The 54,079-nt window shown below is 67.3% G+C and carries 55 protein-coding genes (2 of these 55 running past the window's edge); 35 read left to right on the forward strand and 20 right to left on the reverse strand.

Features of this window, described 5'->3' with window-relative positions; all coding sequences use genetic code 11:
• Positions 1–71, reverse strand: the beginning of a protein-coding gene (locus ACN6PJ_RS01625; RefSeq protein ID WP_427994146.1) for a Bug family tripartite tricarboxylate transporter substrate binding protein. It extends 895 nt beyond the left edge of the window; the window shows 71 of its 966 coding nt (coding positions 1–71); the start codon lies at positions 69–71; its stop codon lies off the left edge, out of view.
• 54 nt (positions 72–125) lie between these two features.
• Positions 126–1,367 (reverse strand): CaiB/BaiF CoA transferase family protein, encoded by a 1,242-nt coding sequence (locus ACN6PJ_RS01630; protein ID WP_427994147.1) that lies wholly within the window; start codon positions 1,365–1,367, stop codon positions 126–128.
• 209 nt (positions 1,368–1,576) lie between these two features.
• On the opposite strand from ACN6PJ_RS01630, the gene ACN6PJ_RS01635 reads away from it, so the two are divergent.
• From ACN6PJ_RS01635 to ACN6PJ_RS01660, 6 genes are all read left to right on the forward strand, one after another.
• Positions 1,577–2,803, forward strand: coding sequence for an MFS transporter (locus ACN6PJ_RS01635; RefSeq protein WP_427994148.1), 1,227 nt, complete (start codon positions 1,577–1,579; stop codon positions 2,801–2,803).
• A gap of 105 nt (positions 2,804–2,908) precedes the next feature.
• Positions 2,909–3,679, forward strand: coding sequence for an ABC transporter ATP-binding protein (locus ACN6PJ_RS01640; protein ID WP_427994149.1), 771 nt, complete (start codon positions 2,909–2,911; stop codon positions 3,677–3,679).
• Positions 3,680–3,749: 70 nt separating this feature from the next.
• Positions 3,750–4,748 (forward strand): ABC transporter substrate-binding protein, encoded by a 999-nt coding sequence (locus ACN6PJ_RS01645; RefSeq protein WP_427994150.1) that lies wholly within the window; start codon positions 3,750–3,752, stop codon positions 4,746–4,748.
• The gene (locus ACN6PJ_RS01650; protein WP_427994151.1) at positions 4,745–5,518 is read left to right on the forward strand and encodes an ABC transporter permease; all 774 of its coding nucleotides are present in this window, start codon (positions 4,745–4,747) and stop codon (positions 5,516–5,518) included. Before ACN6PJ_RS01645 ends, ACN6PJ_RS01650 begins: the two co-directional genes overlap by 4 nt.
• A gap of 17 nt (positions 5,519–5,535) precedes the next feature.
• Positions 5,536–6,339, forward strand: a complete 804-nt coding sequence (locus ACN6PJ_RS01655) for a transporter substrate-binding domain-containing protein (protein ID WP_427994152.1) — start codon at positions 5,536–5,538, stop codon at positions 6,337–6,339.
• Positions 6,340–6,376: 37 nt separating this feature from the next.
• Positions 6,377–6,961 (forward strand): IMPACT family protein, encoded by a 585-nt coding sequence (locus ACN6PJ_RS01660; RefSeq protein ID WP_427994153.1) that lies wholly within the window; start codon positions 6,377–6,379, stop codon positions 6,959–6,961.
• A 178-nt stretch (positions 6,962–7,139) separates the two neighbouring features.
• Here the strand turns inward: ACN6PJ_RS01660 and ACN6PJ_RS01665 are convergent, their stop codons facing one another.
• The 3 genes from ACN6PJ_RS01665 to ACN6PJ_RS01675 form a co-directional block, all read right to left on the reverse strand.
• Positions 7,140–7,514, reverse strand: a complete 375-nt coding sequence (locus ACN6PJ_RS01665) for a thioredoxin family protein (protein WP_129240740.1) — start codon at positions 7,512–7,514, stop codon at positions 7,140–7,142.
• 155 nt (positions 7,515–7,669) lie between these two features.
• The gene (locus ACN6PJ_RS01670) at positions 7,670–8,686 is read right to left on the reverse strand and encodes an LLM class flavin-dependent oxidoreductase (RefSeq protein ID WP_427994154.1); all 1,017 of its coding nucleotides are present in this window, start codon (positions 8,684–8,686) and stop codon (positions 7,670–7,672) included.
• 233 nt (positions 8,687–8,919) lie between these two features.
• Positions 8,920–10,212 (reverse strand): NCS2 family permease, encoded by a 1,293-nt coding sequence (locus tag ACN6PJ_RS01675; RefSeq protein ID WP_427994155.1) that lies wholly within the window; start codon positions 10,210–10,212, stop codon positions 8,920–8,922.
• A 109-nt stretch (positions 10,213–10,321) separates the two neighbouring features.
• On the opposite strand from ACN6PJ_RS01675, the gene tsaD reads away from it, so the two are divergent.
• On the forward strand, positions 10,322–11,353 hold the full coding sequence (tsaD, locus tag ACN6PJ_RS01680; protein WP_427994156.1) for a tRNA (adenosine(37)-N6)-threonylcarbamoyltransferase complex transferase subunit TsaD: 1,032 nt from the start codon (positions 10,322–10,324) through the stop codon (positions 11,351–11,353).
• Between the two features lie 76 nt (positions 11,354–11,429).
• Here tsaD and plsY read toward each other — a convergent pair whose 3' ends face one another.
• A complete protein-coding gene (plsY, locus tag ACN6PJ_RS01685) occupies positions 11,430–12,071 on the reverse strand; it encodes a glycerol-3-phosphate 1-O-acyltransferase PlsY (protein WP_427994157.1) in 642 nt (213 codons plus the stop codon).
• A gap of 179 nt (positions 12,072–12,250) precedes the next feature.
• Between plsY and surE the strand changes: the two genes are divergently transcribed.
• The 7 genes from surE (at position 12,251) to rlmD (ending at position 18,886) form a co-directional block, all read left to right on the forward strand.
• The gene (gene surE, locus ACN6PJ_RS01690; RefSeq protein ID WP_427994158.1) at positions 12,251–13,009 is read left to right on the forward strand and encodes a 5'/3'-nucleotidase SurE; all 759 of its coding nucleotides are present in this window, start codon (positions 12,251–12,253) and stop codon (positions 13,007–13,009) included.
• Positions 12,994–13,818 carry a protein-L-isoaspartate(D-aspartate) O-methyltransferase gene (locus tag ACN6PJ_RS01695; RefSeq protein ID WP_427994159.1) on the forward strand — a complete coding sequence of 275 codons (825 nt, stop codon included), beginning with the start codon at positions 12,994–12,996 and terminating at the stop codon, positions 13,816–13,818. Before surE ends, ACN6PJ_RS01695 begins: the two co-directional genes overlap by 16 nt.
• Before the next feature lie 17 nt (positions 13,819–13,835).
• Positions 13,836–14,684: a peptidoglycan DD-metalloendopeptidase family protein gene (locus tag ACN6PJ_RS01700; RefSeq protein ID WP_427994160.1), complete on the forward strand. Its 849-nt coding sequence runs from the start codon at positions 13,836–13,838 to the stop codon at positions 14,682–14,684.
• The gene (locus tag ACN6PJ_RS01705; RefSeq protein ID WP_427994161.1) at positions 14,681–15,460 is read left to right on the forward strand and encodes a 3'-5' exonuclease; all 780 of its coding nucleotides are present in this window, start codon (positions 14,681–14,683) and stop codon (positions 15,458–15,460) included. The genes ACN6PJ_RS01700 and ACN6PJ_RS01705 overlap by 4 nt, the downstream gene beginning before the upstream one ends.
• Positions 15,461–15,631: 171 nt before the next feature.
• Complete coding sequence (locus tag ACN6PJ_RS01710) at positions 15,632–16,234, forward strand: hypothetical protein (RefSeq protein ID WP_427994162.1); 603 nt, start codon at positions 15,632–15,634, stop codon at positions 16,232–16,234.
• 336 nt (positions 16,235–16,570) lie between these two features.
• Entirely contained in the window at positions 16,571–17,323 is a 753-nt protein-coding gene (locus ACN6PJ_RS01715; protein ID WP_427994163.1) for a TorF family putative porin, read from the forward strand.
• A gap of 102 nt (positions 17,324–17,425) precedes the next feature.
• Positions 17,426–18,886, forward strand: a complete 1,461-nt coding sequence (gene rlmD / locus ACN6PJ_RS01720; protein ID WP_427994165.1) for a 23S rRNA (uracil(1939)-C(5))-methyltransferase RlmD — start codon at positions 17,426–17,428, stop codon at positions 18,884–18,886.
• Positions 18,887–18,908: 22 nt separating this feature from the next.
• Here rlmD and cueR read toward each other — a convergent pair whose 3' ends face one another.
• Positions 18,909–19,301 carry a Cu(I)-responsive transcriptional regulator gene (gene cueR, locus ACN6PJ_RS01725; RefSeq protein ID WP_427994166.1) on the reverse strand — a complete coding sequence of 131 codons (393 nt, stop codon included), beginning with the start codon at positions 19,299–19,301 and terminating at the stop codon, positions 18,909–18,911.
• Between the two features lie 123 nt (positions 19,302–19,424).
• Between cueR and ACN6PJ_RS01730 the strand changes: the two genes are divergently transcribed.
• The 3 genes from ACN6PJ_RS01730 to ACN6PJ_RS01740 all read left to right on the forward strand — a co-directional run bounded on the left by ACN6PJ_RS01730 (position 19,425) and on the right by ACN6PJ_RS01740 (position 22,167).
• The gene (locus tag ACN6PJ_RS01730; protein ID WP_427994167.1) at positions 19,425–19,625 is read left to right on the forward strand and encodes a heavy-metal-associated domain-containing protein; all 201 of its coding nucleotides are present in this window, start codon (positions 19,425–19,427) and stop codon (positions 19,623–19,625) included.
• A 171-nt stretch (positions 19,626–19,796) separates the two neighbouring features.
• On the forward strand, positions 19,797–20,525 hold the full coding sequence (locus ACN6PJ_RS01735; protein WP_427994168.1) for a glutathione peroxidase: 729 nt from the start codon (positions 19,797–19,799) through the stop codon (positions 20,523–20,525).
• A 205-nt stretch (positions 20,526–20,730) separates the two neighbouring features.
• Positions 20,731–22,167 (forward strand): dihydrolipoyl dehydrogenase, encoded by a 1,437-nt coding sequence (locus ACN6PJ_RS01740; protein WP_427994169.1) that lies wholly within the window; start codon positions 20,731–20,733, stop codon positions 22,165–22,167.
• Positions 22,168–22,240: 73 nt separating this feature from the next.
• Here the strand turns inward: ACN6PJ_RS01740 and ACN6PJ_RS01745 are convergent, their stop codons facing one another.
• The 3 genes from ACN6PJ_RS01745 to ACN6PJ_RS01755 are packed head-to-tail and all read right to left on the reverse strand — an operon-like array spanning position 22,241 to position 25,231.
• The gene (locus tag ACN6PJ_RS01745) at positions 22,241–23,131 is read right to left on the reverse strand and encodes a 23S rRNA (adenine(2030)-N(6))-methyltransferase RlmJ (protein ID WP_427994170.1); all 891 of its coding nucleotides are present in this window, start codon (positions 23,129–23,131) and stop codon (positions 22,241–22,243) included.
• 13 nt (positions 23,132–23,144) lie between these two features.
• On the reverse strand, positions 23,145–23,894 hold the full coding sequence (gene ugpQ / locus ACN6PJ_RS01750; protein ID WP_427994171.1) for a glycerophosphodiester phosphodiesterase: 750 nt from the start codon (positions 23,892–23,894) through the stop codon (positions 23,145–23,147).
• Positions 23,895–23,938: 44 nt separating this feature from the next.
• Positions 23,939–25,231: a M20/M25/M40 family metallo-hydrolase gene (locus ACN6PJ_RS01755; protein ID WP_427994172.1), complete on the reverse strand. Its 1,293-nt coding sequence runs from the start codon at positions 25,229–25,231 to the stop codon at positions 23,939–23,941.
• 315 nt (positions 25,232–25,546) lie between these two features.
• Between ACN6PJ_RS01755 and ACN6PJ_RS01760 the strand changes: the two genes are divergently transcribed.
• A complete protein-coding gene (locus ACN6PJ_RS01760) occupies positions 25,547–27,508 on the forward strand; it encodes a SurA N-terminal domain-containing protein (protein WP_427994173.1) in 1,962 nt (653 codons plus the stop codon).
• An 11-nt stretch (positions 27,509–27,519) separates the two neighbouring features.
• On the opposite strand, the gene ACN6PJ_RS01765 is transcribed toward ACN6PJ_RS01760, so the two are convergent.
• Entirely contained in the window at positions 27,520–28,167 is a 648-nt protein-coding gene (locus tag ACN6PJ_RS01765; RefSeq protein WP_427994174.1) for an arylesterase, read from the reverse strand.
• Between ACN6PJ_RS01765 and ACN6PJ_RS01770 the strand changes: the two genes are divergently transcribed.
• Positions 28,166–28,843 (forward strand): ABC transporter ATP-binding protein, encoded by a 678-nt coding sequence (locus tag ACN6PJ_RS01770; protein ID WP_427994175.1) that lies wholly within the window; start codon positions 28,166–28,168, stop codon positions 28,841–28,843. The genes ACN6PJ_RS01765 and ACN6PJ_RS01770 overlap by 2 nt on opposite strands.
• Before the next feature lie 72 nt (positions 28,844–28,915).
• On the opposite strand, the gene ACN6PJ_RS01775 is transcribed toward ACN6PJ_RS01770, so the two are convergent.
• The 3 genes from ACN6PJ_RS01775 to ACN6PJ_RS01785 are packed head-to-tail and all read right to left on the reverse strand — an operon-like array spanning position 28,916 to position 32,658.
• Complete coding sequence (locus tag ACN6PJ_RS01775) at positions 28,916–29,899, reverse strand: ABC transporter substrate-binding protein (protein ID WP_427994176.1); 984 nt, start codon at positions 29,897–29,899, stop codon at positions 28,916–28,918.
• Between the two features lie 22 nt (positions 29,900–29,921).
• On the reverse strand, positions 29,922–31,568 hold the full coding sequence (locus ACN6PJ_RS01780; protein WP_427994177.1) for an ABC transporter permease: 1,647 nt from the start codon (positions 31,566–31,568) through the stop codon (positions 29,922–29,924).
• Positions 31,569–31,581: 13 nt separating this feature from the next.
• Positions 31,582–32,658 carry an ABC transporter ATP-binding protein gene (locus ACN6PJ_RS01785; protein ID WP_427994178.1) on the reverse strand — a complete coding sequence of 359 codons (1,077 nt, stop codon included), beginning with the start codon at positions 32,656–32,658 and terminating at the stop codon, positions 31,582–31,584.
• A gap of 243 nt (positions 32,659–32,901) precedes the next feature.
• Between ACN6PJ_RS01785 and ACN6PJ_RS01790 the strand changes: the two genes are divergently transcribed.
• The 3 genes from ACN6PJ_RS01790 to ACN6PJ_RS01800 all read left to right on the forward strand — a co-directional run bounded on the left by ACN6PJ_RS01790 (position 32,902) and on the right by ACN6PJ_RS01800 (position 34,989).
• Positions 32,902–33,810, forward strand: coding sequence for a LysR substrate-binding domain-containing protein (locus ACN6PJ_RS01790; protein WP_427994179.1), 909 nt, complete (start codon positions 32,902–32,904; stop codon positions 33,808–33,810).
• A 15-nt stretch (positions 33,811–33,825) separates the two neighbouring features.
• Positions 33,826–34,533: a phosphoserine phosphatase SerB gene (gene serB, locus ACN6PJ_RS01795; protein WP_427994180.1), complete on the forward strand. Its 708-nt coding sequence runs from the start codon at positions 33,826–33,828 to the stop codon at positions 34,531–34,533.
• 150 nt (positions 34,534–34,683) lie between these two features.
• Positions 34,684–34,989: a hypothetical protein gene (locus tag ACN6PJ_RS01800; protein WP_427994181.1), complete on the forward strand. Its 306-nt coding sequence runs from the start codon at positions 34,684–34,686 to the stop codon at positions 34,987–34,989.
• Positions 34,990–35,004: 15 nt separating this feature from the next.
• Here ACN6PJ_RS01800 and fabV read toward each other — a convergent pair whose 3' ends face one another.
• Both fabV and ACN6PJ_RS01810 read right to left on the reverse strand, forming a co-directional pair.
• Positions 35,005–36,195, reverse strand: a complete 1,191-nt coding sequence (gene fabV / locus ACN6PJ_RS01805) for an enoyl-ACP reductase FabV (RefSeq protein ID WP_427994182.1) — start codon at positions 36,193–36,195, stop codon at positions 35,005–35,007.
• A gap of 104 nt (positions 36,196–36,299) precedes the next feature.
• Positions 36,300–37,259 carry a DMT family transporter gene (locus ACN6PJ_RS01810; protein ID WP_427994183.1) on the reverse strand — a complete coding sequence of 320 codons (960 nt, stop codon included), beginning with the start codon at positions 37,257–37,259 and terminating at the stop codon, positions 36,300–36,302.
• 86 nt (positions 37,260–37,345) lie between these two features.
• Here ACN6PJ_RS01810 and ACN6PJ_RS01815 point away from each other — a divergent pair, with 86 nt between their 5' ends.
• From ACN6PJ_RS01815 to ACN6PJ_RS01875, 13 genes are all read left to right on the forward strand, one after another.
• Entirely contained in the window at positions 37,346–38,251 is a 906-nt protein-coding gene (locus ACN6PJ_RS01815) for a LysR family transcriptional regulator (protein WP_427994184.1), read from the forward strand.
• 362 nt (positions 38,252–38,613) lie between these two features.
• Positions 38,614–39,660 (forward strand): TRAP transporter substrate-binding protein, encoded by a 1,047-nt coding sequence (locus ACN6PJ_RS01820; protein ID WP_427994185.1) that lies wholly within the window; start codon positions 38,614–38,616, stop codon positions 39,658–39,660.
• A gap of 140 nt (positions 39,661–39,800) precedes the next feature.
• The gene (locus ACN6PJ_RS01825; protein ID WP_427994186.1) at positions 39,801–40,421 is read left to right on the forward strand and encodes a TRAP transporter small permease subunit; all 621 of its coding nucleotides are present in this window, start codon (positions 39,801–39,803) and stop codon (positions 40,419–40,421) included.
• Positions 40,418–41,701, forward strand: a complete 1,284-nt coding sequence (locus tag ACN6PJ_RS01830) for a TRAP transporter large permease (protein ID WP_427994187.1) — start codon at positions 40,418–40,420, stop codon at positions 41,699–41,701. The genes ACN6PJ_RS01825 and ACN6PJ_RS01830 overlap by 4 nt, the downstream gene beginning before the upstream one ends.
• 75 nt (positions 41,702–41,776) lie before the next feature.
• A complete protein-coding gene (locus ACN6PJ_RS01835; protein WP_427994188.1) occupies positions 41,777–42,460 on the forward strand; it encodes a DUF2848 domain-containing protein in 684 nt (227 codons plus the stop codon).
• A gap of 84 nt (positions 42,461–42,544) precedes the next feature.
• On the forward strand, positions 42,545–43,894 hold the full coding sequence (locus ACN6PJ_RS01840; protein WP_427994189.1) for an amidase: 1,350 nt from the start codon (positions 42,545–42,547) through the stop codon (positions 43,892–43,894).
• A gap of 52 nt (positions 43,895–43,946) precedes the next feature.
• Positions 43,947–44,852, forward strand: a complete 906-nt coding sequence (locus ACN6PJ_RS01845; protein WP_427994190.1) for a LysR family transcriptional regulator — start codon at positions 43,947–43,949, stop codon at positions 44,850–44,852.
• A 107-nt stretch (positions 44,853–44,959) separates the two neighbouring features.
• Positions 44,960–45,766 (forward strand): putative hydro-lyase, encoded by an 807-nt coding sequence (locus ACN6PJ_RS01850; RefSeq protein ID WP_427994191.1) that lies wholly within the window; start codon positions 44,960–44,962, stop codon positions 45,764–45,766.
• 243 nt (positions 45,767–46,009) lie between these two features.
• Complete coding sequence (locus ACN6PJ_RS01855; RefSeq protein ID WP_427994192.1) at positions 46,010–47,260, forward strand: ABC transporter substrate-binding protein; 1,251 nt, start codon at positions 46,010–46,012, stop codon at positions 47,258–47,260.
• A gap of 73 nt (positions 47,261–47,333) precedes the next feature.
• Entirely contained in the window at positions 47,334–48,185 is an 852-nt protein-coding gene (locus tag ACN6PJ_RS01860; protein WP_427994193.1) for a branched-chain amino acid ABC transporter permease, read from the forward strand.
• Between the two features lie 3 nt (positions 48,186–48,188).
• Positions 48,189–49,178, forward strand: coding sequence for a branched-chain amino acid ABC transporter permease (locus tag ACN6PJ_RS01865; RefSeq protein ID WP_427994194.1), 990 nt, complete (start codon positions 48,189–48,191; stop codon positions 49,176–49,178).
• Positions 49,159–49,881, forward strand: coding sequence for an ABC transporter ATP-binding protein (locus tag ACN6PJ_RS01870; RefSeq protein ID WP_427994195.1), 723 nt, complete (start codon positions 49,159–49,161; stop codon positions 49,879–49,881). Before ACN6PJ_RS01865 ends, ACN6PJ_RS01870 begins: the two co-directional genes overlap by 20 nt.
• 4 nt (positions 49,882–49,885) lie before the next feature.
• Positions 49,886–50,593 (forward strand): ABC transporter ATP-binding protein, encoded by a 708-nt coding sequence (locus tag ACN6PJ_RS01875; RefSeq protein WP_427994457.1) that lies wholly within the window; start codon positions 49,886–49,888, stop codon positions 50,591–50,593.
• A gap of 57 nt (positions 50,594–50,650) precedes the next feature.
• Here the strand turns inward: ACN6PJ_RS01875 and ACN6PJ_RS01880 are convergent, their stop codons facing one another.
• From ACN6PJ_RS01880 to ACN6PJ_RS01895, 4 genes are all read right to left on the reverse strand, one after another.
• Entirely contained in the window at positions 50,651–51,721 is a 1,071-nt protein-coding gene (locus ACN6PJ_RS01880; RefSeq protein WP_427994196.1) for a porin, read from the reverse strand.
• A gap of 332 nt (positions 51,722–52,053) precedes the next feature.
• Complete coding sequence (locus ACN6PJ_RS01885; protein ID WP_427994197.1) at positions 52,054–53,355, reverse strand: TRAP transporter large permease; 1,302 nt, start codon at positions 53,353–53,355, stop codon at positions 52,054–52,056.
• On the reverse strand, positions 53,348–53,848 hold the full coding sequence (locus tag ACN6PJ_RS01890; RefSeq protein ID WP_427994198.1) for a TRAP transporter small permease: 501 nt from the start codon (positions 53,846–53,848) through the stop codon (positions 53,348–53,350). The genes ACN6PJ_RS01885 and ACN6PJ_RS01890 overlap by 8 nt, the downstream gene beginning before the upstream one ends.
• A 7-nt stretch (positions 53,849–53,855) precedes the next feature.
• A protein-coding gene (locus ACN6PJ_RS01895; protein ID WP_427994199.1) for a TRAP transporter substrate-binding protein crosses the window boundary here: on the reverse strand, positions 53,856–54,079 show its final stretch. Its footprint extends 751 nt past the window's final position; the window shows 224 of its 975 coding nt (coding positions 752–975); its start codon lies beyond the right edge, outside the window — the gene reads right to left on this strand; it ends in the stop codon at positions 53,856–53,858.

Below are 54,079 nucleotides of genomic sequence, written 5' to 3' on the forward strand. Positions count from 1 at the left end.
GCGCGGGCCGGAGCGGCCCCGATGGCCGCAAGGGCCAGCGCGGCGCAGGCCGCGGCGGTGAAAATGCGCATGATGTTGTCTCCTTGTGTGCTCTTGTGGCTGCTGCGATGTCGTTCGATGCCGGGCTAGACGATGCCCTTGGCCTTCAGCTCCGCGATACGGTCCTCGCTCAGGGCCAGCCGCTCGCGCAGCACCGCGTCGGTGTGCTGGCCCAGGGTGGGCGCGGCCCGCTCGTAGCGCAGCGGCGTGTCGCGCATGCGGATGGGGTTCGCCACGGAAGGGGTGTGCACGCCCGCCGCGTGCGGCAGCGACAGCTGCATGCCGCGATGGCGCACGTGCGGGTCCTGGAACACCTGTTCCATGTTGTAGATGGGGCCGCAGGGCACGTTCACGGCCTGCAGGGCCTGCACCCATTCGCCCATGGTGCGCGTCAGCATGGCTTCGGCGATCGGGGGGATCAGGGCCTCGCGGTTCCGGTTGCGCCGCCCCGCCGTGGCGTAGCGTTCGTCCGAGGCCAGGTCCGGGCGGCCGATGGCGCCGCAGAAGGCCCTGAACTGCGCGTCGTTGCCCACTGCGATGATGACCTCGCCTTCCTTGCAGCGGAACACCTGGTAGGGAACCATGTTGGAATGGGCATTGCCCATGCGCTGCGGCACGCGGCCGGACAGGAAATAGTTGATGGCCTGGTAGGAAGAGATGGTGACCACGCAGTCCAGCAGCGACATGTCGATGTATTGCCCCACGCCGCTGACATGCCGGTGCTCGACCGCGGCCAGTATGGCCGTGCTGGTATAGACGCCCGTCAGCAGGTCGGTGATCGCGATTCCCGATTTCATCGGCTCGCCGGCGGGGTCTCCGGTAATGCTCATCAGGCCGCCCATGCCCTGGAACACGAAGTCGTAGCCGGGCAGCGGCGCATACGGGCCGTCCTGTCCGAAGCCGGTGATCGAGCAGTAGATCAGGCGCGGATTGATCGCGCGCAGGCTTTCGTAATCCAGGCCGTAGCGCGCCAGGGTGCCGACCTTGTAGTTCTCGACCAGCACGTCGGAATCGCGGGCCAGTTCGACGATCAAGGCCTGGCCCTCGGGCGTGGCCAGATCGACGGTGATGGAGCGTTTGCCCCGGTTGGCGCTGAGAAAATATGACGAATCCCGGGTCTCGGCGCCCTGGGCGTCCACCAGGAAGGGCGGCCCCCAGCCCCGGGTATCGTCGCCTTCCTTCGGCCGCTCGACCTTGATGACGTCGGCCCCCATGTCGGCCAGGGTCTGCGTTGCCCAGGGACCGGCCAGCACGCGCGTCAGGTCCAGGATCTTCAGGTGGGATAGCGCGCCAGGCGGTTGGGCGGCGCTGGTGTTGTCTCGTTCCATACGGCTCCGATCGGGGTGGGCCCCGTTATGTCCTGAACCCACCTTAATGACCGGGGCATAGGGCGTCCAATATCGTTTTGCGTGATATCGATTCGATTCACGTATTGCCCGCCGGAAAGCGCGGCCATTCAGCCGTTTGCCAATTTGCTTGCGCTATCATCCGGGTAAACCCTGGCGCCGCTTCGGCCAGGCCTCTTTTCCGTCCCCTCATGTCCCCCACACCGCACACCGCGCCCGACGGCGCGCAGATCGGCGCATTCGCGCTGACGTTGCGCATCGTTTCGATCGCCTTTTTCACGTTCATCTGTTATCTGGCCATTGGCCTGCCCCTGGCCGTGCTGCCGGGCTATGTCCACGACCAACTGGGCTACGGCTCGGTGCTGGCCGGCCTGGCGATCAGCGTGCAGTACGCCGCCACCTTGCTCAGCCGCTCCCATGCCGGCCGCATGGCGGACACGGTCGGCCCGAAGCAGACCGTGGTGATCGGCATGGCCGCCTGCGCGGCCAGCGGGGTGTTCCTGTTGCTGGCCTACGCCTTCGAGCGCAGCGCCTGGCTCAGCCTGGCGACGATCATCGCCAGCCGGCTGGCGCTGGGCTTCGGGGAAAGCTGGGTGGGCACGGGCTCGGCGACCTGGGCCATCGCCCGGGTGGGCCCGCTGCACACCGCGCGCGTCATTTCCTGGAACGGGATCTGCACGTACGGCGGATTGGCGCTGGGCGCGCCGCTGGGCGTGTACCTGGAAAAGGAATGGAGCATGGGCGCGCTGGGCGGCGCGGTGCTGCTGCTGGGGCTGGCGGGGCTGGGGATGGCCGTGTCGCGCGCAGCGGTCGCCATCGTGGGCGGGCACCGGATGGCGTTCAAGAGCGTGGTGTTGCGCGTCTTCCCGCACGGCATGGCCCTCGGGCTGGGTTCCGTGGGCTTTGGCACGCTGGCCGCGTTCGTGGCCCTGTACTACGCCAGCGCGTCGTGGGAGGGGGCGGCGCACGCGCTGAGCGCCTTCGGCTGCGCGTTCATCGGCGTGCGGCTGCTGTTCGCCGGGACCATCACGCGCTTCGGCGGCTTCCGCGTGGCGCAGGTTTCCTTCCTGGCGGAGGCTGCCGGCCTGCTGTTGCTGTGGCTGGCGCCCAATCCGGGCGCGGCCCTGCTGGGCGCCGCGCTGACCGGCTGCGGCTTTGCGCTGGTGTTCCCCGCCATCGGCGTGGAGGCGGTGGCGCGCGTGCCGGCGGGCAGCCGGGGCGCGGCGCTGGGGGCGTATTCCGCCTTCCTGGACCTGGCGCTGGGCATCACCGGCCCCATCGCCGGCTACCTATCGACCGGTTTCGGCTACCCGGCCATCTTCCTGGCCGCCGCCATGTCGGTGCTGACCGGCTTTCTGATCGCTTTCGGCCTGCAGCGCCATGCCGTCCGCCAGGCCGCCGCGGCTCCCATGGCATGATCCTTATTACCAAAAGCACTTAAGACATTCGATATTGATCGTTTGGATTCATATAACGAATTGTTAGATTTGAGGCTCGTTTCCACGCGCGCCACGATTCGTCCCATGAACCTTACCTTCGACCACGTCCACAAACAATTCGGCGAACTGCCCGTGGTGGACGGCTTTGCCAGCGAAATCAAGACCGGTGAGCTGGTCGCCCTGGTCGGCCCGTCGGGCTGCGGCAAGTCCACCTTGCTGCATCTGGCCGCGGGCCTGGAGAAACCCACTCAGGGCAGCGTGCTGGCCGACGGCCAGGCGGTGGCCGGCCCGCATCCCAGCCGCACGCTGGTGTTCCAGGAACATGCGCTGTATCCCTGGCTGACCCTGCTGGATAACGTGGCGCTGGCGCTGGAATTCCAGAAAACACCCAAGAACCGCGCCCGCGACGCCGCCCGCCAATGGCTGGCGCGCGTGAGCCTGGCGGGCTTCGAGCACTATTACCCCCACCAGGTATCCGGGGGCATGCGGCAACGCGCCGCGCTGGCCCGGGCCTTCATCGCGCAACCGCAGACGCTGCTGATGGACGAGCCCTTCGGCGCGCTGGACGCGCTGACCCGGCTCAGCCTGCAGGACGTGCTGCGCCAGTTGATCGCCCAGGAAAAGCCCACCGTGCTGCTCGTGACGCACGACGTGGACGAGGCCCTGTTCCTGGCCGACCGCATCATCGTCTTCAGCCCGCGCCCGGCGCGGGTGCTGCGCGAGTTCAACCTGGCGCATCACGAAAAAACCCACGACCTGTCCGGCCTGGCCGACGAAAAGCGCGAGATCCTGCGCCTGCTCGGCATCGCCGTGGACGGGGCGGGCACTCACGCCGACCTGGCGCTGGCGGCCTGACGATACCGACCGGATCCTTCCAGGCGGCGCGTTCGCGCCGCCGATTCCCGATTCCCCTGGAGCTCCTCTCATGAAACTGAAGCAATGGCTGTCCCTGCCGCTGGCTGCGGCGCTGCTGGCAGCGGCCCCCGCGATGGCCGCCGAGAAATTCCGCGTGGGTTATCTGCGCGTGATGGACGATGCGCAGGCCATCGTCGCCCAGGAGGGCGGCTACTACAAAAAGGCCGGCCTGGATTCCGAACTGATCGAATTCAAGTCCGGCACCGACCTGATCAAGGCCATCGTCGGCGGCCAGCTGGACATCGGCGTGCTGGGCTTCACCAACGCCGTGGCCTGGGCCTCCAAGGGCGCGGACCTGAAGGTGGTGGGCGGCGCGCAGCAGGGCTACCACTCGCTGATCGTGCGCGACGACTCCGGCATCAAGGACATCGCCGGCCTGAAGGGCAAGACCCTGGCCTCGCAGGCGGAAGGCAGCACGGCCGACGTGGTGCTCAAGGGCGTGGTGCTCAAGCAGGGCAATCTCGGCGCCGACGACGTCAACGTCATGGGCGTGAGCCCGGCCGTGGCGGTGCAATCGCTGGTCGGCAAGCGCGTGGACGCGGCTTTCCTGTTCGAACCCTACGACCGCATCGCGCAGCTGGTCGCCCCGGTCAAGCAGATCTATGAAGTGGGCCAGGCCTGGCCGTTCCCATGCATGGTCGTGATCACGTCGGGCGAAACGCTGGCCAAGCGCAAGGACGATGTCTGGAAGGCGCTGGACGCGCAGAACCAGGCCATCGGGCTGCTGCAAAAGGAACCCGCGCAGGCCTCCAAGCTGATCGCCTCCTATTTCATCGCGGAGCCCACGCTCAAGACGCTGACCCGCGGCGAGCTCCCGCGTGAAACGGTCATCGCCGAAGCCATCGGCACGCAGGTGTTCACGCCCAAGCTGACCGACAAGGACACGCGCCGCATGCAGGAGATCGCTGACATCCTGCAGGCCCAGGGTTCGCTCAAGACGCGCGACGGCAAGCCGTACGACGTGTCCAGCATCATCGACCTGTCCTGGCAAGAGGCTCGCAAGCTTTGAGCGCATCCACTCGAGTCACCGGCGCCCGCAAGCATCTTGCGGGGGTCCTGGGCGTACTGTTCATCCTGGCGCTGTGGCAGCTGGCATCGCTCGCGCTGCCGGACTTCCTCATGCCGAGCGTGCCGACCGTGGTCGAGCGTCTCTTCGAGGACCTGGGCAAGCAGTCTTTCCATCAGAGCCTGCTGGGCACGCTGGGAAGGCTGGGCGCGGGTTATGGCCTGGCGCTGGCCGCGGGCATCGGCTTCGGGCTGGTGGCGGCGGTGCTGTTCTTCTTCCGCGAAGTCCTGCGCAGCGCCATCGTCATCCTGCAATCGATTCCGTCGATCGCCTGGGTGCCGCTGTTCCTGATCGTGATGGGCTTCGGCAATACGCCGATCATCGTGGTGGTGGCGCTGTCCGCTTTCTTCCCCGCCGCGCTCAGCGTGATGAACGCCACCGAATCCGTGCAGCGTGTGCACGTGTCGGCTGCGCGCGTCATGGGCGCCACGCCCTGGGGCCTGGTCAAGCGCGTCTACCTGCCGGCGGTCATGCCCGAACTGATCACGGGCGCCCAGCTGGCGTTCGGCAATGCCTGGCGCGCGCTGATCTCGGCCGAGATGCTGATCGGCTTCGGCAAGGGGCTGGGCCGCTCGCTGGCCTATTCGGGCGAGATCGCCGACATGACCGGCGTCATGACCAACATTCTCGTCATCGCGGTGCTGGCGGCCCTGATCGACCAGTTCGTGCTCGAGAACCTCAAGCACCGCCTGCTGCGCTACCAGTACGTCTGAGCGCGACGGAGTCCCGCATGATCCGCCATCTATGCTTGTTCGCCCTCGGCGCCTGCCTGGCGGCCGGCACCGCGCAGGCGCGGGCCGAGCCGTTCGCCGCGGCGCGCGCGCGGGGCGAGCTGGTGGTAGGCGTGCCTTACCTGGCGCCGCCGCCCGTGGCGGGGGCCAAGATACGCACGCCGGACGGCCTGGACGCCGCCATGGCCGACAAGCTCGGGCAGAGCCTGGGCCTGCCGGTCAGTCTCAGGCAGGTCGCGCCGGAACAGGTCGCGGCCGCGCTGGCGGCGGGAGACGTGGATCTGGCGCTGGCGGACGGCGCCTCGGGCCAGCCGGAATCGGTGGCGGTCCAGCCCACCGGTTACGCCGTCCGGCCCAAGGCCGTGATCCGCAGCGACACGCGCCTGCGCAAGCCGGCCGACGCGCGCGGCCGCAGCGTCTGCATGGCCGAGGCTGCAACCGCCTCCAAGGCCCTGGCCGAGAGCTGGGGCGCGGTCGTGCGCACTTACCGCGTGCCATCCGACGCGCTGGTCGCGGTGCGCGAAGGCAGCTGCGACATCGGGCTGGTCGACGACGCCGTCTGGGATCCGTTGATGCGCTTTCCGGAATGGAAGAAGTTTTCGTCCACGCTCGCCGCCGACGGCGCCAGGCACGAGCGGGTATGGCTGCTGCCGGCCGCCGATACCGGAAGCCGCGGCTGGCTCGGCCAGGAAATGCGCGCCTGGGACCGTGCCGGCGCCTGGAAGGCCATGACGGCCAAGTGGGCGCGCGACGTGGCCTTCGACGTCTACCTGGACCAGGAAGTCCCCGACTGCCACGGGTAGCGGGCCGCCGCCCGCGCCCGCACTTACAATGCCGGGCATGACGCACACGTTGACCGCTCCCTGTTCCTACCAGGAAGACATCAAGAAAAGCCGTTTTGCCGCGCACGCGACGCCGGTGTCCTCGGTGGAGGAAGCCATGCGCTTTTTCGCCGAGCGCGGCGACCCCGAGGCGACCCACAACTGCTGGGCCTACCGTATTGGGCAAGAGTACCGATTCAACGACGACGGCGAGCCCGGCGGCACGGCGGGACGTCCCATTCTGCAGGCCATAGAAGGGCAGGACATGGACCGGGTGGCCGTGCTGGTGGTGCGCTGGTTCGGAGGCGTGAAGCTCGGGGCGGGGGGATTGGTGCGCGCCTACGGCGGCTGCGCGGCGAATTGCCTGCGCCTGGGAGAGCGGACCGAGATCGTGGATCTTGCGACCGTTTCCTGCGCCTGCGGTTTCGCGGAATTGCCCTTGCTCAAGTCGCGCCTGGCGCAGGCGGGAGCCACGATCCAGCACGAAGACTTCAACGCGGAAGGGGCCGTGCTGCGCTTCACGGTGCCGCGCGCGGCGGTTGCCGAATTGGCCGTGACCGTGGCCAACATCACCCGCGGCCGAGCCGGATGGGAGCTGACGTAGGATGGGTAGAGCGCGAGAGTTCTTAACGAAGAACTCAAGTATCCCGCGCGCGAAACCCATGCGGCCGTGGGCAGACTATTTTTCGGCCTACACAGGGGCACTGTCCGCCCACGGCCGCATGGGTTTCGCGCGTTGAGCACCTGGGCTCTTGCCTAGGAACTGCCGCGCTCCACCCCTCCTACGCGTCCTGGCCGTTTTGGGCGGCGGCGATTTCCTTGTGGACCTGTTCCATGTCCACTTCCTTGATCTTGGTGAGCAGTTCATTCAGTTGGCCGGCAGACAGGGCGCCGGGCTGGGAGAACAGCAGGACCTTCTCGCGGAAGACCATCAGCGTCGGGATCGAGCGGATGCCCAGCGCGCCGGCGAGTTCCTGTTCCACGTCGGTATTCACCTTGGCGAACGTGACGTCCGGGTGCTCGGTGGCGGCCTGCTCGAAAACCGGAGCGAAGCCGCGGCAGGGGCCGCACCAGGGCGCCCAGAAATCGACGATCAGGGTGCCGTCGGGGGTGATGGCGTCTTGGAAGCTGTCTTTGGTGAGTTCAACGGTACTCATTTTGAATCCTTGCCGCGCAAGCGGCGAAATAGCGGTGTCTGATTAGCGGTGTCTGATCGGCGGCGCCACGGCGTTCTGTGCTCTTTGGGCCATAGTAGAGCGGGTGGCCGTTGCGTCGCAATGGTTGGCGCCGGGGCGGGCGCGGTTGCCGGCTTTCAAGCCGCGGTGGGTGCCGGCGCGCCGGCCTTCAGCGACGCGACGATCTCGAAGGACCGCAGGCGGTCGGCAATGTTGTAGAAATCCGAGACGATCATGACCTCGTCGGCCTCCGTTTCGGCAACCAGGGCCTCGAGTTCGCGGCGGACGGTCTCCGGCCCCCCCACGATCGCCGCTCCCAGTCTTTGATTGACCGCTTCGCGCTCCCATTCGTTCCACAGTCCGTCCATGCTGTCCACGGGCGGCTGCAATTGCAGGCGGTTGCCCCGGACCAGGGAGAGGAACTTCAACTGCTGGGTGGTGGCCTGGCGGCGGGCTTCTTCGTCGGACTCCGCGGCCACGACCGGCACGCCGATCATGGCGTAGGGGCGGGACAGCGTCGCGGATGGCTTGAACAGATGGCGGTAAAGGCGCATCGCCGCCATGCCCTCGGGCGAGAAATGCCCCGCGAACGAGAACGGCAGGCCCAGTTCGGCCGCCAGGCGGGCGCTGAAATCGCTGGACCCGAGCAGCCATATCGGGATGTCCAGGCCTTCCCCGGGGATGGCGCGCACCGGCTGGCCGGGACGGGAGGGCGCCAGGAAGCCGCGCAGTTCCTCGACCAGGGCCGGGAATTCCAGCCCGCTGCGCGGACCGCGGCGCAGGGCATGCTGCGTGGCGCCGTCGCTGCCGGGCGCGCGGCCCAGGCCCAGGTCGATGCGGCCGGGGTAGAGGGTTTCGAGCGTGCCGAACTGTTCGGCGATGATCAGCGGCGCATGGTTGGGCAGCATGACGCCGCCCGAGCCCACGCGCATCGTGCGCGTGTGGCCGGCAACGTGCCCGATCAGCACGGCGGTGGCGCTGCTGGCCACGCCATTGATATTGTGATGCTCGGCCAGCCAGAAGCGCTTGTATCCCAGGCGCTCAACGTGCTGCGCCAGCGCGACCGTGTTGCGGAACGCGTCGGCCGCGTCGCGGCCCTGGACAATCGGGGCCAGGTCCAGGACGGAAAAGGGGATGCGGGCCAGGACGCTCATGCGGAAACCTCCGTGCTCGCGGCGTGACAGGACAGGGCGGGGATAGGGCGGGTAAGGCGCAAGGCGGACTCCATATACCGTGATACTTGGGGAGTGTATCGGCGAAATCAAGCGCAGCGGCCAGCAACCTTATGTGCCGGCGGGTTGATTGAATCTGCCTATGCCCGCGATAGCGGGGCGGCGCGTGCCCCCGGGGACTTCCGGCGCGGGGCCGGAAATCCCGGGCGCGGGGCCTAGCCGGGGAAGAAAGCGTAGCGGATCACGAACAGCGCGGCGACCAGCCAGGTGGCCGGATGCACGTCGCGGATCTTGCCGGTGGCGGTCTTCAGCACCACATAGCTGATGAAGCCGAAGGCGATGCCGTTGGCGATCGAATACGTGAAGGGCATGACCAGGGCGGTCAGCGCCGCCGGCGTGGCTTCGCACACGTCGTTCCAGTCGATATCGATCAGCTCGCGCATCATCAGGCCGGCCACGTAGAGCAGGGCGGGCGCGGTGGCGTAGGCGGGCACGGCGCCGGCCAGCGGCGAAATGAACAGAGCGGCCAGGAACAGCAGCGCCACGATCAGGGCCGTCATGCCGGTGCGGCCGCCGGCCTGCACCCCCGAGGCGCTTTCCACGTAGGCCGTGGTGCTGCTGGTGCCCAGCATCGAGCCGGCCACGATGGCGGTGCTGTCGGCGAACAGGGCGCGGCCCAGGCGGTTGGGGCGGTTCTCGGGCATCAGGCCGGCGCGCCGGGCGACGCCCACCAGGGTGCCGGTGGCGTCGAACACCTCGACCAGCACGAACACCAGGATCACGTGCACGAACCCGCTGTGCAGGGCGCCCAGGATATCCAGCTTGAACAGCGTCGGCGACAGGCTGGGCGGGGCGGCGAAAATGCCCTTGAATTCGTTGTAGCCCAGCGCCATCGACAGCAGGGTGACCACGATGATGCCGATCAGGATCGCGCCGCGCACGCGCAGCGCGTCCAGCGCCGCAATGATGAAAAAGCCCAGGATGGCGAACAGCGGGCCGGGTTCGGTCAGGTTGCCCAGCGTGACCTTGGTGGCGGGATGCGCAACCACGATGCCGGCATTCGAAAGCGCGATAATGGCGAGGAACAGCCCGATGCCGGCCGCGATTGCGCTGCGCAGCGAATGCGGTATGCCCTTGACCAGCCACACCCGGATGCCGGAGATCGTCAGGATCAGGAAGATCACGCCCGAGATGAACACGGCGCCCAGCGCCTGCTCCCAGGTGTAGCCCATGGTCTTGACCACCGTGAACGCAAAGAAGGCGTTCAGCCCCATGCCCGGAGCCATGCCGATCGGCCAGTTGGCGATCAGGGCCATCACCAGCGAACCCAGCGCGGCGGCCAGGCAGGTGGCGACGAACACGGCGTTGCGGTCCATGCCCGTGGACGAGAGGATGTCCGGATTGACGAAAATGATGTACGACATCGTCAGGAATGTCGTCAGGCCGGCCACCAGCTCCGTACGCGCGGTGGTGCCATGTTCACGCAGCTTGAATAGCTTCTCCAGCATTCGAGGTCCCCAGTATGTTGCAGGCCAGCGGTCGTCGCGGACGGGCCGCCCGCGCGTTTATTAATGAACAAACCCGCGTATTTTCGCATCAGTTGTAAACTCTGCCGCCATGATTATTCTCGGCTTTGAAAGCTCCTGCGACGAAACCGGCGTCGCGGCCGTCTGTACGGAACGGGGGCTGCTCGCGCACGCGCTGCACACCCAGATCGCCATGCACCAGGAATACGGGGGCGTGGTGCCGGAACTCGCCTCGCGCGACCACATCCGCCGCGTCGTGCCGCTCACCCGCCAGGTCCTGGACGAGGCGGGCCTGCAGATGTCCGATATCGGCGCGGTGGCCTATACCGCGGGGCCCGGCCTGGCCGGCGCCTTGCTGGTCGGCGCCAGCGTCGCGCAGTCCTTCGCCTGGGCGCGCCATCTGCCGGCCATCGGCATCCACCACCTGGAAGGGCATCTGCTGTCGCCCATGCTGGCGGATCCGCGGCCGGACTTCCCCTTCGTGGCGCTGCTGGTGTCAGGCGGCCACACGCAGCTGATGCGGGTGGACGGCGTGGGGAAGTACGAATTGCTGGGCGAAACGCTGGACGACGCGGCCGGCGAGGCCTTCGACAAGTCCGCCAAGCTGATGGGCCTGGGCTACCCCGGCGGCCCGGCCCTGGCCAGGCTGGCGGGCAGCGGGGACGCCTCGCGATTCGACCTGCCTCGCCCGATGCTGCATAGCGGCGACCTGGATTTCAGCTTCAGCGGCCTGAAGACCGCCGTCCTGACCCGGGTCAAGGCGGCCGAGGCGGCCGGCGGCCTCGATGAACAGACCCGCGCCGACCTGGCGGCGGCCACGCAGGCGGCGATCGTCGAGGTGCTGGCGGCCAAGTCCATCCGCGCGTTGAAACAGGCCGGCCTGAAGCGGCTGGTGGTGGCCGGGGGCGTGGGTGCCAACCAGCTGCTGCGAGCCAGGCTGGAGGCGGCGCTCAAGCCGCTGAAGGCGCGCGCCTATTTTCCGCCCCTGGCGTTGTGCACCGACAACGGCGCGATGATCGCGTTCGCCGCGGCCGAGCGGGTGAAGGCGGGACTGGCGACGCTGGACGCCGATGCGCACGGCTTCACGGTCAAACCGCGCTGGGACCTGGCTGATATCGCCTGATCCCGACCAATAGGCCGCGGACAGGAAAAAGGGCGGCCGAGGCCGCCCTTTGCGTCTGCGAAGCCGCGCGGACCGCCTATTTTTTCTTGCCGCCGCCGATCCGGCTTTCCGTGCCCTGCACCAGGCGGGCGATGTTGGCGCGGTGGCGGTAGAACAGCAGGATCCCGATGATGGCCAGCGCCACGCCCATGGCCGGCTGGGCGTGCCAGGCCAGGCCGGAACCGAACACGTAGTACACGGGCGCGAAAAAGGCGGCCACTAGCGAGGCCAGGGACGAATAGCGGAAAAAGATGGCGATAATCAGCCACGTGGCCGCGGTGGCCACGGCCAGCCAGGGCTGGATCGCCACCAGCACGCCCAGCGCGGTGGCCACGCCCTTGCCGCCCTTGAAGCCCAGGAAAACAGGGTACAGATGGCCCAGGAAGGCGGCCAGCGCCACCGCCGCCAGCGCCCCGACGGCAATCCCCGGCGCGATTTTCTCCGCCAGCCAGACCGCGAACCATCCCTTGGCCGCGTCGCCCAGCAGGGTCAGCGCGGCGGCGGTCTTGTTGCCGGTGCGCAGCACATTGGTGGCGCCCGGGTTCTTGGAGCCGTAGCTGCGGGGGTCCTGCAGGCCCATGAGCTTGCTGACCACCACGGCGAAGGGCACGGAGCCGATCAGGTAGGCCAGCAGGATGAGCGCGACGTTGAACGCCAGGGAGGGTGCGGTTATCGCCATGGAAAGGGAGTCCGTTATTGTCGTAATGGCTGCGGATTCTACCGCGCTCCGCGCCGGGGCCGGCTACGGGTTATCGAGCGGGGCGCCGGGACGGGGCTGTCACGCCGTCATCCGGACGGCGGCCGCGGACGGTACAATCCGACACGTCCACTGGTGTCTTATTTTCTTTCGGATGCACAATGCGAATTCTGGTTTCGAACGATGATGGTTATTCGGCCCCTGGGCTCGAAGCGCTGGTCGAGGCGCTGCAAGGGCTGGGCGATCTCACCGTCGTCGCGCCCGAGACCAACCACAGCGGCGCGTCCAATTCCCTGACGTTGAACCGCCCCTTGTCGGTGCGCACCGCCTCCAACGGCTTCATCGCCGTCAACGGCACGCCTTCCGACTGCGTCCACGTGGCCCTCACGGGGCTGATGGACGCGCGCCCGGACCTGGTCGTGTCGGGCATCAACAATGGCGCCAACATGGGAGACGATACGCTGTATTCGGGCACCGTGGCCGCCGCCAGCGAAGGCTATCTGTTCGGCATTCCCGCCATCGCGTTCTCGCTGGCGGAGAAGGGCTGGGCGCACATCGACTCCGCCGCGCGCGCCGCGCGCCTCGTCGTGGAACGCCATCTGGCCCAGCCGCTGGCCGCGCCGGTGCTGCTGAACGTCAATATTCCCAGCCGCCGCTTCGAAGACATGCACGGCTTCGCGGTTACCCGCCTGGGCAAGCGCCATCCCTCGCAGCCGGTGGTGCGCACCACCACTCCCTACGGCGACACGGTGTACTGGATCGGTCCCGTGGGCATGGCGGCCGACGCCGCCCCGGGCACGGACTTCCACGCAGTCGAACAAGGCACGGTGTCCGTCACGCCGCTGCGGCTGGACCTCACCCAGCACAGCCAGCTCGATGAGATCCGTACCTGGGCGGAGCCGCTATGCGTAGACGCATAAGCCAGCCGGACGTGTCGCAGCCGACCGCGGCGCGCAGCGGCCCGGCACGCTACGAGGCCGGCCGGCTCAGTCCCGGCGTAACCCCGGCCAACAGCAATACCCGGATCTCCGCCGCCACGTTGCAGCGCCAGGCCCAGGCGCCCGCGCCCGCGTCCGGCGGCAATCTGGGCCTGAACTCCGATCGCCTGCGCCAGGCGATGGTGGAACGCCTGCGGGCGCAGGGCATCGGCGACGAGCGCGTGCTTGGCGCCATGGGCGCGGTGCCCCGCCATCTGTTCGTGGACGAAGCGCTCGCCAGCCGCGCCTACGAAGACGCGGCGCTGCCCATCGGCCACTCGCAAACCATCTCCCAGCCGTGGGTGGTGGCGCGCATGATCGCCGCCGTGTGCGAAGACCGTGCGCCCACGCGGGTGCTGGAAGTCGGCGCCGGCTGCGGCTACCAGGCCGCCGTGCTGGCCCAGTTCGTGCGCGAGGTGCACACCATCGAGCGCATCCGCGGGTTGTACGAACTGGCGCGCGAACACCTGCGCGCCTTGCGGCTCACCACGAGGATCCGACTCATCTATGGCGACGGCATGCTGGGCCTGCCCGGCGTGGCGCCGTTCGATGCTATCGTTGTGGCTGCCGCTGGCCTGGCCATCCCGCAAGCGCTGTTGTCGCAGCTTGCGCCGGGTGGCCGCCTGATCGCTCCTGAAGGGGGCGCCAACCAGCGCCTGGTTCTGATCGAACGCACAGGCGCGGCCAGTTGGAAACGCAATGAATTAGAGGCCGTGCGCTTTGTGCCGCTACGGGCCGGAATACAATCTTGAGCAAACAGGAGAAACGTATGCTCAACGGGCAGTTGCAACTGACCGATATCACTCTGGGCGCGTCGTCGACGCGCCTGCGCCGCCCGCTCTACATCGCGGGGGCGCTCAGCCTGGCCATCCTGGCCGGCTGCGCATCCAAAGGTACTCGCGCGCCGGTGGTCGACATGACCGGCGGGCAGCCCGCGTCGTCGGTAACGCCCGGCGGCACCTATGTGGTCAAGCCGGGAGACACCCTCTACAAGATCGCCCGCGCCAACAACGTGGACATCGAGAACGTCAAGCGCTGGAACAACCTCAGCGACCCCAACCAGATCTCCGTCGGCCAGGTGCTGAAGATGTCCGGCAGCGCCGGCGGCGCGCAGACCGCGCCCATCGGCGGCGCCAAGCCGCAGCCGCGTCCGCTGGACCAGCCCGAAACCACCACGCCGCCGCCGGAAACCACGGCTACCCCGGCGCCCGCGCCGGTCGAGACCAAGCCCGCCACGCGTGCCGCCGACGCCGGCGTCATCAACTGGGCCTGGCCGGCGAACGGCCAGATCGTGCAGGGCTTCAACGCCAGCAGCAAGGGCATCGACATCGCCGGCGCGCTGGGCGATCCGATCACCGCCGCGGCGGACGGGCTCGTCAAGTACAGCGGCAACGGCGTTCGCGGCCTGGGCAACCTGATCATCGTCGAACACCAGAACGGCTTCATCACCGCCTACGCGCACAACCGCGCGCTGCTCGTGAAGACCGGCCAGACCGTCAAGCGCGGCGCCAAGATCGCCGAACTCGGCCAGAGCGATACCACCTCGCCGCGCCTGCATTTCGAAATCCGCCGCCAGGGCACGCCGGTGGACCCCATGCAATACCTGCCCGCCAAATGACGCCGACCCTGGTATTCGATCTGGAAACCATCCCCGACGCCGATGGGCTGCGCAAGCTCAACGGCTGGGGGGCCGATGTTTCCGACCAGGAAGTGGTGGAGCGCGCACTGACGGCGCGCCGCGAGGCCGTTGGTCATGATTTCCTGCCCCTGCACCTGCACAAGGTGGCGGTGGTGGGATGCGTGTTCCGCGACGACCAGGGCTTTCGCGTCAAGACGCTGGGCCAGCCCGATGATCCCGAGGCCGCGCTGCTGGCGGGTTTTTTCAAGACCATCGAGCGCTACACGCCCAAACTCGTGAGCTGGAACGGTTCCGGATTCGACCTGCCGGTGCTGCATTACCGCAGCCTGATCCAGGGCGTGCCCGCGCCGCGCTACTGGGACATGGGCGAGGAAGACCGGGATTTCAAGTTCAACAACTACATCTCGCGTTATCACTCCCGCCACCTGGACCTGATGGACCTGCTGGCCAAGTACAACGGCCGCGCCAATGCGCCGCTGGACGAACTGGCCAAGCTTTGCGGCTTTCCCGGCAAACTGGGCATGGACGGCAGCAAGGTGTGGGAGGCCTGGAGCCAGGGCCGCGCCGACGAGGTCCGGGCCTATTGCGAAACCGACGTGGTCAATACCTGGCTGGTGTATTGCCGCTTCCGCTTCCTGCGCGGCGAACTCGACCGCACGGGCTACGAGGCCGAGATCGCGCTGGTGCGCGATACCCTGACCGCCAGCGACGCGCCGCACTGGAAGGAGTACATGGCGGCCTGGGACGCCGAGTGAAACCCGGCCATTCCTCGCGCGCCAGGATGCAATAAGGACGGGGCCCGCGCGGCCCCGTCTCCATGTCCCGCCACCCGCAATCGACTGAAACATGGCTTGCGCGGACGAAACCCGGATGAAACCGGGCCGATCGCACAATGGTCTCGCTTTCTTCACTTACAGGAGACCTTCATGTCCCGATTCGCTATCCGCTCCAATTTGGCCGCTCTGGCTTTTGTCGCCGCGACGGGCGGCCTGGTGGCCGGCACCGTTATGGCTGCGCCTGCGCAGGCCGACGGCGGCCCGGCCGCCATGCATGAACGCCATCACGGCGGCGGTTTCCACAAGGGTATGCGCGACGGCCTGTTCATTCCGGGCCTGGGCCCGGTATCCAAGGCGCAGGTCGCGGAGCTGAAGCTGGACGATAAGCAGCAAGCCCTGTTCAAGACCGCCCAGGACGGCCAGCGCAGCCTGCATGAAGCCATGCGCGCTTCCGGCGGCAAGCGCCACGACCTGCTGAAGGCGCAGCTGGACAGCGGCAAGCTGGACCCGCGCGCGCTGATCGAGCAGTCCGAGAAGTCCCGCGATGCCTTCGGCACGCAAGCCAAGCAAGTGCGTGACCAATGGCTGGCGGTCTGGGACAGCCTGAACGACACCCAGCGCGGTCAGGTGACCAAGATGCTCAAGGACCGCGAAGCCAAGAAGCAGGAACGCATGGCCAAGATGGAAGCGCGCCACGGCAAGGGCAGGGGGCCGGCCGATGCCGCGCCGCCCGCCGCGCCCGCGGCGAACTAAGCGCCGTCTCCCCGGCCGGACGCAGGCCGGCCATTCCCGCCCGAGGCCCCGGCACGCTCGCAGCGTGTCCGGGGCCTTGCGCATGGGCGGCCGCTGCGCGTGCGCCAGCTTGGGGCAGCCTCCCCGTTTTGACGCACGGGCCGGGGCGGGGCGGCGGCCGCGCTGCACGGTCCTGGTGCGGCGCGCCGCCCGGCGCAAGCCGCGGCGGCCTGCCGAAGGCTGGCACGGACATTGCTTGATGGATGACAACCGGTGGCGCGAGCCGCAAGACCGGTCTGACGGACGCGTCGACGAGAGGCGTCCGCCTCCCCGTTAATCCGATCAGGACTCCGCACCATGAAGAAGACGCTGCCCGCCTTGCCCTTTGTGCTTGCCGCTTGTTTTGCCGCGTCGGCCCACGCCGAACCGACCGATCTGGGGGGCGGGTTCTCGCTCAGCGGCAACGCCACCATCGCCAGCGACTACCGCTTCCGCGGCTATTCGCAGACCGACTTTCGGCCGGCCGCGCAGTTGGGCTTCGACCTGACCCATAGCTCGGGCTTCTACCTGGGCAACTGGAACTCCAATGTTTCCAGCTTCGTGTTCACAGACGGCAATCTGGAAATGGATTTCTACGGCGGCTGGAAGGGCGAGGTGGGCGGCGGATTTTCGCTGGATGCGGGGGTACTGCATTACTACTACCCGGGCTCGAGCTCTCCCAAGGGCGGCAACTACAACAACACCGACCTCTATCTGGGCGTTTCCTACGGCAGCTACAGCCTCAAGTACTCCTATACGCCCAGCGACTTTTTCAGCACGCCGGACAGCAAGGGCACGTGGTACCTGGACGGCACGGCGAACTTCGATCTGGGCGACGGCTGGGGCCTGGTCGGTCACCTGGGCTACCAGAAACTGAAGAACCAGAGCGATATGGACGGGGACGCCATCGGCCACTACGTCGACTACAAGGTGGGCGTGACCAAGGATCTCAAGGGCTGGATCCTCGGCCTGGCGGCCGTGGGGGCCACCAAGGACAATTGGCTGCCCACGAAATACGGCCATCCCTCGGGCCGCCTGGGCGCGGTTTTTTCCGTATCGCGCTCCTTCTGATTCCGGCGTCGCGGGCGGATTCCCGCCCGCCGCAAGCCATTTCCGGGATCGGCCGCAGTCCTTTTACAATAGCGGGTTGCGTGTAATTCTGGACTGCGTGAGATGTCTGACGTTTTGAGTATCGAATCCCTGGACCTGGAAGCCAGGGGTATCGCCCGCCGCGACGGGAAAGTCGTATTCGTGGAAGGCGCCTTGCCGGGCGAGCGGGTCTCGACCGTCACCGTGCGCCGCAAGCCTTCGTACGAGATCGCGCGCGTGGAGGAAGTGCTGCGGCCTTCCTCGCAGCGCGTTGCGCCGCGCTGCCCGCATTTCGGCGTCTGCGGCGGCTGCGCCATGCAGCACCTGGAACCCAGCACGCAGGTAGCCATCAAGCAGCGTTCGCTTGAAGATACCTTCTGGCACGTGGGCAAGCTGCGTCCCGCGCGCATCCTGGCGCCCTTGCAGGGGCCCACTTGGGGCTACCGCTACCGCGCGCGGCTTTCCGTGCGCGTCGTGCCGAAGAAGGGCGGGGTGCTGGTCGGCTTCCACGAACGCAAGAGCAGTTACGTGGCCGACATGCGCGAATGCCACGTCCTCCCGCGCCACGTCAGCGATCTGCTGCTGCCGTTGCGCGCAATGATCGCTTCCATGTCGGCGCCGGACCGCATGCCCCAGATCGAGGTGTCGCTGGGCGAGGGCGTGACCGCGCTGGTGTTGCGCCACCTGCTGCCGCTGACCGACGGCGACATCGCCATCCTGCGGGCCTTCGCCGCCAAGCACAACGTGCAGTGGTGGCTGCAGGCCAAGGGGCCGGACACGGTGCATCCGCTCGAACGCGAGCACGACGATACGCTGGCCTACACCATGCCGGAGTTCGGCCTGCGCATGCCGTACCGGCCGACGGACTTCACCCAGGTCAATCACGCCATCAACCGCGCAATGGTGTCGCGCGCGCTGAAACTGCTGGAAGTGCAGCCGACCGACCGCGTGGCCGACCTGTTCTGCGGGCTGGGCAATTTCACGCTGCCGCTGGCCACGCAGGCCCGGGAGGCCGTCGGCGTGGAAGGAAGCAAGACGCTGACCGACCGCGCCCACGACGCGGCATCGCGCCACGGCCTGGGCGGCAGCACCCGTTTCGCGACCCTGAACCTGTTCGAAGTGGACGTGGATTGGCTGCGCGGGCTGGGCTATTTCGACCGCATGCTGATCGACCCGCCGCGCGAGGGGGCGCAAGCGGTTTCGCAAGCCCTGTCGCAGCTGGAGCCCGAAGAACGGCCGCGCCGCATCGTCTACGTGTCCTGTAACCCCGCCACGCTGGCGCGCGATGCGGCGATCCTGGTGCACGAAGGCGGCTACGTGCTGAAGAGCGCGGGCGTGATCAACATGTTCCCGCATACGGGCCACGTGGAATCCATCGCGGTGTTCGAGTCGCTGGATGCCGAGGGCGTCCATGCCGTGAAGCAGCGCGCGCGCGAACGCGCCGCAAAGGCCGCTGCCGACGCCGCCGCGGCGGAAGCCGCCAAGCTGGCCGCCGCCTCGGATGCCGAGGCCGCCGTTGCGGCCGGCGCGCCGGTCCAGGGTTGACCGGCGGGGCCTGGGCGCCGCGTCAGTGCGAGCGCTCCAGGCCTTCCAGGATCGGGCAGTCCGGCCTGTCGTCGCCGTGGCAGTTATGCGCAAGATGCTTGAGCGTGGCCGCCATGTCGCGCAGCGCCTCGGCCTTGCGCTCCAGTTCCTGCACGTGTTCCAGCGCGATGCGCTTGACGTCGGCGCTGGCGCGGCTGCGGTCTTTCCAGAGCGCCAGCAGTTCGTTCATCTGCTCCACCGAGAAGCCCAGGTCGCGGGCCCGCCGCACGAAGCGCAGCGTGTGCAGGTCGTGCTCGCTGTAGACGCGATAGCCCGAATCCGTGCGCACGGCCGGCCCGATCAGGCCGATGCTCTCGTAGTAGCGGATCATCTTGGCCGAAATGCCCGAGTTTTTCGCCGCCTGGCCGATATTCATGGCTGACCTCCTCTTGTCGTTCGTTTCATTCTACGCTTGACCTTGACATAATTGGAAGGTTTAAGCTGTGTTCACCGTGGACGAAACAACGTCCGCCAACCCTGAATCCTTGTGGAGATAGACATGAGCATCGAGTTCCAAGTGCCCGACATGACCTGCGGCCATTGCGTCAAGACGATCACCGGCGCGGTGAACCAGGCGGCGCCGGGCGCGACCGTAACCGTGGACCTGCCGTCGCACCGCGTGACCGTGACGGGGGCAGAGCAGGCGGACAAGATTGAAGCCGCCATCCGCGATGCGGGCTACGAGCCGACGCGCGTGTAACCCTGCCGCCCGCCGGGCGCGCTATGATAGTTCGCGCCTGGCTTCAGTTTTTCTTCGATTGGTTAAAGCTATCAATCAATTTAAATTATTAAATTTGATTAATTGATAGTTAAGATTTATCATTCTTTCCATGGTGGTTGAACAAGACCCCGCTACCCAAGGAGAGATTAAATGCTGCAAAACCGCGAAGGCCAACGTGTTCCGAACGTAACGTTCCCGGTCCGCCAGGACAACGCCTGGAAAAAGGTCACGTCGGACGACCTGTTCAAGAACAAGACCGTCGTGGTCTTTTCGCTTCCCGGCGCCTTCACGCCGACCTGCTCGTCCACCCATCTGCCGCGCTACAACGAACTGGCTCCCGCCTTCTTCGCCGCTGGGGTGGACAGCATCGTGTGCGTGTCCGTGAACGATACCTTCGTCATGAACGAATGGGCCAAGGACCAGGAATCCGCCAACATCACGCTGCTGCCGGACGGCAATGGCGAGTTCACCGAAGGCATGGGCATGCTGGTCGACAAGAGCGACCTGGGCTTCGGTAAGCGCAGCTGGCGCTATTCGATGCTGGTCAAGGACGGCGTGGTCCAGAAGATGTTCATCGAGCCGGAGAAGGAAGGCGATCCGTTCGAAGTGTCGGACGCCGACACCATGCTGGCCTACTTCGCCCCGTCGGCGAAGAAGCCTGACCAGGTCGTCGTGTTCTCCAAGCCGGGCTGCCCGTTCTGCGTCGAAGCCAAGGAGTTGCTGAACGCCAAGGGCTACTCGCCGATCGAGATCCCGCTGGAGAACAAGGTCCGTGGCCGAGTGATCGGCGCCGTGTCCGGCAAGGGCACCGCCCCGCAGGTGTTCATCAACGGCACGCTGATCGGCGGCCTGGAAGACCTGAAGGCGCACCTCGCCTAAGCGCCTGGCGGGGCAGGGGCGCCGCCCCTGTCCGCCAGCCGGGCCGCCTTGCGGCCCGGCTCCGGCACCCCGCGAATTTCCCTTGTTGCGCAGCTTCGCGCGGCCCTGGACGGCGCCGCGGGACCGCGTTCGTCCCGAAGATGCGCAACAAGGCGGAATACGCCTTGCATATCCTGCTCCACGCCATCCCGGGAGATACCGAGACATGAAGACCCTGCATACCGATATCGCCATCATTGGCGCCGGCACGGCCGGCCTTGCCGCCTACCGCGCCGCGAAGGCCGCGGGCAAGCGCGCCCTCCTGATCGAAGGCGGCCCCTATGGCACGACCTGCGCCCGCGTGGGCTGCATGCCGTCCAAGCTGCTGATCGCCGCCGCTGAAGCCGCCCATGCCGCCGCGCACACGGAAGCGTTCGGCGTGCATGTCAGCGGGGACATCACCGTGGACGGCGCCGAGGTCATGGATCGCGTCAAGCGCGAACGCGACCGCTTCGTGGGCTTTGTGCTGGAAGGCGTCGAGAACATCCCCGCCGAGGACAAGCTGCGCGGATATGCCCGCTTCGTGTCCGATACGGTGCTGCGCGTCGACGAGCATGCCGAGGTGCATGCCTCGCGCGTCGTCATCGCGACGGGATCGCGTCCCTCGGTGCCGCCGCCGTTCCGGGCGTTGGGCGACCGGCTGGTGGTGAACGACGACGTGTTCGCCTGGAACGATCTGCCGCGCCGCGTGGCGGTGTTCGGGCCCGGCGTCATCGGCCTGGAGCTTGGCCAGGCGCTGTCCCGGCTGGGCGTGGAGGTGCGCGTGTTCGGCGTCAGCGGCAGCCTCGGCGGCATCAGCGATCCGCAGGTCCGCCAGACGGCGCGCAGGATCTTCCAGCGGGAGTTCTATCTGGATCCGGATGCCCGCGTGCTGGAGACCAGCCGCGTGGGCGACGAAGTGGAAGTGCGTTACGTGACGCTGGACAACAGCGAGCGCACCGAGCGTTTCGACTATGCCCTGGTGGCGACCGGCCGCCGCGCCAATGTCGACGGCCTGGGCCTGGAGAACACCTCGCTCGAATTGAATGCGCAAGGCGTGCCCGTGTTCGACCGCGACACCATGCAGGCGGGCGATTCGCCCATCTTCATCGCGGGCGACGCCAACGCCGATGCTCCCTTGCTGCACGAGGCGGCCGACGAAGGCCGCATCGCGGGCGAGAACGCGGCCCGCTATCCGGAAGTGCGCCAGGGGCTGCGCCGCGCGCCCTTGGCCGTGGTGTTCTCGGACCCGCAGATCGCCCTGGCCGGCAAGGGCCATGGACGCCTGATCCCGGGCACCTTCGTGACCGGCGAAGTGGATTTCGGCGACCAGGGGCGCTCGCGCGTCATGCTGAAGAACCGCGGCATGCTGCACGTATATGCCGACATCGAAACCGGCCGCTTCCTGGGCGCCGAAATGGTCGGACCCGGCGCGGAGCACATCGGCCATTTGCTGGCCTGGGCCGTGCAGCAGGAGCTGACCGTGGCGCGGATGCTGGAAATGCCCTTCTATCACCCCGTGATCGAAGAGGGCCTGCGCACCGCGCTGCGCGACGCCGCGGCCAAGCTGGCCAGGGCGCAGGAGGCGCTGCGCCGCGAAGCGCCGGAGAGCGAACTGGCCTGACCGCGGCCGGCGCGAGGGCAAGCAAAAAGGACTGCGTATGCATCGCGGCCCTTTTTTTTGCCTGCCGGACCGGTCAGTCGTCGGACTGCTTCTTCGGCGTGGGGAAGGGGTTCTCGCGGTACTGCAGCGTGAATCCGGCCCGTTCATCCTGGCCGAGCGCGCGCGCCAGATAGGGCATGGCCGGCTTCAGGGCCTCGTGCAGCGTCCAGGGCGGATTGATCAGGAACATGCCGCTGCCGTGCAGGCCGTAGCCGTCGATGGCCGCCTTCTTGACCGTCAGCGTGGCGTGCAGCCAGCTCTTGACCTTGAGATTCTCGAAATGGCGGGCCATTTCGCTGGCTTCGCGGCGCTGCACCAGCGGGTACCAGATGGCGATCGTGCCGGTCGCGAAGCGCTTGATGCACTCTTTGACGGTGACGAGCGTGCGGCGGTAGTCGTTCTTGTCTTCGTACGACGGGTCGATCAGCACCATGCCGCGGCGCGTGGGCGGCGGCAGCAGCGCCTTGACGCCTTCAAAGCCGTCGTCGCCGTAGATCGTGGTCTGCCGCAGCGCGGTGCGGCCCTGGTGCTCGAGATTGGAAACCAGCGTGTCGATCTCGGTGGGGTGCATTTCAAAGAGGCGCAGCCGGTCCGAGGGGCGCATGGCGTCCAGCGCCAGCCAGGGCGAGCCGGGGTAGCGCTTCAGGCGGCCGTTGGTGTTGTAGGCGCGGATGCGCGCCACGTAGTCGGCCAGCAGCGGGGGCAGGTCCTCCGCCTCCCAGAGGCGTCCGATGCCGTCCACGAATTCGGAGGTCTTGGCCGCCCAGTCGCTGTCCAGGCTGTAGAGCCCGGCGCCCGCGTGGGTGTCGACGACCCAATAGGGCGCGTCCTTTCTGTTGAAGTAATCCAGCGTGTGGATCAGGATGGCGTGCTTGAGCACGTCGGCGTGGTTGCCGGCGTGGAAGGCGTGACGGTAGCTGAACACGGGGCGCTCTGCCTCAGGCGGCCGGCCGGATGGCGGCCAGCTCGTCGGTGAAAATGCCGTCGATGCCCCAGTCGAGCAGCAGGCGCGCGCGTTCCGGGTCGTTGACGGTCCAGGCCGCGATCCGGTAGCCGGCGGCATGCACGGCGTCGATCAGTTCGCGGGTCGCGTCCTTCTGGTTGATGTTCAGGGCCACGCACTCGTACTTGGCCAGCCGCTCGCGCCAGTCGGCGGGGACTTTCTCGACCAGCAGGGCGCGGGGCAGCTCGGGGGCGGCTTCGCGCGCGGCGGCGAGCGCTTCCTCGGCGAACGAAGACAGGAGCGGCGGCGTATTCGCGCCCTGCCACAACTGGCGTGCCGCCCGCGCCGTGGCGCGGCCGGTCTCGGCCTCGCGCCCCGGGCAGGGCTTGATCTCGACGTTGCTGGCGATGCCGTTGGCGACCGTATAGCGGGCGACGGCCGCGAAGGTGGGCAGCGGCTCGCCGGCGTAGGCGGCCGAGTGCCAGCTGCCGAAGTCCAGCTGGGCCAGTTCCGAGTAGGTCTTGGCGGCGGCCGGGCCGGTGCCGTTGGAGGTGCGGTCCACATTGTCGTCGTGCATCAGCACCAGCACCTTGTCGCTGCTCAGCTTGACGTCGTATTCGAACATCGTGAAACCGTGCTCGGCGCCGACGCGCATGGCGGCCAGCGTGTTCTCCGGGGCCAGCCGGCCGCCGCCGCGATGGGCGATGTAGCGGGAATAGGGCCAGGAGGGGAGTGTTGCGCTCATGGGGTGTTGCGATCAGTTCTTTGGACAGGGTTGCAAGGATACTCCTACTTCATGGGGGCCTTGCCCTGCGACACATCCATGATCATGCGCGCCGCCAGGTACAGGCGCGGCACGATGCTGTCGATCCGGACGTATTCGGCGTCGTTCGAGTGGGCGCCGAAGCCGCTCAGCCCCATGCCTTCGATCACGGGGCCGCGCGCCTTCAGGGCGGCGAAGGCGGCGTCGGTGCCGCCGCCGCTGGCTCGGTCCACCACTTTCAGCGGCAGGTCGAGCTCCTGGTAGATCTGCACGCCATGCTGCGCCAGCGCCCGGGAAGCGGTCGTGGCCTCCAGCGGCGGGCGGCGGACTTCGAACTTCATGCTGACCTTGGATTCGGGCAGCAGCTTGTTCCTGATGCCTTCCTCCAGGCTGCGCGACAGCGCGTCGAAGTCGGACACGCGCAGCGCGCGGGCGTCGGCCTGGGCGGTGGCCAGGCCCGGAATGACGTTGCGGTTGGTGCCGGCCTGGGCCACGGTCCAGTTCAGCTTCAGCCCGGCTTCCGGCTTGGACAGCTTGTCCAGCTGCAGCAGCTGGTGGGCCAGCTCGTAGAGCGCGTTCACGCCGCCTTCGGGGCGGGCGCCCGCGTGGGAGGTCTTGCCCTGCACCGTGAGATATGCCGCGCCGATGCCGCTGGTGGCGAGCGTCAGGCGGGCCTCGGCCCCGCCGCCTTCGAACGAGAAAACGGCGTCCTGATCGGAGCCCAGGCGGGTGATGGTGCTGCGCGCGCCGGGCGAACTGATTTCCTCGTCGCCGTTGATCAGCACCGTGAGGGTGCCGTAGTCCTTGAAACCCAGCTTCTGCAGCAGGGCGATCGTATGGAGGATCATCGCCACGCCGTGCTTGTCGTCGGCGATGCCGAGGCCGTAGGCCCGGTCGCCATCGATGCGGAAGGGCTGGTCCTTCAGCATGCCGTTGCGATAGACGGTGTCCATGTGGGCGATCAGCATGATCTTCTTGTCGCCCGCGCCCTTGAATTCGGCATGGACCATGGGGCCGACCTTCTCGGGCGTATCGTCCAGCCTGAAAACGTCGGTGGCCGGAATGATCTCGACCGTGCCTCCCAGCGCCTTGAAGCGGTCGCGGATCAATTCGGCGATCCGTTCCACGCCGTCGACGTCCTTGCTGCCGGATTCGATGCCGACCAGGTCGCGCATGGTGTCCAGCATGCCCTGCCGCTGCGCCTGGGCCGCCTCGTGGACGGCGGCGACCGGCGCCGCCGGCGCGGCTTGGGCCCCGCCCAGGAAGGCAATGGCGATACAGGTGCGCAGGACGTGCAGGCGGGAGAATGGGAGCGGCATCGGCGGTGGCCTCTGTGTGGGGGGGAGGAGCCCGTGGGGCTCGGACTGGGGCAAACCCTGATAGCGACGATACGGGGCGCGCAGGGCCTCGGAAATGGTGATTCCCCGGGTTGACGGCGCCTCGATTCCGTGCGGGTCCGGGCCCGCCGGGCCCCGGGCGTCTTGCGGGCTCCCGGACGAATGAGAAATGCTAAAATCCGCCCGCTGACCCGGTAATGACCGGTATGGGAATAGGGGCGAATCGGGTTCGCCTTTTTTTATGCGTTTTCGTGCGGCCCCGGGTGGATACCCCTGGGGCGCGGCAACAGGGATTCCATGTTCGAATTTATTCGCAGCCATCGGCGCTGGATGCAGCTCATCCTGCTGCTTCTGATCGTGCCTTCCTTCTTTCTGGTCGGGATTCAAGGCTATGAGAGCTTCATGCGAGCGGAGCCGGAGCTGGCAACGGTCGCCGGGCAGCCGGTTTCGCGCGCCGAATTTGACCAGGCGCACCGCAACCAGCTCGAACAGCTGCGCCAGAGGCTGGGCAGCCAGTTCGATCCGGCCGTCATCGACACGCCGGCGCTGCGCGAAGGCTTGCTGAACCAGCTGATCAACCAGCGTCTTCTGGCCAACGTCGCCATCGACAACCGCTTCTCGGTGTCCGACGAAACGCTGCGCAACACCATCGCCGCCATTCCGGAAGTCCAGGACAATGGCCGTTTCTCGCCCGAGCGCTACCGCCAGGTGCTGGCCGCGCAGGGCATGTCGCCCACCTCGTTCGAGGCCGGCCTGCGCCGCGACCTGGCGGTCGCCCGCGTGCTGGAGCCCATCGGACAGTCCGCCCGCGCGCCCGGTGAAGTCGTGGCTGCGCTGGAAACGGCGCTGACGCAGCAGCGCACGGTGCAGCTGCGCCGCTTCGCCGCCGCGGACTACCGCTCGCAGGTCAGCGTCACGCCGGCCGACATCCAGTCCTGGTACGACGCGAACAAGCAGCAACTGCAGATCCCCGAGCAGGTCCAGGTGCAGTACCTGGTGCTGGACGAAGCCGCCGCCACGCAGGGCGTGCAGGTCAAGGACGAAGACCTGGCCTCGTACTACGAGCAGAACAAGAACCGCTTTGGCCAGCCCGAGCGCCGCCGCGCCAGCCACATCATGATCGAGCTGGCGCCGGGCGCCTCGGAAGACGCCCGCAAGGCCGCGCGCGCCAAGGCCGAGGACCTCGCCAGGCAGGCTGCCGCCGATCCGGCGCAGTTCGCCGAACTGGCGCGCAAGCATTCGCAGGACGCGGGCTCGGCCGCCAACGGCGGCGACCTGGGCTGGCTTGCTCCCGGCATGCTGTCCGGTCCGCTCGAGAAGGCCATCTTCGCCCAGTCCAAGGACCAGGTGTCCGGCGTGATCGAAAGCCCGTCCGGCCTGCACATCGTGAAGGTCACCGAGATCCAGCCCGCCGCCGTCAAGCCCCTGGCCGAGGTCAAGGACCAGATCACCGCCGAAGTCCGCAAGCAGTTGGCCGCCGTGCGTTTCTCGGAAATGGCCAGCCAGCTGAACAAGCAGGTCTACGACAAGCGCGACAGCCTGCAGCCCGCCGCCGACGCCGTCGGCCTGAAGCTGCGCACCGCCTCCGGCGTGACCCGCGAAGGCCTGCTGCCCGCCGACAAGGCCGGCCCGGGCTCCGCCGCCGACAGCCCCGACGCGGCGCTGTTGGACAACCCACGCGTGCGCCAGGTGCTGTTTTCGTCCGACGTCCTGCGCGAGAAGCAGAACTCCGGCGTGATCGAGCTGTCGCCCGACACGATGCTGGCCGTGCGCGTCGCCGCCGTCGAGCCCGCTCACGTGCCCGCGCTGGACAAGGTGACCGATTCGATCCGCGCCAGGCTGCTGGACGAGCGTTCGGCCGAAGCCGCCCGGAAGGCCGGCGAAGCGGCCCTGGCGGCCGACAAGGCCAATCCGGCTGGCACGCCGGAAGGTTTCTCGGAACCCGTGACCGTCGCGCGCCAGGATCCCAAGAATCTGCCGCGCCCGGTGCTGGATGCCGTCATGCGCCTGCCCGCAAGCACGCTGCCCGCATACACGGGCGTGCAGTCGGGCTCCGATTACACGCTGGTGCGCCTGGAGAAGGTCGAGGCCGGCAAGGTCGATCCGGCCGACAAGGAGCGCCTGGCGCAGCAGCTGTCGGGCGCATGGGGCCAGGCCGAAAACGAAGCCATGATCCGCATGCTGCGCGAAGAGTACAAGGTGCAGGTGCTGCCCGCCGCTGCCGAGGTCATCCGCGGCGATCAGCCGGCTGCCGGCTGATCAGGCGGAAGTCAGTTCAACAGGGGCCGCAGGGTCGGCCACACGTTGTCCAGCAAGAGCGGCTGGGCATCCTCGTTCGGATGGATGCCGTCGGCCTGGAACATCGCCCGGTTCGTTGCGATACCTTCCATCAGGAAGGGCACGAGCCGGGCGTTTTCGTCTTTGGCGACAGTGGGGAACACCTGGGCGAAGCGCTGCGTATAGTCCCGTCCGTAATTGGGCGGAATCTGCATGCCGACGATCAGGACCTGCGCGTCGGCCTTGCGGGCGGCCTGCGCCATGGTGCGCAGGTTCTGTTCGGTCATGGACAGCGGCAGGCCGCGCAAGGCGTCGTTCGAGCCCAGTTCCAGCACCACCACGGCGGGCGCGTGCTGGCGCAGCAGCGCAGGCAGGCGGGCAACGCCGCCGCTGGTCGTGTCGCCGCTGATGCTGGCGTTGACGACCTGGTACTTGGGGTATTGTTCCGATACCCGGGCGGACAGCAGCGGCACCCAGCCGGTGCCGCGCTTGATGCCGTATTCGGCCGACAGGCTGTCGCCCAGGACCAGCACGGTGCGCGGCGCGGAACCCTGGGCCGCCGCGGCGGTCTGAGCGTGGGCGGGAGCCACGATGGCGATCGCCAGCGCGGGAACAAGAAGCAGACGGGATAATAGGCGCATGGATAGCAAGAATTCGATCGAGGTGAAAGGGCTGGGCAAGCGGGTGGCCGACGCCGGCGGGACGCTGTCTATCCTGGAAGGAATAGATTTTACGGTCGAGGCCGGCAGCGCGGTGGCCATCACCGGCAGCTCCGGTTCGGGCAAGTCCACCTTGCTGGGACTGCTGGCGGGGCTGGATGTTCCCAGCACCGGCAGCGTGCGCCTGGCCGGCCAGGACCTGTTCGCCCTGGACGAGGACGGCCGCGCGCGCCTGCGCGCCAATCATGTGGGGTTCGTGTTCCAGTCGTTCCAGCTGCTGCCCAACCTGACCGCGCTGGAGAACGTGATGCTGCCGCTGGAGCTGGCCGGGCAGCCCGCGCGCGGCGCCGCGCAGGCCATGCTGGAGCGGGTGGGGCTGGGGGCGCGGCTGCATCATTACCCGCGCACCCTGTCTGGCGGGGAACAGCAGCGCGTGTCGCTTGCCCGCGCCTTCGTGGTGCAGCCGGACCTGCTATTCGCCGATGAGCCCACGGGCAGCCTCGACGCCGCCACGGGCGTGAGGGTGATAGACCTGATGTTCGACCTGCATCGCGAGCACGGCACCACGCTGGTGCTGGTGACCCACGATCCCCAGCTGGCCGCCCGTTGCGGGCGCCAACTGGTGCTGGCCGCGGGCAGGATGGTCGACGGCGCCTGAAGCCATTCCAACGGATCGCCTGTTCGAACGGCCTGCGCAAGAATGGCCGGCCCCGCCGCCGGGGAGCTTCTTTTATTTGGATTTCGCGACGGCCTGGTTCCAGGCCGCCACCACCGCTTCATACTCGGTGGCCGCGGCTTCCTGGCTGACGGGGAAGATCTTGATGGTCTTCAGGTCGGGCAGGGTGGTCAGGCTGGCCACGGCGACGTCCGTGCGCGTCGGGCGGCGGAAGTTCTTCACCAGCTGGGACTCCTGCGATTCCTTGCTCAACAGGCCGTCGTACAGGGCCTTGGCGGCATCCATGTTCTTCGCGCCCTTGATGATGAACATGCCTTCGGGCGCCAGGTAGCTGCCCTCGGTCGGGTAGACCAGCTTGATCTCCTTCTGGCCGCCGGCCACGTATTCCTGCGCGGCGTATTCCAGCGTCATGCCCACGGCGTACTCGCCCGCGGCCACGCCCTTGTAAGTGGTGCCCGAGGACGCCGTGACCACGGCGTTGGCCGCGATCTTGTCCAGGCCTTCCTGGCCGAACTGCTTGTACAGGCCATACACCAGCATGTAGGCGGTGCCGCTCTTGGACGGATCGGTAATGGCGAACTTGTTCTTCCATTGCGGCTGCATCAGGTCCGACCAGGTGGCCGGGGCCGGCAGGCCCTTGAGCTGCCGTTCATTGACCATCATCACCATGACGTGCACGTTCGTGCCCACCCAGAGATCGTCCGGGCCGCGGAACTCGGCCGGGATCTTGTCCAGGTCGGCCGGGCGATAGGGCTGGAGATGCTGGCGGTATGCGCCCAGCGTGCCGAAGCCGCCGCTCCAGAACAGGTCGCCGCGCGGGTTCTGCGATTCGGCCTCGATGCGCTTCATCATCGTGCCCGTGCCGCCCGTGACGGGCTGGACGTTCAGCTTGGGCGCGTGCTGCTTCACGGCTTCCAGCGCGGTTTCGATCGTCTCGGTGTTGTTGGACGAGTAGAGCACCACGTTCTGGGCATGGGCCGCGCCCGTGGCCAGGGCCGCGGCCAGGACACTGTACTGAAGAATGTGCTTGAGTTGCATGGTGAGCCTCTGTGCGAGTGGGTTATTTGCCGGAGAACAGCTTGATGCGGAACGCCTTGACCGACACGATGATGGGCAGCACGATCACCGTGACCAGGGCGGCGCCGTAGGCCGACGCCATGCCCAGCCTGCCGCCGTCCACCTGGCGGAAAATCGCGATGGGCATCGTCTCCAGGCCGCCGCTGTAGGCGACGATGGAGGCGGACAGTTCCGATATCGTCGTCAGCCACATCAGGATGGCGGCCGAGATGATCGACGCCTTCATGGCGGGCAGGACCACCTTGAAGAAGGTCATGAGCGGGGAGACGCCCAGGCTGATCGAGGCTTCCTCGATCGACTCGGGGATGTTGAACAGCACCGACGAGGCGTTGCGCACCGCGAAGGGCAGGCGCCGCACCGTGTAGCACAGCACCATGATGCCGGAGGTGCCGGCCAGCACGAGCCAGCCGGTATTGAAGGTCTGCACCAGGGCGATGCCCAGCACCGTGCCGGAGATGGTGAGCGGCAGCACCACGATGTAGTCCAGGACCTGCGTGGACGCGCTGCGTTTCTTGATCGTCAGGTAGCTGGCCAGGACCGCGAAGGCCACGCCCAGCACGGTGGCCAGGGAGGCGAACTTCAGCGAGTTCAGGATGGGCTCCGGCGCCCCGTGCAGCGCGCGCTGCATGCTGGCGATTGACCATTGCCCCCATTGCATGACCGGCCCGCTGGTCTTGGTGAAGGCCGCGATGAAGACGACGATGAGCGGCAGCAGGGAGATGAAGATCACCAGGCCCACGCCGCTGGTGTAGAGCAGGGCGGTCCAGGAGCGCACGCGCGTGGCGGCGGGCGCGCGGCCCTGTGTCATCGTGTAGACCTTGCGTTCGACCACGCGCTTCTGGAAGAACAGCACGATGGCGACGATGGCGATGGACACCACGGACATGGCGCTTTGCAGCGTGGGGCTACCGCCCATTTCGCTGACGAAGGTGTTGTAGGTCATCACCGACAGCAGGGGCACGCGGCTGCCCAGCAACATCGCCAGCGCGAAGTTGCCCACCACCAGGGTGAACACGACCAGCGCATTGACGAGCACCGCGGGCAGCAGCACCGGCACCAGCACCCGCAGCCTGGTCAGGAAAGGCGGCGTGCCCAGGCTCAGGCCCGCTTCCTCGAGCTGGCCGTCGAAGCCGCGCAGCGCGGCCAGCACGCCCAGGTAGATATAGGTGTAGTAGACGAGCGTCATGGAGAACACCATGCCCGTCCAGCCGTAGAAGGACGGCAGCGAAATGCCCGCGTCGCCCAACAGATTGGTCAGGATGCCGTTGTTGCCGAGGATCAGCAGCCAGGACTGGCCCACGATGATCTCGGGAATCACGATGGTCAGCACCGGCAGGATGGCCACCAGGTTCTTCAGCGGAAAGTCGTAGCGCGCCACCATGTAGGCGAAGGGCACGCCCACCAGCACCGTGCACGTCGTGACGGCCAGGCCCAGAATCAGGGTGTTGCCGAAGGCCTCCACGTACTGCGAGTCGGCCAGCAGGGCGCGGAACCCCTCCAGCGAGAAGCCGCCGTCCTGCCCGGTGATGCTGTTGCCAAAGAGCACGCCCAGCGGATAGAGCACGAAGAACAGCAGCAAGGCCAGGCTGATCGCGGTGAGGACGCCCCAGGGCCACCATTGGATTTTCATGGCGTGCGCGTCCTCAGGCGTTGACGACGCGGCTGTCGGCCGGGATCAGGACCTGCACGGCTTCGCCCGGCTGGAATTGCGCCACCATGTTGCCGGCGTGCAGCTCGACACGGATCTCGGAGCCGTTCGCCAGCGCGATCCGGTAGGCCGTCTTGAAGCCCAGGTACTGCCGCCGCAGCACCTTGCCCGGCAGGGTGTTGGGCACGTAGGGCGTGGGAGCCATCAGCGCGAGCTCTTCCGGCCGCGCGATCAGCATGCCGTTTTCCGCCAGTTGCGCGCTGCCCTGCACGCCGTCGAAACCCAGGCCGCAGAGTTCATAGCGGACATGGCCGGCGGGCGCGCCCGCCTGGCCGTTCCTGGCCGGGACCGGGATCACGTTGGCCGAGCCGATGAAGTCCGCCACATAGGCATTCACCGGCGTGCCGTAAAGTTCTTCCGGGGTGCCCAGCTGGGCGATGTCGCCGTGGTCCATGATCGCGATGCGGTCGGACATGGCCAGCGCTTCTTCCTGGTCGTGAGTCACGAATACGGTGGTGATGCCGGCCTCGCGCACCAGATCGAGGATCACGTCGCGCATCTGCAGGCGCATCTTGGCGTCCAGGTTGGACAGCGGTTCGTCCATCAGCAGCACGCGCGGCCGGATGACCAGCGCGCGCGCCAGGGCGACGCGCTGGCGCTGCCCGCCGCTCATCTGCGCGGGGTAGCGGTCGGCAAGCGTCAGTAATCCCACCTTGTCCAGCGCTTCGTTGACGCGCCGCGCGGTCTCGGCCCGGGCTACGCCCCGGGCGCGCAGGCCGTAGGCCACGTTGTCGAAGGCGCTCTTGTCGGGAAAGAGCGCGTAGTCCTGGAACACCATGCCGATGTCGCGGCGGTGGGCGGACACGTGGGTCACGTCGTCCTGGTCGAACAGCAGGCGGCCGGCGTCGGGCGCGTAGAAGCCGGCAATGCAGCGCAGCAAAGTGGTCTTGCCGCAGCCGCTGGGGCCCAGCAGCGTATAGAACGCGCCGTCCGGGATGCGCAGGGACAGGTTGCGCAGCACGTGCTGCCCGCCGAAGGTCTTGACGATGCCGTCTACCGTGATTGATGCCATGTTGGGTTCCTGCCTGAGATTGTCGGCATCATAGGAACCGGCCCGCCGGGCGACCAGCAGTGTTTTTTAAGGCGTGGCGTTAGATTTTCTAAGAGGTCGGCGGCATGCCTATCCCCTAGAATGCGGCTGGATATGGCGCGCGCGGCAAGCGGCGCGCCGACAATAACTAGACGACAAGGGTAAACGTGGGAAAGAGCAGCGCAGCATGGCGCCAGGCGCGCGCCTGGCCCGGCTTCAACTGAGATGGCGGGCCCCAGCCTGCCGCCGCTGAAGGCCTTGCGGGTATTCGAAGCCGCGGCGCGCCTGCGCAGTTTCACGGCGGCGGCCGACGAGTTGAGCATTACGCATAGCGCGGTCAGCCAGCAGATCCGCATTCTCGAAGAGTATGTGGGGCAGCCCCTGTTCGCGCGCGAGGCGCGTGGCGTGGCGCTGCTGCCTTGCGCCCAGGCGTATTTCCCGGAGGTGCAGGCAAGCCTGGAACGCATCGCGGCGGCTACCGCCAAGCTGAGATCGCCTGCGTATGGCGGCGTGCTGCGGGTCTGCGCAACTCCGTCCCTCACCATGAAATGGCTGATTCCGCGGCTGTCGGCCTTTCAGGCGCGGCACCCGGGCATCGACGTGCAGTTGACCACGCAAGGGCGCCCCTTCCTGGACCGCGGCGGCGACGCCGGCAGCGACGTGTTGATCCGCCATGGCTACATGGCGCATTCCGAGCTGGCCTGCGTGCACTGCCTGGACGATTTCCATGTGCCGGTGGCGTCGCCGCGCTTCATCGAACGCAACCGTCTGGCCGCGCCGGCGGACTGCCTGGGGCATCCGCTGCTGAAGACCGCCGGTGGCATGGATCATTGGCCGCGCTGGTTCGCGCTGGCGAAGGTGGACGTGCCCGCGCAATTGCCCGGCCCGGTCTTCGACCATCAATTTCTGTGCATGCAGGCCGCCATGAACGACCTGGGCATCGCGCTTGCCCCGTGGTGCCTGCTGGACGACGACATCCGCGCCGACCGGCTGCGCCCGCTGTTCGCGGCGCCGCAGCTGCCCAACGCCGGGATCCATGCGCTGTACCGGCCGGAAGGCCCGGCCGCGGCCTCGGCGCAATTGTTCATCGACTGGCTCTGCGCGCAAGGGCGCGAGCCGTCCCAACCTGGATAGACAAGAGGACTTACCATGCTGCTGCCCACGACGATTCCCGGCCTGCAATGGCGCGGCATCGAGCCGCCGCTCGCGCTGTCGGACTACAAGCTCATCGCGTTCGACATGGACTCGACCCTGATCTCGATCGAAACGCTGGACGAGATGGCGGACCTGGTGGGCAAGAAGGCCGAAGTGGCGGCGCTGACCGAGGCCGCCATGCGCGGCGAGATCGTGGATTACAAGCAGAGCCTGCGAGAGCGGGTGGCCCTGCTGGCCGGCATGCCGGAGGCGGCGCTGGACGAGGTCTACGAACGGCGGCTGCGCATCAACCCCGGCGCCGAGGCGCTGATCGCGGCCTGCAAGGCCGCCGGCCTGAGATGCCTGCTGGTGACGGGCGGCTTTACCTGCTTCACGGACAGGCTGCGCGCGCGCCTGGGCCTGGACGACGTGCGCGCCAACGTGCTGGAGGTGCGCGACGGCCGCCTGACGGGCCGGCTGCTGCCCCAGCCGTGGGGCGATATCTGCGACGGCGAGGAGAAGCGCCGCAAGCTGCTGGAAGTGTGCGCGTCGCTGGGGACGGGGCCGGAGCGCGCCATCGCGGTGGGCGACGGCGCCAACGACCTGCCGATGATGCGCGCCGCGGGGCTGTCGGTGGGCTACCGGGCCAAGCCGGCCGTGCGCCAGGAAGTCAATGTGGCGATCGACGAGGGCGGCCTGGACCGCCTGTTGGAACTGTTTTGAGCGGACGCCGGGGCCGAGACCGCCAGCCCCCCGTTATCGGGGCCGCCGGGTAATCGTTTTCCCGAAATATAGTTCGTCGGGACGACGCCGTAATCATAGGGGAGGAAGGTGCGTCCGCCTTCCGGACTCGACCTATGACAAGGAGTCGTCATGACTATTCAGGCTTTGACGCGTGCGTTGTCTGTGCTCACTCTACTTGTTCCCGTCGCCGCCGGTGCCCACGGCGGTTCGATCCGCTTCTCCGGCGCGATCGTGCAGCCTGCGGAGTGCAAGGCGGAGATGAAGGGCAACACTGCGCGTAGCGGCAGTCCGCGCGCAAGATGCCGGGAAATTGCCGGTCAGCCGGCGATACCCGCAGAAGCGCGCGTCCAGGTCAGTACGAGGGCCTCCTCGTCGGCGCGGGGGCCGGACGGCGGCCCGCGCCGTCACCTCGTCGTGACGCTGGAATACCGCTGACGCGGCTGGCGCCCATCAGAGCAGCCCACGGATCTCCACCGCCGGATCGACGTCGGCGTCGTAGTCCACGCCGTCGATCTCGAACCCGAACAGGCGCAGGAACTCCCGCTTGTAGCCGGCGAAGTCCGTCATCTGGTAGACGTTCTCGCTCGACACCTGGCCCCACAGGGCCTGCACGCGGGCCTGCACCTCGGGATCGAGTTCCTTGCGGTCCGCGCGCAGCCGGCCTTCCTGATCCAGGATCGGCGCCGCGCCGCAAATGCTGTCGCGGTACAGGCCATAGACCTGTTCGATGCAGCCTTCGTGCGTGCCTTGCTCCTTCATGATCTTGAAGAGCAGCGACAGGTAGAGCGGCATCATCGGGATCGCCGAGCTGGCCTGCGTGACCACCGCCTTCAACACGGAAACGCGGGCGTCTCCGCCGCGCGCGGCCAGCTTGGCGCGAATGTCCAGCACCTTCTGGTCCAGGTCTTTCTTGGCCGCGCCGATCGAGCCGTTCCAATAGATGTCGTGGGTGATCTTCTCGCCCAGGTAGGTGAAGGCCGTCGTCGTGGCGCCTTCGGCCAGCACGCCGGCCTCCAGCAAGGCATCGATCCACATCTGCCAGTCCTCGCCGCCCATGACCGCGACGGTGGCGTCGATCTCGGCCTGGGTGGCGGGCTCCAGCACGGATTCCCTCACCACTTCGCGGTCGGTGTCCAGGCCGCGCAGGCTGACCGCGCCGCCGATGGGCTTGAGCGTCGAGTTGAAGACTTCCCCGGTCTTCGGGTGCGTGCGCCGCGGCGCGGCCAGGCTGTATACCACCTGGTCGACCTGGCCCAGGTCGCGCTTGATCGCCTCGATGGTCTTGCGCTTGATCTCGTCGGAGAAGGCGTCGCCATTGATGCTCTTGGCGTACCGCCCCGCGGCCTGCGCCTGTTCGTGGAAGGCGGCCGTGTTGTACCAGCCCGCGGTGCCGGGCTTGCCGCCCTCGGGCGGGCGCTCGAAGAACACGCCCAGGGTCTGCGCGCCACAGGCGAACGCCGCGCTGATGCGCGCCGCCAGCCCGTAGCCTGTCGATGCGCCCAGCACCAGGACGCGCTTGGGGCCTCCGGCTATCGGGCCTTGCGCCTCGACGTAGTCGATCTGGTTCTTGACGTTGGCGGCGCAGCCGACGGGGTGGGTGGTTACGCAGATGAAGCCGCGCACACGGGGCTTGATGATCATGAGGGCCTCGATTCGGGGGATGCCGGGGGAGGAGCCCTCGCGGCAAAGCGCAAGGGCGACCCGCATTGTACGGGAGGCGCCCGGGAGCGCCCCTCCGTGGCGGTTCAGCGGGCGCGGACGTCCGCCAGGGGAGCGGCGGGCGCGCGGCCGCGGCGCCATTCCACCACGCCGATGCATATGCCGCTGGCGCAGATGATCGCGATGCCGAGCCAGGTCAGGGCGTCCGGGAAATGGCCCCATACCAGCCAGCCCACGGAAGTGGCGCTGATGATCTGCAGATAGACGAACGGCGCCAGCGTGGAGGCGGGCGCCCGACGGTAGGCCGCGATCTGGAACAGATGGCCGAGGCCGCCGGTGATGCCGGTGGAAATCAGCACGATCCAGTCCAGCGGCGCCAGCGCCCGCAGCACGGGCAGGGCGGGCGGCAGGATGAAGGGCAGCGCGATCGTCAGGAAGACGGTGCCCACGGCGCCGCTCCAGATCAGCGAAGTGAAGGGATCGTCGCCGGCCACGCGCCGCGTGGCGATGAACTGCACGGCGAAGCAGCAGGCCGTGATCAGGCCGAAGATCGTGCCGACGGGATGCAGGCCGCCGCCGGGACGGATCACGATGACCACGCCGATGAAGGCGACGCCGGCGGCGACGAAGCGCGAGAGGCGCGCCGGTTCCTTGAGGACCCAAGGCGCGGCGGACAGCACCAGCAGAGGCGCCAGGAAGTTGATGGCGGTGGCCTCGGCCTGCGGGATGTAGCTCAGCGTGGTGAAGAACATCAGCGTGGCCAGGAACATCGAGCCGCCGCGGATGACCTGCTCGCGCGGCTTGTTGCTGCGCAATATCCGCAGCCCGCGCGCGGGGAGCACCAGCGCCAGCACCAGCGCCAGGTGCACCGCATAGCGGAACCACGAGAGCACCAGGAGCGGCACGCCTTCGTTCATGACCCACTTGCCGCTGGCGTCCAGACAGGACAGGGTCCACATCGACAGCACCAGCAGCAGCACCCCGAGCATCGGGCCGCGTGCGGCGGGCGCGCCGGAGCGCGTGCGACCGTTATCGGCCGGGGTCATCGGAAAACTCCTTATTTTGGGGCCCTGTTCCCGGGGATCGGCAGGCGGCTGACATGATACGCTCATCGAGCCGGGGGAACAGGCTCATGATCGAATTACGCAACATAGAAACTTTTTTCTGGGTGGCCACGCTGGGCAGCTTCCGCGCGGCGTCGGAAAAGCTCAACACCACGCAGCCCGCGGTATCGCAACGCATCGCCTCGCTGGAGGCAGACCTGGGCGTGCGCCTGTTCGAGCGCGAGGCGCGCGGCGTCAAGCTGACGGGCAAGGGGCACGAACTGCTGTCGCACGCCGAACGCATGCTGCAGGTGCGGCGCGACATGTTCGAGGCCGCCCGCGAGCAGAACGTCATGACCGGCACGGTGCGCATCGGCGTGGCCGAGACCATCGTGCAGACCTGGCTCCCCACGCTGATCGAACTGATCCATACGACATATCCCGCGCTGGTGCTGGAGATCGAAGTGGACACCACGCACGTGCTGCGCTCCCACCTGATGTCGCGCCAGATCGACCTGGCCTTCCTGATGGGGCCGGTGCTCGAAGCCCGGGTCGAGAACCTGCCCCTGTGCACGTATCCGCTGGCCTGGGTGGCCAGCCCCATGCTGGACCTGGGCCCGGAGCCGCTGACCCTGGAGCGGATCGGCAAGCTGCCCATCATTACCTATCCGTCCAATAGCGCGCCTTACCGCGTCGTGCGCGACATGCTGACGCGGGCCGGCGTGGCCTCGCCGCGCATGTACGGCAGCGCGTCCATGTCGATGGTGGTGCGCATGACACAGGATGGAATAGGCACGAGCGTCATCGCGCCGGTGTTCCTGGGCAAGGAGCTGGCCCGGGGCGAGTTGCGCATTCTGAGGGTGGAGGCGGATCCCTTGCCGGAACTGAGCTTCACGGCGACCTGGGTGCAGGGCCCGGACAGCCACGCGGTGCGGCTCATCGCGCAGATGGCGCAGAAGGTCGCCGCCCAGGCCGGGAACGGCACGCCCTGCTAGCGGCCTCGCAGAGGCGGTTCGCCGGCTCCGCGTCCCTAGGTGTTTTCCCCAGCAGACAGTGTCCCTTTTTTTATGCCGACCCGTCCCCAAGAGCAGGAAAACGCTTCTTCGGCTGCCCGCAAAGCCGCGCCGCCACGTCGTTTGGCGAAAATGCCGCGCGTTGCGCCGGCGAGACCCAAGAAATATTTATACCCCCGTATCGCAACTTACGATTGGACGCCCCAGGGTCCTGACGATGCAATGGCGGCGCATCGACAATGATCGCTGCCGGGGCTCCTGACTTCCCGATAGCCATCCGCGCGCGACGAGGATAACGGGATCCCGCGCGCGGCATACCATCCCGCCAGCTAGGAGTTTTGTCCATGAAAAAGTCTCTCGCTTTCGCCGCCGTCGCCGCCAGCCTGTTGGCCGGCGCCGCCCAGGCCCAGGACCTGCCCAAGACCCAACTGAAGGTAGTGGGGGGCTTGAGCAACCTGACCGCCTACAACGACTACGAAAAGCCGTTCTGGACCAAGACGATCCCCGAGCTGTCCAAGGGCCAGGTCACGGCGACGATCAAGGGTTTCAATGAAATGGGCCTGAAGGGTCCCGAATTGCTGCGCCTGATGTCGCAGGGCGTGGTCGAGTTCGGCACCGCCACGCTGGCCTATTTCGCCAGCGACAATCCCATCAACGAGGCCATCGACCTGGCCGGCCTGGCGCCGGATGCCAAGACCGCGCGCGCCGTGACCGACGCATTCGAACCGGTCTACGCCAAGCTGTACGGCGAAGGCAGCAACGTCAAGCTGCTGGGCATCTCCACCTATCCCGCCCAGGTGCTGTTCTGCAACGCCGAGATCAAGGGCCTGGCCGACATCAAGGGCAAGAAGGTGCGCACCAGCAGCCGCACCACCGCCGAATTCGTCGAGGCGCTGGGCGGTTCCAGCGTGACGATGGCGTTCGGCGAAGTCGTGCCGGCGCTGCAGAACAAGGTGGTGGACTGCGCCATCACGGGTTCGCTGTCGGGTTATTCGGCCAAATGGTATGAAGTCTCCACCCACCTGGTCGCGCTGCCGATCAACTGGAACCAGCAGATCCACGCCGTGAACCAGAAGGCCTGGGACAAGCTGGATCCCAACGTGCGCACCTTCCTGCAGACCAACGTGAAGACGCTGGTCGACAACATCTGGGACGCCGCCGCGCGCCAGACCCAGGAAGGCTACGACTGCAACACCGGCGCGGCCGCCTGCCCGTATCCCGTCAAGGGCAAGATGGTGCTGGTCCAGCCCTCCGACGCCGACCGCGAACTGCTCAAGAAGGTCACGCAGGAAGCCGTGCTGCCCAAGTGGGCCGCGCGTTGCTCGGCCCAGTGCGTGAAGGACTTCAACGCCACCATCGGCAAGACGCTGGGCGTGGTCGCCCAGAAGTAGGTCCCCTGAAGCGCTGCGCGCTTTTCCCCGGGGGGGGGGCATGCCAGCGGACCGGCGGAGCCGGATCCGCGGCATCCCGACCCGGGGGCTTGTTACATAGACGGGGAGGCGACGTGCAGTCGGCTCCGTAAAGGTTCTTTATGACTCAATCCGAACACTTCCGCCTGCTCGGCGGCATCTTGCGGCGTGCCGAGAGTTTCTCGCGCATGGCCGTCTGGGCCGGCGGCGCCTTGACGGTGGCCAGCGTCCTGCTGATTTCGTTCGACGTGCTGGCCCGAAAATTCCTGGGTTTCACCACCGGCGGCGCCGACGAACTGTCGAGCTACGCCTTCGCCATCAGCACCTCCTGGGCGCTGGCCTTCGCCACGCTGCAGCGCGCCAATGTGCGCGTGGACGTGCTGTACCAGCACATGCCGGTGCGCGTGGCCGCCGTGCTCGACTGGATTTCCATGGTGGCCCTGGCCATCTTCATGGTCTACCTGACCTATTACGCGTCCGAGGTGGTGCAGGCCTCGTGGGCGCAGAAGTCGACCGCCAACACGCCCTTGGCTACGCCCTTGTGGATTCCGCAAGGCCTGTGGCTGCTGGGCCTGGCCTGGATGTGCATCACCGTGGCGCTGATGCTGGCGCGCGCCTCGGCGGCGCTGGTGACGGGCGACCTTGAGCTGGTCAAGAACATCTGCGGCGTGCGTTCGGCGCAGGAAGAGGCCGACGAGGAAGCCGCCGCCGGCGAGCGCATGGTCAAGGGAGACGCAGCATGATTTCGACCGCATTGATCCTGCTCCTGGTGCTGATCGGCCTGTCCATTCCCGTGGGCGCGGCACTGGGCGTGCTGGGCCTGATACTGGACCCGATGTTCTCCATGCTGCCGCTCACGCGGGCCATCGGCGAGATCTCCTGGAGCACCAACAACGAATTCCTGCTGGTGGCGATCCCGCTGTTCATCATGCTGGGAGAAGTGCTGTTGCGCGCGGGCTTCGCCGAGCGCATGTACGGCGCGATGAGCCTGTGGCTGTCGTGGCTGCCGGGCGGGCTGATGCACGCCAACATCGGCGCGTCCACGCTGTTTTCGGCCACGTCCGGTTCCAGCGTGGCCACGGCCGCGACCGTGGGCACCGTCGCCATCCCGCAGATCCGCAAGTACGGCTATAACGAGCCGCTGTTCCTGGGCAGCCTGGCGGCCGGAGGCACGCTCGGCATCCTGATCCCGCCGTCCATCAACCTGGTCATCTATGGCGTGCTGACGAATTCGTCCGTGCCCAAGCTGTACCTGGCCGGCATCATCCCGGGCTTCGCGATGGCGGCGCTGTTCATGCTGACCGTGGTTGTCGCCTGCGTGGCCAAGCCGTCCTGGGGCGGCAAGAAGATCCAGGCAACCTGGGGCCAGCGCCTGGCCAGCCTGGTGCACCTGGCGCCGCCGATGGGGATTTTCTTTCTGGTGGTGGGCTCCATCTACGCCGGCCTGGCGACGCCGACCGAGGCGGCCGCGCTGGGCGTGCTGGGCGCGCTGATCCTGGCCGCGTGGTTCCGCCGGCTGACGTGGTCGATGCTGCGCGAGGTCATGGAAGGCACCATGCGTTCCACGGCCATGATCATGCTGATCGTCATCGCGGCCAGCTTCCTGAACTTCGTCATGTCCGCCACCGGACTGACCGACGCGCTGACGCAGTCGATCACCGGCCTGGGCCTGTCGCCCGGATGGATGCTGCTGATCGTGGTGGTCTTCTACCTGGTGCTCGGCTGCTTCATGGAGACGCTGTCCATGATGATCACCACCATCCCCATCGTGGCGCCGATCATGATCGGGCTGGGGTTCGATCCCATCTGGCTGGGCATCGTGATCATCATCCTGGTCGAGGCCGCGCTCATCACGCCGCCGGTGGGCCTGAACCTGTTCGTCGTGCAGAGCCTGCGCAAGAGCGGGTCCATGAACGCAGTGATCGTGGGCAGCCTGCCGTTCGTCGCGGCCATGTTCGTGATGCTGGCGCTGCTGGCGTTCTGGCCCGACCTGGCGCTGTGGCTGCCGCGCGTCTTCGGTTGAGCGTCATTCCTCCACGCACGTCCCGGGCGCGGCGAGCCGCCGCGCCTTTTACCTCCTAGTTTCCGCAGGACAGATATGAAAGCCGTATTCCAGATCGAAGACACCCAGCCCCGCCAGGTTGAAGTGGATTTCAACACCGTGATCGTTGCCGGCTGGGCCGGCCGCGATATGGCGGCCATCGAGCACCACATCGAGGAACTGGCCGCCATCGGCGTGCCGCGACCGAGCAGCGTGCCGCTGTATTACCGCATCGCCGACAACCAGCTGACCCAGGACGAGACCGTGCAGGCGCTGGGCGAGGAGTCCTCGGGCGAGGTCGAGACCTTCGTGTTCGCGGTCGATGGAGAGATGTACGTCAGCATCGCCTCGGACCACACCGATCGCAAGCTCGAGACCTACAGCGTGGCCATGTCCAAGCAGGTCTGCGTGAAGCCCGTGGCCAGGAGCGCCTGGCGCCTGGCCGACGTGGCGGACTACTGGGACGAACTGGTCATCCGTTCCTACATCGTCGAGAACGGCGTGGAAGTCCTGTACCAGGAAGGTCCGCTGGCCTCGCTGCGCACGCCGCAGGACCTGATCGCCGGTTATACCGGCGGCGCGGCCGTGCTGCCCGAAGGCGCGGGTATGACCTGCGGCACGGTGGGCGCGATCGGCGGGATCCGCCCGTCGGTGGACTTCACGATGGAGTTGCACGATCCGCGCCGCCAGCGCAGCCTGCGTCACCGCTATCATGTCGAGACGCTTCCCGTGGTGGCCTGAACCCGCCCGGGCGCTGATCGCCAGGCGCGCCGATGACGGGCGCGCCGATTCGCACTTTTGCCGCCTGGCGGCGCTAGGATGACTATGGTTTCGACCCTGAATGATCTGAATCTGGCCCTGCGGGAAGGCCGCGTGAGTTCCGTGGAACTGACGGAAGCCGCGCTGGCGCGGGCCCAGGACGAAGCGGGCGAGGGCGCCCGCGTCTTCACCCGCTTGTATGCCGAATCCGCGCTGGCGCAGGCGCGCGCCTCGGACACCCTGCGCGCGGCGGGTATCGTCCGTTCGGCCGTGGACGGCCTGCCCATCAGCATCAAGGACCTGTTCGACATCGAGGGCGAAACCACGATGGCGGGTTCGGTCGCGCGCGAAGGCGAGCCGGCGGCCGACGCCGATGCGGACGTCGTGCAGCGCCTGGTGGCCGCGGGCGCGGTCATCATCGGCCGCACCAACATGACCGAATTCGCCTACTCGGGACTGGGCATCAATCCCCACTACGGCACGCCGCTGAATCCCTATGACCGCGCCACAGGCCGCATTCCCGGCGGTTCGTCCTCCGGCGCCGCGGTGTCCGTGTCCGACGGCATGTCGGCCGCGGCCATCGGTTCCGACACCGGCGGATCGGTGCGCATCCCCGCTGCGCTTTGCGGTCTGACGGGCTTCAAGCCCAGCGCCTGGCGCGTTTCCATGGACGGCGTGCTGCCGTTGTCGGCCAATCTGGATTCCATCGGTCCCATCGCGGCAAGCGTGCGCTGCTGCGCAGAACTGGACGCCATCCTGTCCGGCGACGGCGGTCCGGTGCCGGAGGCGATGCCGCTGCGCGGCCTGCGCCTGGCGATCCCGACCACGCTGGCGTTGGACGCGATGGACAAGCACGTGGCCGAGAGCTTCGCGGCCGCGGTGAGCCGGCTGAAGAGCGCGGGCGCGCTGGTCGACGAGATCGCGGTTCCGGAATTCGCCGAGCTGTCGGCCATCAACGCCAAGGGCGGCTTCACCGCCGCCGAGGCCTGGGCCTGGCACCGTGACCTGATCGCGCGCGCCGGCAAGCGCTACGACCCCCGCGTGGTGTCGCGCATCATGCGCGGCAAGGACATGAGCGCGGCCGACTACCTGGACCTGCTGGACGCCCGCGAAGCCTGGGTGGCCGCGGTGGACCGGCGCATTGCCGGCTACGATGCGCTGATCATGCCGACCACGCCCATCGTGGCGCCGGCGGTGGCGGATCTGCAGGCCTCGGACGATGCCTATTACGCCGCCAACGGCCTGATCCTGCGCAATCCCACGCTGATCAATTTCCTGGATGGCTGCGCGCTGTCGCTGCCTTGCCAGGCGGCGGGCACGGCGCCGGTGGGCCTGATGATCGCCGGCAGCAATGGCGCCGACCGCCGCATCCTGGCCATCGGCCTTTCGGTCGAGGAACTGCTCGCCGACCGGTAACGCCGGGGCAGGCAGGCGCTAAGATGGCATCTCCACAGCCGGATCCGGTGCCATGATCGATCTGCGCAATATCGAGACGTTCTTCTGGGTGGCGACGCTGGGCGGCTTTCGCGCCGCGGCCGAAAAGCTCAGCGCCACCCAGCCCGCGATTTCCCAGCGCATCGCTTCGCTGGAGTCCGACCTGGGCGTCCGGCTCTTCGATCGCGACACCCGCGGCATCAAGCTGACCGGCAAGGGGCGAGAGCTGCTGTCGCATGCCGAGCGCATGCTGCAGATGCGGCGCGACATGCAGGAAGCCGCCCGCGCCAAGAGCGTCATGAGCGGCACGCTCAGGCTGGGTGTGTCCGAAACCATCGTCCACACCTGGCTGCCCGCCTTGATGGAACACCTGCACGACGCCTATCCGGCGCTGATGGTCGAGATCCAGGTGGATACCACCACCATGCTCAAGACGCAGCTGGCTTCGCGCCAGATCGACCTGGCGTTCCTGCTGGGGCCGATGGAGGAGCCCCGGGTCGAGAACCTCTACCTGTGCAACTATCCCTTGCGCTGGGTGGCGAGCCCCAAGCTCAGGGTAGGGCGCCAGCCCATTGCCCTGAAGCGGCTCGCGCAGTGGCCCGTCATCACGTATTCCTCCACCACCGACCCGCACCGCGCCGTGCGCCAGCTGCTGCAGCAGGCAGGCGTGGAGGCCCCGCGCATGTATGGCAGCTCGGCGCTGAGCGTGATCGTGCGGATGGCGCAGGACGGCATCGGCACGGCCGTCATCGCGCCCGTGATCCTGCACAAGGAGCTGGCCCAGGGCGAACTCCGCATCCTGGACGTCAAGGCGCCGGCCTTGCCGCCGCTGCATTACACGGCCTGCTGGATGCAGGGGCCCGACAGCCAGATTCCGCGGGCCGTGGCCGAGGCGGCGCAGCAGATCGCCCGCGAAGAGGCGCTGCGCCATCCGGCATAACCCTGATAAGTAAATTTGATCGGGGTTTATCGCAACTTGTGATTGGACGGCCGGCCGCGGTTCCTGTGCAATGCCGCGTATCGACATCGTCATCAAAGAGGATAGCCATGGTTTCGAATCCTGGTGCGCGCGGCAGCGTGGAATTGGCGCGGCAGGCGCGTCTGGACGCGCGCAGCGGCAAGCTGACCGGTCCTACCGCGAACCTGGCGCCGGGCCACGTCCAGGCCAACCTGGCGATCCTGCCGCGCGCGCTGGCGGCGGACTTCCTGCACTTTTGCCAGCGCAATCCCAAGCCCTGTCCGCTGCTGGCCATGTCCGAGCCGGGCGCCCCCTCGTTGCCGGAACTGGGCCAGGATATCGACATCCGCACCGACATCCCGCGCTATCGCGTCTGGAAGGACGGCGAACTGGTGGCCGAGCCCACCGACGTGCGCGACATCTGGCGCGACGACCTGGTTTCGTTCCTGATCGGATGTTCGTTCTCGTTCGAGGAAGCGATGCTGGACAACGGCCTGCCGGTGCGTCACATCGAGCAGGGCTGCAACGTTCCGATGTACCGCACCAACGTTGCGACCCACGCCGCGGGCGTCTTCAGCGGCCCGCTGGTCGTGTCGATGCGTCCCTTGAAGGCCGCCGACGCGATCCGCGCCATACAGGTCACTTCGCGCTTTCCATCGGTCCACGGCGCGCCGGTCCACATCGGCGACCCCTCGTTGATCGGGATTGCCGATATCGGCCGCCCGGACTATGGTGACCCCGTGGAGATACGGGCCGGCGAAATGCCGGTGTTCTGGGCTTGCGGCGTGACGCCGCAGTCCGTGGTCGCCGCGGTGCGTCCCGAGTTTTGCATCACCCACGCGCCGGGCCACATGCTGGTCACGGATCTCGTCAACAGCAGGATGGCGGTGTTCTGACCGCCGCGCCGCCCGGCTGCGCTTCGGCGGCCGGCGGCAAGATGCCGTTCCAGCAGTAGCGGTTGTGCCACCAAAACGATCCATCACAGGACAAGGGGAAATGGCGACAACAGTTCAGGTCCTGGCCGCCTCCGACCGGAGGACGCCGGGCCGCCGCGAGTCCGCGCGCGCCTGCCCGGCGCGCCGCGGCCCATGCATTTGCATTGTTTTCTCACCTAGCCGCACCAATCCAGGAGTCTAGTAATGAAGATGAAGCTCATTGCGGGTGTCGCCGCGAGTCTGGCGCTGATCGCCGCCGTGCCTGCCCAGGCGCAGGACAAGGCGGTGCGCATCGGCGCGATTTATCCCCTGTCCGGCGCGCTGGCGTCGACCGGCTCGGAGATCAAGGCGGCCATCGAACTGGCCGTGGACATCATCAACAATCCGCATCCGGAGCTGGAGGGCATTCCGCTTGCCTCGGGCAGCGGCCTGACCAAGCTGGGCGGCGCCAAGATCGAGGTGGTGTTCGGCGATTCGCAGGGCAAGCCCGAGGTGGGGCTGGCCGACGCGCAGCGACTGATCGACCAGGAGAAGGTGGTGGCGCTGACGGGTGCCTACCAGTCCGCCGTGACCAAGACGGCCAGCCGCATCGCCGAACAGCGCGGCATTCCCTACGTGAACGGCGAATCGAGCAGCCCCGATCTCACCGAGCGCGGCTACAAGTGGTTCTTCCGCACCTCGCCCAACGACGACACCTTCGTCGAGAACATGATGCAGTTCCTGGACGGGGTGAAGACGGTGCCGACGGCCAAGATCGCCGTGGTGTACGAAAACACCGACTTCGGCGTGAACACCTACAAGGCCGTCGAGAAGTTCGCCAAGCAGTACAAGCGCGAACTGGTCGCCAACATCGCCTACAGCGCGGGCTCCGCCTCGGTGACGGCGGAAGTGCAGAAACTGGCGGCCGCCAAGCCCGACGTGGCGATCTTCGCCAGCTACACGTCCGACGCCATGCTCTTCGTGCGCACCATGCGCGAAAGCAAGTATGCGCCGCCTGTGCTGCTGGCCAATGACGCGGGTTTCATCGATTCGCGCTTCGTGCAGGAAGTGGGGCCGCAGGTGCAGGGCGTGCTGACGCGCGACGTATGGGGCAACGACGTCGCAGCCGCCAAGGCCGGCCTGAAGAAGATCAACGACATGTACAAGGCCAAGACGGGCAAGGATCTGAACGGCAACAACGCGCGCTCGATGCAAGGGGTGCTGGTGCTCGCGGACGCCATCAACCGGGCGGGCTCGACGGATCCCGAAGCCATTCGCAAGGCGCTGGTCGCCACCGACCTCGGCGAAGCGCAGGTCGCCATGCCCTGGGCCGGCGTGCAGTTCGACGCCAAGGGCCAGAACACCAAGGGCGCGGGCCTGATCCTGGAGCTGAAAGGGGCGTCCTACCAGACGGTATGGCCGGAGAAGTACCGCACGGACAAGAGCCTGCCCACGCTGCCGTTTGCCTGGAAATAACCCTGGACCCTGTTCTTCGGAACAGGCCCTGGCATGACGCGGCGGGCCGCGGGGCCCGCCGCAGGAGCACTCCATGTTCGAAGCTCTCTCGGCAGGCCTGTTCAACGGCCTGATCTATGCCGCGGTGGCGGTGGGGCTGGCGCTGATCTGGGGCATTACCGACGTCATCAATTTCGCCCACGGCGAATTCCTGATGCTGGGCATGTATGCCGCCTATTGGCTCTACACCCTCGGCCACATCGACCCAACCCTGTCGGCGCCGCTGGTGGCCGTCGCGCTCGCCTTCGTCGGATTCCTGACCTACGCGCTGATCATCCGGCGGCTTCAGAAGGGGCCGGCGATGGCGGTCATCCTGGCCACCTTCGGGCTGGGCCTGGTGTTGCGCCAGATCGCCTTCATCGCTTTCAGCCCCGACTATCGCAGCCTGCCCGATACGCTGGTTTCCGGCAGCGTGACGGTGGCGGGCATCTCGCTGGGACGCCCGCAGGTGGTCACCGGCCTGATCGCCCTGGTGGTCGTCGCGGCCCTGTTCGTGCTGGTGTACCGGACCCGCTGGGGCCACGCCCTGCAGGCGGTGGCGGAAGACCGCCAGGTGGCCGCGCTGGTGGGCATCTCGCCGGACCGGGTCAATGCCCAGGTCTGGATGCTGGGCAGTGCGGCGGTCGGCCTGGCCGGCGCCTTGCTGACGACTTTCTTCTACGTCTTCCCATCGGTGGGCACGGTGTTCGGGCTGCTGGCGTTCGTGGCGGTGTGCATGGGCGGCTTCGGTTCGCTGCCGGGCGCTTTCATCGCGGGGATACTGATCGGCATCATCGAGGCCATGACCGGCTATTTCGTTGCGCCGGCGATGAAAACCGTGAGCGTGTTCATCCTCTTCATCCTGGTTCTCTGGTATCGGCCGCGCGGCCTGTTCGGACGGTGGTGACAGATGCAGACGACACAGAAAATCGATACCGGGTCTTCGGGCGTGCGCAAGTGGCCCGTCGCGGCGGCAGCCGTGGCCGCCGTCGTCATGGCGCTGGTGCCGCTGGCGGTGACGGACGCCTTCACGCTGCAGGTGCTGCTGCTTGCGATCATGTTCGGCGCGCTTGGCGCGTGCTGGAATCTCGTGGGCGGCTTCCTGGGGCGGATCTCGTTCGGCCACAGCGTGTTCGTGGGGGTGGGGGGCTACACCACGTTGTTGCTGCTGCATCACCTGAAGCTCACCCCGCTGCTGGGCATCCCGCTGGGCGGGCTGATCAGTGCGGCGCTGGCGTGGCTGGTGGGCGGGCCGACCTTGCGGCTGTCCGGCCACTACTTCGCCATGGCCACGATCGCGCTGCTGCAGATCGGCCTGCTGCTGCTGATCAACTGGGAATGGGCGGGCGGCGCGGTGGGCCTGGAGGCGCCCATCGGAGACGCCGCCTGGATGCTGCTGTTCCGCAGCAAGGTGCCGTACTACCTGATCGCCGTGGGGCTGGCGTTCCTGACCTTCTGCGCCACGTTCTTCCTGGTGCATTCCAAGACCGGCTTCTACTGGCGCGCGATCAACGGCGACGAGGCCGCATCGCGCAGCCTGGGCGTGCCGGCGGACCGCTACAAAATGCTGGCCTTCGTGATTTCCGCCGGCATGACCGGCGTCTGGGGCGGTTTCTTCGCCATGTACGTGGGGTTCATCGACCCGGAGTCCATGTTCAACCTGACCATGTCCGTGCAGGTCGTGCTGGTGACCATCCTGGGCGGCGTGGGCACGCTGGTGGGGCCCTGGCTGGGGGCCGCGGTGCTGTTGCCGCTGTCAGAAGGCACGCGCGTGCTGTGGGGCAGTTCGGGCATGGGCCTGGATCTGCTGGTCTTTGGCCTGGCCATTCTGCTGGTCACGCTGTTCCTGCCGGGCGGACTGGTCACATTGAGGAGGCGCCGTGGCTCTGCTGGACGTTAAGAACCTGACCAAGCGATTTGGCGGGCTGGTCGCGAACAAGGACATTTCGCTGTCCGTGGACGCGGGTGAAATCGTCGCCATCATCGGCCCCAACGGCGCGGGCAAGAGCACGTTGTTCAACGGCCTGGTGGGCCATCACGAACCCACCTCGGGCACGGTAACCTTCGATGGCCAATCCATGATCGGCCGGCGGCCGGAGCAGGTGGCGGCGATGGGCCTGGTCCGCACGTATCAGATTCCCCGCAGTTTCGGCCAGATGACGGTGCTGGAAAATGCCATGGTCGGCGCGCTGCTGCGCCATCCGCGGCTGCCCGACGCCCGCCGGGAATCCGCCCGAGTGCTGGAGCTTGTGGGCCTGGCCGACCGCGCCGGCGTGCGGGCGGCGGAGCTCAACGTGGCCGGGCAGAAGCGCGTCGAGCTCGCCCGGGCGCTGGCGACGGAGCCGCGCATGCTGCTGCTCGACGAAGTCGCCGGCGGACTCAATCCGGCCGAGGCGATCGCCCTGACCGAGATCCTGCGCGGCATACACGCCGCTGGCGTCACGCTCATCATCGTGGAGCACGTGCTGGAGGTGGTCATGCGCCTGGCGCAGCGCGTGCTGGTGCTGAATTTCGGGCAGATGATCGCCGAGGGCGCGCCCCAGGAGATCGTGCGCAATCCCGCCGTCATCGAAGCCTATCTGGGGAGAAAGCACCGTGCCTGATGCGATGCTGAAAGTCGAGAACCTGAGCGTGGCCTACGGCGGCGTGCAAGCGGTGCGCGGCGTGTCGCTGGAGGTCCGGCCGGGCGAGATCGCCGCCTTGCTGGGCGCCAACGGCGCGGGCAAGTCCAGCACCTTGATGGCCATCGTGGGCGCGGTCAGACCCAAGGAAGGCCGTGTGGTCTTCGAAGGGAAAGATATCACCGGCACCCCGCCGGACAGGCTGGTGACGCAAGGCATCTCCATGATTCCGGAAGGCGCGCGCGTATTCGCGCGCCAGCCTGTGGAGCAGAACCTGCGCCTGGGGGCCTACACGGTGCGCGACGAGCGGGTCTACCGCGAGCGCCTGGACCGGGTCTATGCCTTGTTCCCGCGGCTGAAAGAGCGGCGCGAGCAGCTGGCGGGCACGATGTCCGGGGGCGAGCGCCAGATGCTGGCCATCGGCCGGGCGCTGATGAGCGGCCCGCGACTGCTCCTGATCGACGAACCCAGCCTGGGGCTCTCGCCCCTGCTGGTGGAGCAGGTATTCGACGCGCTGGCTGCGCTGAACCGCGACGATGGGCTGTCGGTGCTGCTGGTGGAGCAGAACATGGCCCAGGCGCTGGAAGTCGCGGCGCGCGCCTACGTCATGCAGAGCGGCCGCGTGGCCCTGTCCGGCGAAGCCGCGGAGCTGGCGGCTTCGGACGAGGTGAGAAAGGCGTACTTGGGGATGTGAGCACAGGGTATGTCCGACACCCGCGGTCTCGCAGGGGTGTCGGACACGCTCGGGGTTCTAGAAGATGTGCCGGAACCCGACCGCGGCGCCCAGCTGGTTGCTCTTGCCGGCGATTTCGCCGCTGGCGGCATCGCTGACCTTGTTCCAGTCCACGGTGCCGTACAGCTGCGAACGCTTGGACAGCGAGTACTCGGCCACGGCGACGAGCGCGTAGCGCTTGCCCTTGTCGCCTTCTTCCACGACGTTCTTGCTCTGGTCGTAGTAGGCGGCGCCGGTAATGGCCCAGCGCGGGGTGGCCTGCCAGGTGACGCCGGCGAAATAGCCGTTGTCCTTGCGGTCCAGGCTGGCGGTGGTGGTTCCGCCCATGACGCCGTTCACCCAGCCGGTTTCGTCCCGGCCGTTGTAGTAGCCGACGAATACCTTGGCGCCGTCGAACTGATAGGAGGCGTTCAGGTTCCATACGCGCTGGCGCAGGTCGGAATCCGTCGCGTCGTAGGTCTGCTGGTAGGCCGCGCCCAGGCCCAGCTGGCCGACGGTGTAGCGCAGGCTGGCGCCGTACTGCTGGCCGGCCTTGTGGTCGTCCCAGTCTTCGCCGTTGGCCCACGACAGCACGACGGACAGGTCGCCGAACGTGTTGGCGTACTTGGTCATGTTGTTCGTGCGCACCCGGGACATCGCGGCGGGCAGCCAGGCGTTCTGGTCGTAGTTGCCGACGGTGAGCGGATCGAAGTAGTCGGCCAGCAGATCGAACATCGGGGTGTTCTGCAGACCCAGGGTCAGGGTGCCGATCTGGCCGCCGTCCAGGCCCACGTAGGCCAGGCGGCTGAACGCCTTGCTCGTGTCCGAGCCACGGCCATTCTGCAGGTTGATGCCGTTTTCGAGCCGGAAGAAGGCGCGGTTGCCGCCGCCCAGGTCTTCCGAGCCGCGCAGGCCCCAGCGGCTGTTGGAAATGGCGCCGTTCTCCATCGACACGCGGCTGCCGTCTTCGCCAACGCTGCCTGCGCTGGTGCTCAGGTAGCGGATGCTGACGTCGGCGATGCCGTACAGGGTGACGCTGGTTTCCGCCGAGGCCGCGCCGGCCGTCAGGCCAAGGCCGGCGAGGGCAAGGGATAGGGTGATGCGTTTCATGCGGGCTCCTCCAGGTGTAGCTGTTATGGTTGCGCCAGGCTTGTGGCCCGGCTTGTTGCGCCTGGCGGGTTGCCAGACGGCGGGCCGCCGCGCCGACGCTTCGGATGAGCGCGGGTCCGGGCGGCAGCCTCGATTGCACATGCGCTCCATGCCGATAGGGCGCATGGGCGCCTGGGGATTCTAAAAAAGTTGGAGGCGGAACAGGAGCGGATTCGTTCGGCGTTTTCCCGGGTTTACAGATGGCGGAAACAGGCGGTGGGTAGAAGAAGCCGCGTCGCCCAATAAAAAACCCCGTTCCGGGAACGGGGTTTTTGCTCGCGCGCGGCGCAGCCCTACAGGGTCATGTGCAGCGGCAGCCAGGTCGCGATGCCCGGCACGAAATAGAGCAGCAGCACGGCCAGGATCATCAGGAAGAACATCGGCAGCGAGGCGCGCGCAATGTAGGGCAATTCCCTGCCGCTCATGCCGGACAGCACGAACAGGTTGAACCCCACGGGAGGCGTGATCTGTGCCATTTCCACAACGAAAACGATGAAAATGCCGAACCAGATCAGGTCGATGCCGGCGGCCTGCACCGTCGGCAGCAGCACGCCCATGGTCAGGACCACGATGGAGATGCCGTCCAGGAAGCAGCCGAGGACGATGAAGAACACCATCAGCGCCACGATCAGGCCGAACTGGGAAAGCCCCAGGCCGCCGATCCATTCCGCCAGCGCGCGCGGCAGGCCGATGTAGCCCATCGCCAGCGTCAGGAACTGCGCGCCCGCCAGGATCAGCGCAATCATGCAGTACAGCCGGGTGGCGCCCAGCAGGGATTGCATGAAGGTGGATCGGTTGAGCGAGCCTTGCAGCGCCGACAGGATCAGGGCGCCCACCACGCCGACCGCCGCGGCTTCCGTCGCGGTGGCGATGCCGGTGTAGATGGAGCCCAGAACGGCCCCGATCAGCAGCATCACCGGGATCAGGTGGCGCGAGCGCGACAGCTTCTGCGTCAGGGTCAGGCCGGGATCGGCCGCCGGGACCTCGCCGGGATTGCGGATCGCCCACCAGGCGATGTAGCCCATGAACAGCAGGGCCAGCAGCATCCCGGGAACGATGCCCGCGATGAACAGCTTGGCGATGGACACGTCCGCCGCCACCCCGTACACGATCATGATGATCGAGGGCGGTATGAGCAGGCCCAGCGTGCCGGCGCCCGACAGCGTGCCGAGGATTTTTTCCTCGGGATAGCCGCGGCGCGTCAGTTCGGGGATGGTCATCTTGCCCACCGTGGCGCAGGTCGCCGCGGAAGAGCCGGAGACCGCCGCGAAGATGGCGCAGCCGATCACGTTGGTGTGCAGCAGGCGGCCGGGCAGGCGGTTGAGCCAGGGGGCCAGGCCCTTGAACAGATCTTCGGACAGGCGGGTGCGGAACAGGATTTCACCCATCCACAGAAAGAGCGGCAGGGCGGTGAGCGTCCAGCTGGAGGACGCGCCCCAGATGGTGACGGCCATGGCGTCGCCCGCTGGGCGGCTGGAGAAGATCTCCATGCCGATCCACGCCGTTCCCGCCAGGGTCAGGCCGACCCAGACCCCGCAGCCCAGCAGGGCGAAGATCGAGACGACCAATAGGGTAATGACGAGTAGTTCATTCATGGGTTTGCTGCGAAGTTGCGGCGGCCAGGCCGCGTGAGCGTCGGATCAGCTCGTCGATCAGGGCGACCAGGAACAGCACGGTGCCCACCGCCATGGTGACCTGCGGAATCCATAGCGGGGTGGCGTCGTTGGCCGTGGAGATGTCGTTGAACTGCCAGGAGTCGTAGGTCAGCTTGATGCTGAAGAACGCAAACGCGGCAGCCAGCAGGCAGCCGACCGACAGGGCGAAGATGTCCAGCCGGCGGCTGGCGGCGGGATTCAGCGAATTGAGCAGCAGCGTCACGCGGATGTGCTCGCCGTGCTTGAACGTGCTGGAAAGGGCGAGAAAGCCGGCGGCGGCCATGAAATACCCGGCGTAGGCGTCCGTGCCGGGGATGTTCATGTTGAGCTGGCGCGCGATGATCGCGGCCAGCACCGACACCAGGACGCCGATCGTGCACAGGCCGGCCAGCAGGCCGGCCGCGCCGTAAAGACCATCTAGAAAGCGGCGCATGGGAAGATCACTGCTTCTTGTAGGCGTCGATCATGGCCTGGCCGTCCGCGCCGGCCTTCTTCAGCCAGTCGTCAAGCATGCGCTTGCCGATCACCGACAGGCCTTCCTTCAGCTCGACGGTGGGCTGGATGGTTTCCATGCCGTTCTTGGCCAGTTCCTGCTGGTACCACTTGTTCTTTTCCTCGGACAGCTTCCAGCCGCGTTCCTCGGCCTGAGCGCCCGCCTTCTTCA

The organism is Achromobacter sp. (assembly GCF_050285585.1).
GTDB lineage: Bacteria > Pseudomonadota > Gammaproteobacteria > Burkholderiales > Burkholderiaceae_B > Achromobacter.

Excerpts from the sequence above, each read along its gene's own strand:
- ACN6PJ_RS01630 (WP_427994147.1), bottom strand. The coding sequence starts at position 1,367 with ATGGAACGAGACAACACCAGCGCCGCCCAACCGCCTGGCGCGCTATCC.
- ACN6PJ_RS01635 (WP_427994148.1), top strand. The coding sequence starts at position 1,577 with ATGTCCCCCACACCGCACACCGCGCCCGACGGCGCGCAGATCGGCGCA.
- ACN6PJ_RS01640 (WP_427994149.1), top strand. The coding sequence starts at position 2,909 with ATGAACCTTACCTTCGACCACGTCCACAAACAATTCGGCGAACTGCCC.
- ACN6PJ_RS01645 (WP_427994150.1), top strand. The coding sequence starts at position 3,750 with ATGAAACTGAAGCAATGGCTGTCCCTGCCGCTGGCTGCGGCGCTGCTG.
- ACN6PJ_RS01655 (WP_427994152.1), top strand. The coding sequence starts at position 5,536 with ATGATCCGCCATCTATGCTTGTTCGCCCTCGGCGCCTGCCTGGCGGCC.
- ACN6PJ_RS01660 (WP_427994153.1), top strand. The coding sequence starts at position 6,377 with ATGACGCACACGTTGACCGCTCCCTGTTCCTACCAGGAAGACATCAAG.
- ACN6PJ_RS01665 (WP_129240740.1), bottom strand. The coding sequence starts at position 7,514 with ATGAGTACCGTTGAACTCACCAAAGACAGCTTCCAAGACGCCATCACC.
- ACN6PJ_RS01670 (WP_427994154.1), bottom strand. The coding sequence starts at position 8,686 with ATGAGCGTCCTGGCCCGCATCCCCTTTTCCGTCCTGGACCTGGCCCCG.
- ACN6PJ_RS01675 (WP_427994155.1), bottom strand. The coding sequence starts at position 10,212 with ATGCTGGAGAAGCTATTCAAGCTGCGTGAACATGGCACCACCGCGCGT.
- tsaD (WP_427994156.1), top strand. The coding sequence starts at position 10,322 with ATGATTATTCTCGGCTTTGAAAGCTCCTGCGACGAAACCGGCGTCGCG.
- plsY (WP_427994157.1), bottom strand. The coding sequence starts at position 12,071 with ATGGCGATAACCGCACCCTCCCTGGCGTTCAACGTCGCGCTCATCCTG.
- surE (WP_427994158.1), top strand. The coding sequence starts at position 12,251 with ATGCGAATTCTGGTTTCGAACGATGATGGTTATTCGGCCCCTGGGCTC.
- ACN6PJ_RS01695 (WP_427994159.1), top strand. The coding sequence starts at position 12,994 with ATGCGTAGACGCATAAGCCAGCCGGACGTGTCGCAGCCGACCGCGGCG.
- ACN6PJ_RS01700 (WP_427994160.1), top strand. The coding sequence starts at position 13,836 with ATGCTCAACGGGCAGTTGCAACTGACCGATATCACTCTGGGCGCGTCG.
- ACN6PJ_RS01705 (WP_427994161.1), top strand. The coding sequence starts at position 14,681 with ATGACGCCGACCCTGGTATTCGATCTGGAAACCATCCCCGACGCCGAT.
- ACN6PJ_RS01710 (WP_427994162.1), top strand. The coding sequence starts at position 15,632 with ATGTCCCGATTCGCTATCCGCTCCAATTTGGCCGCTCTGGCTTTTGTC.
- ACN6PJ_RS01715 (WP_427994163.1), top strand. The coding sequence starts at position 16,571 with ATGAAGAAGACGCTGCCCGCCTTGCCCTTTGTGCTTGCCGCTTGTTTT.
- rlmD (WP_427994165.1), top strand. The coding sequence starts at position 17,426 with ATGTCTGACGTTTTGAGTATCGAATCCCTGGACCTGGAAGCCAGGGGT.
- cueR (WP_427994166.1), bottom strand. The coding sequence starts at position 19,301 with ATGAATATCGGCCAGGCGGCGAAAAACTCGGGCATTTCGGCCAAGATG.
- ACN6PJ_RS01730 (WP_427994167.1), top strand. The coding sequence starts at position 19,425 with ATGAGCATCGAGTTCCAAGTGCCCGACATGACCTGCGGCCATTGCGTC.
- ACN6PJ_RS01735 (WP_427994168.1), top strand. The coding sequence starts at position 19,797 with ATGCTGCAAAACCGCGAAGGCCAACGTGTTCCGAACGTAACGTTCCCG.
- ACN6PJ_RS01740 (WP_427994169.1), top strand. The coding sequence starts at position 20,731 with ATGAAGACCCTGCATACCGATATCGCCATCATTGGCGCCGGCACGGCC.
- ugpQ (WP_427994171.1), bottom strand. The coding sequence starts at position 23,894 with ATGAGCGCAACACTCCCCTCCTGGCCCTATTCCCGCTACATCGCCCAT.
- ACN6PJ_RS01755 (WP_427994172.1), bottom strand. The coding sequence starts at position 25,231 with ATGCCGCTCCCATTCTCCCGCCTGCACGTCCTGCGCACCTGTATCGCC.
- ACN6PJ_RS01760 (WP_427994173.1), top strand. The coding sequence starts at position 25,547 with ATGTTCGAATTTATTCGCAGCCATCGGCGCTGGATGCAGCTCATCCTG.
- ACN6PJ_RS01770 (WP_427994175.1), top strand. The coding sequence starts at position 28,166 with ATGGATAGCAAGAATTCGATCGAGGTGAAAGGGCTGGGCAAGCGGGTG.
- ACN6PJ_RS01765 (WP_427994174.1), bottom strand. The coding sequence starts at position 28,167 with ATGCGCCTATTATCCCGTCTGCTTCTTGTTCCCGCGCTGGCGATCGCC.
- ACN6PJ_RS01775 (WP_427994176.1), bottom strand. The coding sequence starts at position 29,899 with ATGCAACTCAAGCACATTCTTCAGTACAGTGTCCTGGCCGCGGCCCTG.
- ACN6PJ_RS01780 (WP_427994177.1), bottom strand. The coding sequence starts at position 31,568 with ATGAAAATCCAATGGTGGCCCTGGGGCGTCCTCACCGCGATCAGCCTG.
- ACN6PJ_RS01785 (WP_427994178.1), bottom strand. The coding sequence starts at position 32,658 with ATGGCATCAATCACGGTAGACGGCATCGTCAAGACCTTCGGCGGGCAG.
- ACN6PJ_RS01790 (WP_427994179.1), top strand. The coding sequence starts at position 32,902 with ATGGCGGGCCCCAGCCTGCCGCCGCTGAAGGCCTTGCGGGTATTCGAA.
- serB (WP_427994180.1), top strand. The coding sequence starts at position 33,826 with ATGCTGCTGCCCACGACGATTCCCGGCCTGCAATGGCGCGGCATCGAG.
- ACN6PJ_RS01800 (WP_427994181.1), top strand. The coding sequence starts at position 34,684 with ATGACTATTCAGGCTTTGACGCGTGCGTTGTCTGTGCTCACTCTACTT.
- fabV (WP_427994182.1), bottom strand. The coding sequence starts at position 36,195 with ATGATCATCAAGCCCCGTGTGCGCGGCTTCATCTGCGTAACCACCCAC.
- ACN6PJ_RS01810 (WP_427994183.1), bottom strand. The coding sequence starts at position 37,259 with ATGACCCCGGCCGATAACGGTCGCACGCGCTCCGGCGCGCCCGCCGCA.
- ACN6PJ_RS01815 (WP_427994184.1), top strand. The coding sequence starts at position 37,346 with ATGATCGAATTACGCAACATAGAAACTTTTTTCTGGGTGGCCACGCTG.
- ACN6PJ_RS01820 (WP_427994185.1), top strand. The coding sequence starts at position 38,614 with ATGAAAAAGTCTCTCGCTTTCGCCGCCGTCGCCGCCAGCCTGTTGGCC.
- ACN6PJ_RS01825 (WP_427994186.1), top strand. The coding sequence starts at position 39,801 with ATGACTCAATCCGAACACTTCCGCCTGCTCGGCGGCATCTTGCGGCGT.
- ACN6PJ_RS01830 (WP_427994187.1), top strand. The coding sequence starts at position 40,418 with ATGATTTCGACCGCATTGATCCTGCTCCTGGTGCTGATCGGCCTGTCC.
- ACN6PJ_RS01835 (WP_427994188.1), top strand. The coding sequence starts at position 41,777 with ATGAAAGCCGTATTCCAGATCGAAGACACCCAGCCCCGCCAGGTTGAA.
- ACN6PJ_RS01840 (WP_427994189.1), top strand. The coding sequence starts at position 42,545 with ATGGTTTCGACCCTGAATGATCTGAATCTGGCCCTGCGGGAAGGCCGC.
- ACN6PJ_RS01845 (WP_427994190.1), top strand. The coding sequence starts at position 43,947 with ATGATCGATCTGCGCAATATCGAGACGTTCTTCTGGGTGGCGACGCTG.
- ACN6PJ_RS01850 (WP_427994191.1), top strand. The coding sequence starts at position 44,960 with ATGGTTTCGAATCCTGGTGCGCGCGGCAGCGTGGAATTGGCGCGGCAG.
- ACN6PJ_RS01855 (WP_427994192.1), top strand. The coding sequence starts at position 46,010 with ATGAAGATGAAGCTCATTGCGGGTGTCGCCGCGAGTCTGGCGCTGATC.
- ACN6PJ_RS01860 (WP_427994193.1), top strand. The coding sequence starts at position 47,334 with ATGTTCGAAGCTCTCTCGGCAGGCCTGTTCAACGGCCTGATCTATGCC.
- ACN6PJ_RS01865 (WP_427994194.1), top strand. The coding sequence starts at position 48,189 with ATGCAGACGACACAGAAAATCGATACCGGGTCTTCGGGCGTGCGCAAG.
- ACN6PJ_RS01875 (WP_427994457.1), top strand. The coding sequence starts at position 49,886 with ATGCTGAAAGTCGAGAACCTGAGCGTGGCCTACGGCGGCGTGCAAGCG.
- ACN6PJ_RS01880 (WP_427994196.1), bottom strand. The coding sequence starts at position 51,721 with ATGAAACGCATCACCCTATCCCTTGCCCTCGCCGGCCTTGGCCTGACG.
- ACN6PJ_RS01885 (WP_427994197.1), bottom strand. The coding sequence starts at position 53,355 with ATGAATGAACTACTCGTCATTACCCTATTGGTCGTCTCGATCTTCGCC.
- ACN6PJ_RS01890 (WP_427994198.1), bottom strand. The coding sequence starts at position 53,848 with ATGCGCCGCTTTCTAGATGGTCTTTACGGCGCGGCCGGCCTGCTGGCC.